At 71.0% G+C, this 56729-nt stretch carries 57 protein-coding genes and 1 pseudogene (1 of these 58 running past the window's edge); 28 read left to right on the forward strand and 30 right to left on the reverse strand.

The features are described from left to right. The coding region (locus VK923_07035) for a M14 family zinc carboxypeptidase (protein ID HSJ44417.1) at positions 1 to 2735 on the forward strand (2735 nt) is incomplete at its 5' end. A gap of 164 nt (positions 2736 to 2899) precedes the next feature. Here the strand turns inward: VK923_07035 and VK923_07040 are convergent. From VK923_07040 to VK923_07080, 9 genes are all read right to left on the reverse strand, one after another. Then, a complete protein-coding gene (locus tag VK923_07040) occupies positions 2900 to 4636 on the reverse strand; it encodes a helix-hairpin-helix domain-containing protein (GenBank protein ID HSJ44418.1) in 1737 nt (578 codons plus the stop codon). 76 nt (positions 4637 to 4712) lie between these two features. Next, on the reverse strand, positions 4713 to 6098 hold the full coding sequence (locus VK923_07045) for an ammonium transporter (GenBank protein ID HSJ44419.1): 1386 nt from the start codon (positions 6096 to 6098) through the stop codon (positions 4713 to 4715). A 14-nt stretch (positions 6099 to 6112) separates the two neighbouring features. Next, positions 6113 to 6625, reverse strand: a complete 513-nt coding sequence (locus VK923_07050; GenBank protein HSJ44420.1) for a hypothetical protein — start codon at positions 6623 to 6625, stop codon at positions 6113 to 6115. Positions 6626 to 6823: 198 nt separating this feature from the next. Further along, the gene (locus VK923_07055) at positions 6824 to 7144 is read right to left on the reverse strand and encodes a hypothetical protein (protein HSJ44421.1); all 321 of its coding nucleotides are present in this window, start codon (positions 7142 to 7144) and stop codon (positions 6824 to 6826) included. After that, entirely contained in the window at positions 7105 to 7860 is a 756-nt protein-coding gene (locus VK923_07060; protein ID HSJ44422.1) for a hypothetical protein, read from the reverse strand. The genes VK923_07055 and VK923_07060 overlap by 40 nt, the downstream gene beginning before the upstream one ends. Next, positions 7746 to 8657: a MoxR family ATPase gene (locus VK923_07065; GenBank protein HSJ44423.1), complete on the reverse strand. Its 912-nt coding sequence runs from the start codon at positions 8655 to 8657 to the stop codon at positions 7746 to 7748. The genes VK923_07060 and VK923_07065 overlap by 115 nt, the downstream gene beginning before the upstream one ends. 133 nt (positions 8658 to 8790) lie before the next feature. Further along, on the reverse strand, positions 8791 to 9624 hold the full coding sequence (locus tag VK923_07070) for a mycofactocin-coupled SDR family oxidoreductase (GenBank protein HSJ44424.1): 834 nt from the start codon (positions 9622 to 9624) through the stop codon (positions 8791 to 8793). A 22-nt stretch (positions 9625 to 9646) separates the two neighbouring features. Then, positions 9647 to 9787, reverse strand: a complete 141-nt coding sequence (locus VK923_07075) for an SDR family oxidoreductase (protein HSJ44425.1) — start codon at positions 9785 to 9787, stop codon at positions 9647 to 9649. Positions 9788 to 10589: 802 nt separating this feature from the next. Beyond that, positions 10590 to 11414 (reverse strand): SDR family oxidoreductase, encoded by an 825-nt coding sequence (locus tag VK923_07080; protein HSJ44426.1) that lies wholly within the window; start codon positions 11412 to 11414, stop codon positions 10590 to 10592. Positions 11415 to 11651: 237 nt separating this feature from the next. On the opposite strand from VK923_07080, the gene VK923_07085 reads away from it, so the two are divergent. Next, positions 11652 to 12335 carry a helix-turn-helix domain-containing protein gene (locus VK923_07085; protein HSJ44427.1) on the forward strand — a complete coding sequence of 228 codons (684 nt, stop codon included), beginning with the start codon at positions 11652 to 11654 and terminating at the stop codon, positions 12333 to 12335. Between the two features lie 23 nt (positions 12336 to 12358). Here VK923_07085 and mftD read toward each other — a convergent pair whose 3' ends face one another. After that, complete coding sequence (gene mftD / locus VK923_07090; GenBank protein HSJ44428.1) at positions 12359 to 13585, reverse strand: pre-mycofactocin synthase MftD; 1227 nt, start codon at positions 13583 to 13585, stop codon at positions 12359 to 12361. Positions 13586 to 14299: 714 nt separating this feature from the next. Between mftD and VK923_07095 the strand changes: the two genes are divergently transcribed. Continuing rightward, positions 14300 to 14746, forward strand: a complete 447-nt coding sequence (locus VK923_07095) for a YccF domain-containing protein (GenBank protein HSJ44429.1) — start codon at positions 14300 to 14302, stop codon at positions 14744 to 14746. A gap of 105 nt (positions 14747 to 14851) precedes the next feature. Next, complete coding sequence (locus tag VK923_07100; GenBank protein HSJ44430.1) at positions 14852 to 15265, forward strand: hypothetical protein; 414 nt, start codon at positions 14852 to 14854, stop codon at positions 15263 to 15265. A gap of 282 nt (positions 15266 to 15547) precedes the next feature. On the opposite strand, the gene VK923_07105 is transcribed toward VK923_07100, so the two are convergent. From VK923_07105 to VK923_07135, 7 genes and pseudogenes are all read right to left on the reverse strand, one after another. Beyond that, the gene (locus tag VK923_07105; GenBank protein HSJ44431.1) at positions 15548 to 15703 is read right to left on the reverse strand and encodes a hypothetical protein; all 156 of its coding nucleotides are present in this window, start codon (positions 15701 to 15703) and stop codon (positions 15548 to 15550) included. 9 nt (positions 15704 to 15712) lie between these two features. Further along, complete coding sequence (locus VK923_07110; protein ID HSJ44432.1) at positions 15713 to 17164, reverse strand: lipase maturation factor family protein; 1452 nt, start codon at positions 17162 to 17164, stop codon at positions 15713 to 15715. Positions 17165 to 17167: 3 nt separating this feature from the next. Next, a complete protein-coding gene (locus VK923_07115; GenBank protein HSJ44433.1) occupies positions 17168 to 17455 on the reverse strand; it encodes a hypothetical protein in 288 nt (95 codons plus the stop codon). Positions 17456 to 17606: 151 nt separating this feature from the next. Further along, positions 17607 to 18410: pseudogene (locus VK923_07120) on the reverse strand (TIGR01458 family HAD-type hydrolase). A gap of 82 nt (positions 18411 to 18492) precedes the next feature. Beyond that, complete coding sequence (locus VK923_07125; GenBank protein ID HSJ44434.1) at positions 18493 to 18828, reverse strand: hypothetical protein; 336 nt, start codon at positions 18826 to 18828, stop codon at positions 18493 to 18495. Positions 18829 to 19126: 298 nt separating this feature from the next. Continuing rightward, positions 19127 to 19534: an SAM-dependent methyltransferase gene (locus VK923_07130; GenBank protein ID HSJ44435.1), complete on the reverse strand. Its 408-nt coding sequence runs from the start codon at positions 19532 to 19534 to the stop codon at positions 19127 to 19129. Positions 19535 to 19634: 100 nt separating this feature from the next. After that, on the reverse strand, positions 19635 to 20621 hold the full coding sequence (locus VK923_07135) for a hypothetical protein (GenBank protein ID HSJ44436.1): 987 nt from the start codon (positions 20619 to 20621) through the stop codon (positions 19635 to 19637). Between the two features lie 91 nt (positions 20622 to 20712). On the opposite strand from VK923_07135, the gene VK923_07140 reads away from it, so the two are divergent. Beyond that, positions 20713 to 21270, forward strand: coding sequence for a TetR/AcrR family transcriptional regulator (locus VK923_07140; protein ID HSJ44437.1), 558 nt, complete (start codon positions 20713 to 20715; stop codon positions 21268 to 21270). 564 nt (positions 21271 to 21834) lie between these two features. On the opposite strand, the gene VK923_07145 is transcribed toward VK923_07140, so the two are convergent. Further along, on the reverse strand, positions 21835 to 22245 hold the full coding sequence (locus tag VK923_07145; protein HSJ44438.1) for an MmcQ/YjbR family DNA-binding protein: 411 nt from the start codon (positions 22243 to 22245) through the stop codon (positions 21835 to 21837). Between the two features lie 163 nt (positions 22246 to 22408). Between VK923_07145 and VK923_07150 the strand changes: the two genes are divergently transcribed. Beyond that, a complete protein-coding gene (locus tag VK923_07150; GenBank protein ID HSJ44439.1) occupies positions 22409 to 23104 on the forward strand; it encodes a hypothetical protein in 696 nt (231 codons plus the stop codon). Positions 23105 to 23197: 93 nt separating this feature from the next. Here the strand turns inward: VK923_07150 and VK923_07155 are convergent, their stop codons facing one another. Next, entirely contained in the window at positions 23198 to 25777 is a 2580-nt protein-coding gene (locus VK923_07155; protein HSJ44440.1) for an NB-ARC domain-containing protein, read from the reverse strand. A 178-nt stretch (positions 25778 to 25955) separates the two neighbouring features. Between VK923_07155 and VK923_07160 the strand changes: the two genes are divergently transcribed. The 3 genes from VK923_07160 (at position 25956) to VK923_07170 (ending at position 28240) form a co-directional block, all read left to right on the forward strand. After that, positions 25956 to 27479: a vanadium-dependent haloperoxidase gene (locus VK923_07160; GenBank protein ID HSJ44441.1), complete on the forward strand. Its 1524-nt coding sequence runs from the start codon at positions 25956 to 25958 to the stop codon at positions 27477 to 27479. A 109-nt stretch (positions 27480 to 27588) separates the two neighbouring features. Continuing rightward, on the forward strand, positions 27589 to 27855 hold the full coding sequence (locus VK923_07165; protein HSJ44442.1) for a hypothetical protein: 267 nt from the start codon (positions 27589 to 27591) through the stop codon (positions 27853 to 27855). Then, positions 27839 to 28240, forward strand: a complete 402-nt coding sequence (locus tag VK923_07170) for a dihydrofolate reductase family protein (GenBank protein HSJ44443.1) — start codon at positions 27839 to 27841, stop codon at positions 28238 to 28240. Before VK923_07165 ends, VK923_07170 begins: the two co-directional genes overlap by 17 nt. Here VK923_07170 and VK923_07175 read toward each other — a convergent pair whose 3' ends face one another. Continuing rightward, entirely contained in the window at positions 28241 to 30511 is a 2271-nt protein-coding gene (locus VK923_07175; GenBank protein HSJ44444.1) for a glycoside hydrolase family 3 C-terminal domain-containing protein, read from the reverse strand. 222 nt (positions 30512 to 30733) lie between these two features. Between VK923_07175 and VK923_07180 the strand changes: the two genes are divergently transcribed. The 3 genes from VK923_07180 to VK923_07190 all read left to right on the forward strand — a co-directional run bounded on the left by VK923_07180 (position 30734) and on the right by VK923_07190 (position 33286). Further along, a complete protein-coding gene (locus VK923_07180) occupies positions 30734 to 31696 on the forward strand; it encodes a VOC family protein (GenBank protein ID HSJ44445.1) in 963 nt (320 codons plus the stop codon). Positions 31697 to 31823: 127 nt separating this feature from the next. Continuing rightward, positions 31824 to 32681, forward strand: a complete 858-nt coding sequence (locus VK923_07185) for an alpha/beta hydrolase (GenBank protein ID HSJ44446.1) — start codon at positions 31824 to 31826, stop codon at positions 32679 to 32681. A gap of 230 nt (positions 32682 to 32911) precedes the next feature. Next, a complete protein-coding gene (locus tag VK923_07190) occupies positions 32912 to 33286 on the forward strand; it encodes a carboxymuconolactone decarboxylase family protein (GenBank protein ID HSJ44447.1) in 375 nt (124 codons plus the stop codon). A gap of 314 nt (positions 33287 to 33600) precedes the next feature. Here VK923_07190 and VK923_07195 read toward each other — a convergent pair whose 3' ends face one another. Beyond that, on the reverse strand, positions 33601 to 34935 hold the full coding sequence (locus VK923_07195; protein ID HSJ44448.1) for a DUF2254 domain-containing protein: 1335 nt from the start codon (positions 34933 to 34935) through the stop codon (positions 33601 to 33603). A 347-nt stretch (positions 34936 to 35282) separates the two neighbouring features. On the opposite strand from VK923_07195, the gene VK923_07200 reads away from it, so the two are divergent. The 3 genes from VK923_07200 (at position 35283) to VK923_07210 (ending at position 37070) form a co-directional block, all read left to right on the forward strand. Beyond that, complete coding sequence (locus tag VK923_07200) at positions 35283 to 36008, forward strand: polysaccharide deacetylase family protein (GenBank protein ID HSJ44449.1); 726 nt, start codon at positions 35283 to 35285, stop codon at positions 36006 to 36008. 190 nt (positions 36009 to 36198) lie between these two features. After that, positions 36199 to 36513 (forward strand): hypothetical protein, encoded by a 315-nt coding sequence (locus tag VK923_07205; protein ID HSJ44450.1) that lies wholly within the window; start codon positions 36199 to 36201, stop codon positions 36511 to 36513. Between the two features lie 92 nt (positions 36514 to 36605). After that, complete coding sequence (locus tag VK923_07210; GenBank protein ID HSJ44451.1) at positions 36606 to 37070, forward strand: RpiB/LacA/LacB family sugar-phosphate isomerase; 465 nt, start codon at positions 36606 to 36608, stop codon at positions 37068 to 37070. Here the strand turns inward: VK923_07210 and VK923_07215 are convergent, their stop codons facing one another. Next, complete coding sequence (locus VK923_07215) at positions 37071 to 37652, reverse strand: GNAT family N-acetyltransferase (protein ID HSJ44452.1); 582 nt, start codon at positions 37650 to 37652, stop codon at positions 37071 to 37073. It abuts the gene before it with no gap. 111 nt (positions 37653 to 37763) lie between these two features. Here VK923_07215 and VK923_07220 point away from each other — a divergent pair, with 111 nt between their 5' ends. After that, positions 37764 to 38141 (forward strand): hypothetical protein, encoded by a 378-nt coding sequence (locus tag VK923_07220; GenBank protein ID HSJ44453.1) that lies wholly within the window; start codon positions 37764 to 37766, stop codon positions 38139 to 38141. A 425-nt stretch (positions 38142 to 38566) separates the two neighbouring features. On the opposite strand, the gene VK923_07225 is transcribed toward VK923_07220, so the two are convergent. After that, complete coding sequence (locus tag VK923_07225; GenBank protein ID HSJ44454.1) at positions 38567 to 40183, reverse strand: adenylate/guanylate cyclase domain-containing protein; 1617 nt, start codon at positions 40181 to 40183, stop codon at positions 38567 to 38569. After that, positions 40180 to 40335: a hypothetical protein gene (locus tag VK923_07230; GenBank protein HSJ44455.1), complete on the reverse strand. Its 156-nt coding sequence runs from the start codon at positions 40333 to 40335 to the stop codon at positions 40180 to 40182. Before VK923_07230 ends, VK923_07225 begins: the two co-directional genes overlap by 4 nt. A gap of 195 nt (positions 40336 to 40530) precedes the next feature. Here VK923_07230 and VK923_07235 point away from each other — a divergent pair, with 195 nt between their 5' ends. Genes VK923_07235 through VK923_07245 form a run of 3 tightly spaced genes read left to right on the forward strand, consistent with a single transcriptional unit; the run spans position 40531 to position 42345 of the window. Continuing rightward, on the forward strand, positions 40531 to 40731 hold the full coding sequence (locus VK923_07235; protein ID HSJ44456.1) for a hypothetical protein: 201 nt from the start codon (positions 40531 to 40533) through the stop codon (positions 40729 to 40731). Positions 40732 to 40783: 52 nt separating this feature from the next. Further along, a complete protein-coding gene (locus tag VK923_07240; protein HSJ44457.1) occupies positions 40784 to 41434 on the forward strand; it encodes a TetR/AcrR family transcriptional regulator in 651 nt (216 codons plus the stop codon). Between the two features lie 44 nt (positions 41435 to 41478). After that, complete coding sequence (locus VK923_07245; protein ID HSJ44458.1) at positions 41479 to 42345, forward strand: alpha/beta fold hydrolase; 867 nt, start codon at positions 41479 to 41481, stop codon at positions 42343 to 42345. 197 nt (positions 42346 to 42542) lie between these two features. Here VK923_07245 and VK923_07250 read toward each other — a convergent pair whose 3' ends face one another. Beyond that, complete coding sequence (locus VK923_07250) at positions 42543 to 43538, reverse strand: AIR synthase related protein (protein HSJ44459.1); 996 nt, start codon at positions 43536 to 43538, stop codon at positions 42543 to 42545. Positions 43539 to 43587: 49 nt separating this feature from the next. Between VK923_07250 and VK923_07255 the strand changes: the two genes are divergently transcribed. Genes VK923_07255 through VK923_07275 form a run of 5 tightly spaced genes read left to right on the forward strand, consistent with a single transcriptional unit; the run spans position 43588 to position 49112 of the window. Further along, on the forward strand, positions 43588 to 44406 hold the full coding sequence (locus VK923_07255) for a phosphosulfolactate synthase (GenBank protein ID HSJ44460.1): 819 nt from the start codon (positions 43588 to 43590) through the stop codon (positions 44404 to 44406). After that, positions 44403 to 45257: a hypothetical protein gene (locus tag VK923_07260; protein HSJ44461.1), complete on the forward strand. Its 855-nt coding sequence runs from the start codon at positions 44403 to 44405 to the stop codon at positions 45255 to 45257. The genes VK923_07255 and VK923_07260 overlap by 4 nt, the downstream gene beginning before the upstream one ends. Then, the gene (locus tag VK923_07265; GenBank protein ID HSJ44462.1) at positions 45254 to 46633 is read left to right on the forward strand and encodes an adenylosuccinate lyase family protein; all 1380 of its coding nucleotides are present in this window, start codon (positions 45254 to 45256) and stop codon (positions 46631 to 46633) included. The genes VK923_07260 and VK923_07265 overlap by 4 nt, the downstream gene beginning before the upstream one ends. Further along, positions 46624 to 47637, forward strand: a complete 1014-nt coding sequence (locus VK923_07270; GenBank protein ID HSJ44463.1) for a pyridoxal-phosphate dependent enzyme — start codon at positions 46624 to 46626, stop codon at positions 47635 to 47637. The genes VK923_07265 and VK923_07270 overlap by 10 nt, the downstream gene beginning before the upstream one ends. Further along, on the forward strand, positions 47634 to 49112 hold the full coding sequence (locus VK923_07275; GenBank protein HSJ44464.1) for an argininosuccinate lyase: 1479 nt from the start codon (positions 47634 to 47636) through the stop codon (positions 49110 to 49112). The genes VK923_07270 and VK923_07275 overlap by 4 nt, the downstream gene beginning before the upstream one ends. 13 nt (positions 49113 to 49125) lie before the next feature. Here the strand turns inward: VK923_07275 and VK923_07280 are convergent, their stop codons facing one another. Beyond that, positions 49126 to 49521 (reverse strand): OsmC family protein, encoded by a 396-nt coding sequence (locus VK923_07280; protein ID HSJ44465.1) that lies wholly within the window; start codon positions 49519 to 49521, stop codon positions 49126 to 49128. On the opposite strand from VK923_07280, the gene VK923_07285 reads away from it, so the two are divergent. Beyond that, positions 49520 to 50962, forward strand: coding sequence for a DUF1116 domain-containing protein (locus VK923_07285; GenBank protein ID HSJ44466.1), 1443 nt, complete (start codon positions 49520 to 49522; stop codon positions 50960 to 50962). The genes VK923_07280 and VK923_07285 overlap by 2 nt on opposite strands. On the opposite strand, the gene VK923_07290 is transcribed toward VK923_07285, so the two are convergent. Genes VK923_07290 through VK923_07305 form a run of 4 tightly spaced genes read right to left on the reverse strand, consistent with a single transcriptional unit; the run spans position 50938 to position 54889 of the window. After that, entirely contained in the window at positions 50938 to 52215 is a 1278-nt protein-coding gene (locus VK923_07290) for an MSMEG_0565 family glycosyltransferase (GenBank protein HSJ44467.1), read from the reverse strand. The two genes, VK923_07285 and VK923_07290, sit on opposite strands and share 25 nt — an antisense overlap. Then, entirely contained in the window at positions 52212 to 53777 is a 1566-nt protein-coding gene (locus tag VK923_07295; GenBank protein ID HSJ44468.1) for a hypothetical protein, read from the reverse strand. Before VK923_07295 ends, VK923_07290 begins: the two co-directional genes overlap by 4 nt. Further along, positions 53774 to 54310, reverse strand: coding sequence for a hypothetical protein (locus VK923_07300; protein ID HSJ44469.1), 537 nt, complete (start codon positions 54308 to 54310; stop codon positions 53774 to 53776). The genes VK923_07295 and VK923_07300 overlap by 4 nt, the downstream gene beginning before the upstream one ends. A gap of 3 nt (positions 54311 to 54313) precedes the next feature. Next, complete coding sequence (locus VK923_07305) at positions 54314 to 54889, reverse strand: helix-turn-helix domain-containing protein (GenBank protein ID HSJ44470.1); 576 nt, start codon at positions 54887 to 54889, stop codon at positions 54314 to 54316. A gap of 113 nt (positions 54890 to 55002) precedes the next feature. Between VK923_07305 and VK923_07310 the strand changes: the two genes are divergently transcribed. From VK923_07310 to VK923_07320, 3 genes are all read left to right on the forward strand, one after another. Beyond that, positions 55003 to 56349, forward strand: coding sequence for an FAD-dependent oxidoreductase (locus VK923_07310; protein HSJ44471.1), 1347 nt, complete (start codon positions 55003 to 55005; stop codon positions 56347 to 56349). Further along, positions 56346 to 56591, forward strand: a complete 246-nt coding sequence (locus VK923_07315) for a hypothetical protein (protein ID HSJ44472.1) — start codon at positions 56346 to 56348, stop codon at positions 56589 to 56591. The genes VK923_07310 and VK923_07315 overlap by 4 nt, the downstream gene beginning before the upstream one ends. Positions 56592 to 56705: 114 nt before the next feature. Beyond that, positions 56706 to 56729, forward strand: the start of a protein-coding gene (locus VK923_07320; GenBank protein ID HSJ44473.1) for an MSMEG_0572/Sll0783 family nitrogen starvation response protein. 462 nt of this gene lie beyond the right edge of the window; the window shows 24 of its 486 coding nt (coding positions 1–24); its start codon is at positions 56706 to 56708; its stop codon lies beyond the right edge, outside the window.

A 56729-nucleotide genomic window follows, 5' to 3' on the forward strand; every position in this document is an offset into this window, starting at 1 on the left:
CCAAGCTCGTCACCATCGGGCAATCGACCAACGGAACGGACATCCAGGCGGTCCGGATCACGAAGAACGCGCGTGCCATCCACGACGGTCAGAAGCCGGCGACGGTCTATGTCGCAGCCCAGCACGCGCGGGAGTGGATCACCCCGGAGATGGTGCGGCGGCTGCTGCACCATGTCGTCGACAACTACGGCACCGATTCGCAGATCACCGAGCTGGTGGACACGACCGAGATGTGGTTCATCGTCGTGGCCAACCCCGACGGCTACGACTGGACGTTCGAGCCGGGCCAGCGGCTGTGGCGCAAGAACCTGCGCGACAACAACGGGGACGGGCAGATCACACCCGGTGACGGCGTCGACCCCAACCGGAACTTCCCGACACGGTGGGGCTATGACAACGAGGGCTCGTCGCCGCAGGCGGGCAGCGAGACCTACCGCGGACCATCGCCCGGCTCGGAGCCCGAGACACAGGCCCTCGACAGCTTCATGGGGCGGCTGCGACCCGAGTTCCTCGTCAATTACCACTCCGCCGCCGAGCTGCTGCTCTACGGCGTCGGATGGCAGGTCGCGACGCCGACGCCCGACGACGTGATCTACGAGACGCTCGCGGGTGACGACGAGACCCCGGCCGTCCCGGGCTACGACCCCGACATCTCCGCCGAGCTGTACACCACCAACGGCGAGACGACCGAGCACATGCAGGCCGCGTACGGCGTCCTTGGCTTCACCCCCGAGATGTCGACCTGCCAGACCGTGTCCGCCGCGGACCCGAACGATGAGTGGGAGCCGGCGGCCTGCGCGAGCGTGTTCAACTTCCCCGACGACGAGGAGCTCGTCCAGGATGAGTTCGAAAAGAACATCCCCTTCGCACTGGCCGTGGCGGAATCGGCCGAGGATCCCGCCGACCCGGTGTCGGTGGTCGGGCGGACCGCCGAGGACTTCCGTGTCGACCCCTTCGGCGTGTCCTACGGCGACCCGCAGACCGTGGCCGTCGTCGCCAGGCGCGACCTGGAGGACGTCCGGCTGCGCTACCGCATCAGCGGCGGTGCCGCGCGGTCGGTGCGGGTCGAGGAGTGGCAAGGGGGTGAGCGCTACGGCGACGCCAACGACCGCTACTACGCCGAGTTCCGAGCCGACGTCAGTGGCGCTGGTGCCGGGGACCAGGTCGAGGTGTGGTTCACCGGCGTCAAGCCGGGTGCCGGGCCGGTCGAGAGCGAGCGCTTCACCTACACGCTGGAGCAGAACACCGGCGCGGAGGTGTTGGTCGTCGCCAATGAGGACTACACCGGCGTGAACCCCGACTACCCGGACGGCGTGACTGAGCCGAAGTACGACGAGGCGCATGTCGCCGCCGTCGAGGCAGCGGGGTACGACGCCGACGTGTGGGACACCGACGCCCAGGGCGTCCCCCACGACCTCGGCGTGCTGTCCCACTACGATGCCGTGCTCTGGTACCAGGGCGACAACAGGGTCACGCAGGATCCTGAGGATCTCCTGACCAACACGCCGTTCGGGCAGCTGCCGGACCTGTCGGTGGCCGAGGAGCAGCAGTACCTGACGATGGCGGTCCGCGACTACCTCAACGCAGGCGGCAAGCTGGTCCAAGCGGCGGAGACGGCGCAGTACGAGGGGTTCGTGGGCATCAGCGACGTCGTCGGTGGGCTCTACTACGGCCTCGACGGGGCCCCGGAGGAGGAATGCGTCGTCGAGTCGGTCCCCGGCTTCTTTGAAGACTGCCTGATCCTTGCGGACGACTTCCGGCAGTACTGGCAGGGCGGCTACACCCGGACCAGCACCGGCGACGCGCAGGGATTCCAGGGGATCGCCGAGCCGATCGACGGGTCGTCCGGCACCTTCGGTGGTCCCGCGGTGGCGGACAACCCGATCGACGAGGCAGGGGTGTTCGTCCCGACCAGCGACGTGCTGCCGCCGTCGGAGTTCCCGCAGTTCGCCAGCCAGGGTGCGGCCGAGTACGTGTCGGCCACTGGTGCCAGCCCGTTCGGACCGGTGGAGGGCGAGAACTACGCTGGCGCGCTGCACCAGGACGCGTCCTACATGCGCCTGGCCAGGACGATCGACGTGCCGAGCGGGGCGTCAGCACAGCTGCAGTTCCAGCTGTCCTACAGCGTGGAAACCGCGTACGACCACGTGATCGTCGAAGCGCACACGGTCGGCCAGGACGACTGGACGACGCTGCCCGACCTGAACGCAGGCACGAGCACGGACCCGCCCGCCGAGTGCGTCGCAGGCGGGTTCCTACTGACCCTGCACCCGTTCCTCGGTAACTACCTCGGTGGCGCCGACTGCACGCAGCCCGGCCCGAACGGGGGGACCTGGAACTCCTTCACCGGTTCCAGCGGCGGCTGGCAGGAGGTCGCGGTCGACCTCTCGGCGTACGCCGGGAGTCAGGTCGAGGTGTCGATCTCGTACGTGACCGACCCTGCTGCCGCCGGGATCGGCGCGTTCGTCGACGACACCCAGGTGGTCGTGGATGGCCAGGTCGTGTCCGCGGACGGCTTCGAGGGCGCGACCAGCGAGTGGACCGTCGGCGGCCCGCCCGCCGGGAGCCCCGCGAACCAGGGCAACTGGCAGATCGGGCCACAGCTGCTGACCCTGTACGCCGGTACGTCCACGGAGGACACGCTGCTGCTCGGCTTCGGCCTCGAGCAGCTGTCGACCGACGCCGAACGCGCTGCGCTGGTGCAGTCCGCGCTCGACGGTCTGCTCACGCCGTGACCCGGAAGCCGGTGGACCGGGGCGGGAATGCGTCCGCCCGGTCCGCCGGCCGTGCGCCCGCTGTCCGGGCGGAGCAGGCGCGGTCGATGAGCGTGCGGTCCGGACGCTCGCCAAGTACCGACCCTCGGGGGTACGGGCACCGTCGCACGACGCTGACACCCCGATCAGGATGACCGCGTCCACTCCAGGAAGCGCTCGACGGGCCACGTGTTCGCGACCTGCTCGCGCGGCACCCGGCCACGGCGGGCCAAACGCACGCCCCAGCGGTGGTTGTCGAGGTCACCCAGCCGGTGGGCGTCGCTCGAGATCACGACCAGGACACCGCGGTCCGCGGCCTCGCGCAGGATGTCGGCGGGCGCGTCGAGGCGGTCGAGATGGCAGTTGACCTCGAGCGCAGTGCCGGTCTCGACGCAGGCGTCGAGCACTGCGTCGACGTCCAGCGTGATCCCCGGTCGCCGCCCGATGCGCCGCCCGGTCAGGTGCCCGATGGCGTGCACCGCCGGGTTGCGGATGGCCGCGACCACCCTGGCGGTCTGTGTGGGCACGTCGAGGTCGAAGTGGGAGTGGACGCTGGCGACCGTCCAGTCGTAGCGGGCCACGAACGCCGGGTCGTAGTCGACCGACCCGTCGGCGCCGATGTTCAGTTCGGCACCGTGCAGCACCGCCAGCCCGTCATAGGCGCCACGCAGCGATCGGATCTCGTCGCGCTGGCGTCGCACCGCGTCGCGGTCCAGGCCGTTGATGCGCAGGTCCTCGGCGTGGTCGGTCACCGCGACGTACTCCCAGCCCCGCGCGACCGCAGCGTCCAGCAGCTGGCGCAGCGTCATCCTGCCGTCGCCCGACCAGTCGGTGTGGTCGTGCAGGTCGCCACGCAGCTCACCGACCGCCGCGCACCGCGCCAGGCGGCCCTCGCGGGCGAGCGCGATCTCGTCGGTGCCGTCGCGCTGCTCGGGCGGCACGGGCTGGAGGGCGAGCGCCCGGTAGACCGCATCCGCGTCCGGGCTGTCGATCACCTCCCCGTCCGGCGCGATCAGGCTGTCGGGCGTCAGCCGCTGCGCTCGCGTGGCGGCACGGTCCGTGAGCTGGCGCCAGTGGTCAGCAGCGCAGGTCGCGTGGATCGACGCGGGTCCGAGCCGGCCGGGTGGCACGACGGTCAGCCGGACGCCCGGCCCCTCGAAGGTGCGCAGGGTGACCGCGGACCGCTCGTCGACCGCCGCGTCGCGCACCGCGGGCATGGCGGTGGCGGCCCGCAGCACCGTCGCGGGCAACGCAGCCGCAGCGACCAGGTCGATCGTGCCCACGGTGTCGGACAGTCGCCCCAGGTCGCCGGCCCACGATACCGACACCACGCCCTCCAGCCGGCGGACCATGCGGGTCAGACGCGCGGCATGCCCGACCGCGTCGACGATCGGCAACCTGTCCTCGACTGCGTCGAGGTCGAGGGCTAGGTCACGCAGTGCCTCCCGCAACCGCCGCTCGGTCGCCGGCCCGAGACCGCGGACCGTCCGCACGCGCTGCGCGTCGAGCGCAGCCCGCAGTCCGGCGACGTCGTGTACGTCCAACGCGTCGCGCAACCTGGCCACCGTGCGGGGACCGAGCCCGGGCACGCGCAGCAGCTCCTCCGCGCCGTACGGGTCCAGCGCCCGGAGCTCGTCGAGCCGCGCGATCGTGCCGGTGCGGCGGAGCTCGTCGATGCGAGCGGCCGTGCCCGCTCCGACGCCGGGCAACGCCGTCAGCTCCTCGACGGTCATCCCCAGCACGGCCTCGTCGGTGCTGGCGACCGTGTCGGCCGCGCGCCGGTAGGCGTTCGCCCGGAAGCGGCGCGAGCGGTCGTCGAGCCGCTCGCTCAGGGCGCCCAGCTCGTAGAGCAGCCGTGCCACCCGATGGTTGTCGGTCGCCATGCCGCCAGCATGCCAGCGGCCCACGACACGAACGCCACCGCGGACCCGGAGTCGCCGCCGGCCGGCGACGCTACGCCTAGCCTCGGTCGATTGGGGCCCGCACGTCGGTCACGGCGGGTGCCGCGACGCCGGTCGGCGTGGCGAGGTCACCGCCCGATGTCGTGCCCAGCAGCGCGTCGCCGGTCGTGTAGGCGGTCTCGCCGTGCTCGGCCAGGTCCAGGCCGGTGTCCTCGGTGTCGGAGGCCACACGGACGCCCAGCGTGACAGCGAGCACCTTCACGATCGCGAAGGTGACCACGAACGAGTAGACGATCGTGACCGCGTTGGCCAGCACCTGCTCCACCAGCAGGTCCACGCCGCCGCCGAGCAGCAGCCCGCGGCCGAACTCTCCGCCGAAGAACTCCGGGTCGGCGAAGAGCCCGATCAGCAATGAGCCGACGAGCCCGCCGACGAAGTGGACGCCGACGACATCGAGGCTGTCGTCGACCCCCGCCCTGAACTTGACGCCGACCGCGTAGCAGCAGGCGACACCGGCGATCAGGCCGATGACGATCGGTGACATGCCGGCCACGAAGCCGGCACCCGGGGTGATCGCGACAAGACCCGCGACGATGCCCGAGGCGGTGCCCAGGTTCGTGAAGTGCCCGTCACGGACGCGCTCGACGACCGCCCATGCGAGGCCGGCGGCCGCGGCGGCCAGGAAGGTGTTCACGAACGCCTGGATCGCCACACCGTTCCCCGCGAACGCCGAACCCGCGTTGAAGCCGAACCAGCCGAACCACAGGATGCCCGCGCCCAGCATCACCAGCGGCATGCTGTGGGGCGGGTGGCCCTCGCGCGGCCATCCCCTTCGCCGGCCGAGCACCAGTGCGGCCGCGAGCGCCGCGATGCCCGCGTTGACGTGGATCACCGTGCCTCCGGCGAAGTCCAGCGATCCCCGGACGCCGAGCCACCCGGTGAGCCCGTCCCCCCAGACGCCGCCGTAGACCCAGAACGACACCGGGCAGTAGACCAGCAGCAGCCATGCCGGAACGAACGTCGCCCACGCCGAGAACTTCATGCGGTCGGCGACCGCCCCCGAGATCAGGGCGGGTGTGATCACCGCGAACATGCCGAGGAACGCGACTGCCGCGAGGGTCGTGCCGCCGTCCTGACCCGAGATGCCCATCCCGCGCAGGAACGCCCAGTCGAGGTTACCGATGAACGCGCCACTGCCGCTGTAGGCCAGCGAGAAGCCCACGATCGCCCACACGAGTGGGACGATCAGCAGGCACCAGAAGTTCATCATCATCATGTTCAGGACGTTGCGGCTGCGGTCCATCCCGCCGTAGAAGAGCGCGAGCCCCGGCGTCATGAACAGGACCAGCGCTGACGAGGCCAGGACCCATGCGACGTCACCTGCAGCCATGACCACCCTCCGGTCGTAGGCACCGACGTTGGCGAACGCGTCGGCGGCGACCATAGGAGTCGGGTGTTTCAGCCATGTTTCGGGTCGATGGCGTTTCCGGTCGCCCACCTCGAGCGTCCCAACGTGATCGCGTCCCTCCCCGTGTGCGTGGCAGCCGACCCCGGCCACCCGGCAACACCTGCCACACCCACCCCGCGTGGCAGCTGACGCCGGCCACCCGGCACCACCTGCCACACCCAAGGGGACCGTCCGGCGCTGGCGGACGGCTCCACCCGCACAGGGCGCGTCAATGCGGCGTGACGGAGTCCGATGTGCTCGGCGAACTGTGCGCCGGCGTCCTCCTGCAGGTTGTGCCCGGCCCTCTCGATCGTCACGTACCCCTTGCCCGGAGCGCCGGGGATCCGTGACTGGAACACGGTCTCTGCGCCGGCGGTGATCGGGTCGGAGTCGGAGAAGGCTGTCAGGAACGGCTTCGTCCACGCCTCGAGCACGCGCCACGGGCGGCGCTGGTCCCCCGATGCCGGGTCGACGGGACGGATGGGCACCAGCGCCGGGTAGATGCGCGTCGTTGCGTCGAGCATGTGGTGGGAGGCTGCGCCGGGTCAGCACGTGCTGCTCCTCTCGACGATCCGCCAGCAGGTCCGGATCGACGGGTGCCGTCACCCTGGCGCGACGGCCGCGGTCGCGTCGCCTCCGGTCGGCGTCGACCGCACGCTCGTGCCGCGACCGGTCGGCGTGCCAGATTGCGACAGTGGACGGACCACCGGTCCGCCGTGGGTTCAGGCGCCGAGCAGGTGGTTGAGGGCGGCAGGCACCTGCGTGTAGTTCGCAATCGGCGCGACCTCCCCGTGGCCGCCCGGCGCGAGCTCGCGGGCAAGCTGCTCGTCGTGCTCGCCGTCTGTCTCGAGCAGCACGTGGAGGCGCTCGAATCCCGGCGCGACGTCCCGCGGGTCGGGGTCCCGCGTTGTGCACCGCGTCGGACAGCAGATGCCGATGCGTGTGCGGGCGCGGGCGCGGCGCAGCTCGCGCAGGCCGCTCTCAAGACCGAACGCGACGTTGGTCAGCCCACGGGCTGGGATGCGCAGCAGGTCGCGCAGCACGACCTCTCCACCGCGATGCGTGTCGATGGGCTTGACCAGGGCCGCGTCCTTCCAGAACGCGACCACCCCGAGCTCGTCGTCGATGAGGTCACGGCCAGCGCCCCGATGGCGGCGGCGGCGATGCGCGCCTTCTCCCCACGCATCGACCCGGACACGTCGCCGATCAGGGTGACTGCGCGCCGGGTCTGCATGCGCTCACGCACCAGGACGTCGGTGTCCTCGGGCACGGGACGCTCGGTCAGCACCTCCAGTGTGCGGTCCAGGTCGATGTCGTCGGAGCTGTACCGGTAAGGGGCCGTCATGATCCGGCCCTGCCCGGGTCTGGTGACGCGGTCGCGCGGCCGCCGGCGCACCGACAGGCGACCGGCGATCCGCTGGACCATCGCCGACACCACCGGGTCGATCGCGTGCCCTTCGATCAGGTCCTCGAGCTGCACCGTCTCACCGTGCTCGCCGGTCGGCGCGCCACGCGGGCTACCTACGGCGTCCGTCGGTCTCGCGGGCGTGGACGGACCGCGACCGTTGCCCATGAGCACCAGCCCGCCATCGGCTGTGGAGCGGTACAGGTCCGGCACCGCGTCGAGCTGCTTCGGCTTGCGCGTCAGGGGTCGGCGGGCCTGCCGTGTCGGGCGCTCGCCGGGCGGGAGCCGGTGTTGGATCGGGTTGTCGGCGTCGAGGGCGATGTGGCCGGGCGCGGCGCGCGCCGGGTGGAGCACGAAGTGGTCCTCCCAGATCTCGGTGATGATCTGTTCGGGTGTGGCCTCGGTGATCTCGTCGAGGTGACCCGACCCGACAACGCCAGCAGCGCCGCCTCCAGGATCAGATCAGCACGGACACGATCGTCCTCCGGTTCGCCACGCAACTCCAGCAACCGCTCCACCACGAGCACCAGATCGATCGCACCACGGACACTCGACCCCAACCGCACCGCCGGATGCGACCGCGTCGCACGCGCCAACGCGACCGCATCATCGATCAACCGCCGATCCCCCGACGACGTCCGCAACGCGACGATGTCAGCCTCCTCCCCCGCATCCTGGTAGCCGATCGCCAGACGACACAACCGGTCATAGATGCTCGCCGAGATCCGCGTCGTCCCCACGTTGTCGAACGGGTTCATCGACGCCACCAACCGGAAGCTGTCAGCCGCGGCGATCCGCCCCACCCGCGGCACCACCACCTCACGCTCGGCCATCGCCGTCAACAACGCGTCGAGCGTGTCCTCCGGCGCCCGGTTGAACTCCTCGATGTACAGGAACCCCCCATCACGCATCGCCGCGACCAACGGCCCCGCTACGAAGTTGTCCGCGCTGTAGTCCTCACGCAGCACACGCGCCGGGTTGTGATGACCGATCAGCTTCGCAGGCGTCAGATCGGCGTTGCCCTCCACCATCACGAACGGGATCCCCCACGACGCCGTGATCCCACGCAGGATCGTCGACTTCGACGTCCCCGGCGGCCCCTCCAGCAACAGATCACGACCCGCAGCCACCGCCGCCAGGATCAGATCCAACTCACCACCACGACCCACCAGACCGCGACCCGGCCGCGTCGGGACCGCAACGACCCGTTCTCGTCCATCCAGGCTCCGTTCGCAGGCGCCGTGCGGTGCGGCTGACGGTGGCCCGGCACCGCGTCGGCGACCCTCACCTCTGCGTGGACCCGGCGTCGACCGGCAGCGCGACGCCGGTCACGTACCGTGCCTCGTCGGATGCGAGCCACAGCACCGCGTTGGAGATGTCCCGCGCCTCCACCCAGGGAATCGGGAGCATGTTCAGCGTCATGAACGCGTCCTTCGCGTCATCGAGCGTCGGATGCTCCAGGTCCGGCCGGAACAGCCCGTAGGTTGCCTCGTTGTGGATCATGTCCGTCGCAACCGCGGTCGGGTGCACGCTGTTCACACGGATCATGTGCGGCGCGAGCTCGTTGGCCAACGTCCGCATGAGACCAACGACGCCGTGCTTTGCAGCCGTGTAGTGGGCCGTGTTGGCGAGACCCATCAGACCGGCCGTGGAGCTCGTGAGGATGATCGAGCCACCGTTGCCGGCCTCGATCATCGCCGGCATGACCGCCCGGCACGTCTTCCACACGCCGGTGATGTTGACGGCCAGCATCTCCTCCCACTGCTGTTCGGTGAGCTCGTGCGCCGGTCCGAACCCCGCGATCCCGGCGTTCGCGCTGACGATGTCCATGCGACCGAACTCGCTCACGCCCTCCTGAACAACCGACTCCAGGGCGGCGAGGTCCCGCACGTCGGCCTTGCGGGCCATGATGCGCCGGTCGAGATCCTCGACCAGCTTCGCCGTCTCCGCCAGATCGTCCTCGGACGCCAGTGGGATCACCGACGTCTCGATGTCCTCGCACACGTCGAGCGCGATGATGTCGGCGCCCTCCTCGGCCAGCCGGACCGCATGGGAGCGGCCCTGCCCCCGTGCGGCACCGGTGATCAGTGCGACCTTGCCTTCGACTCGTCCTGCCATTGCGCAGCCTCCTTCGCCGTGGTCATTTCTGGGTGAAGCCGGCATCGACGGGCAACGCGACACCCGTCACATAGCGGGTCTGGTCGGATGCCAGCCAGACGATCGTGTTCGAGATGTCGATGGCCTCGAGCATCTCGACCGGCAGCAGGTTCTCGATGTTCATCTCGGCGCCCTCGTGCTCCTCGAGCCACGCCTGCGTTGCCTCGTGACCACCATCGGCGTGTTCACCGCGGTCGGGTGCACCGTGTTCACGCGGATGTGGTACGGCGCGAGCTCATGGGCCAGCGTTCACGCCAGACCGACCTTCCCTTCCAACAGCCCTGCCATGGCTTCGCTCCTTCGTCCGTGCGCTCAGGCGGCGTTGGTTGCGTTCTGGCCCGCGGCCACGGCGATCGACTCGCCGGTGATGTACCGGGCGCCCTTCCAGCACAGGAAGACCATGGCCGCGGAGATGTCCTCCGGCTCGACCCACGGGATGGGGATCGCGTTGAGCGACTGGAAGATCGGCGCCGCGTCCTCCTCCGTGGGGTTCTCGAGGTCGGGCAGAGAAGAGCCGGTAGGCGGCGTCGTTCTTGATCATCGCGGTGTTGACACCCGTCGGGCAGACGGCGTTGACCGTGATGCCGGAGGCGGCGACCCCCTGCGCGGTCGACTTGACCAGTCCGATGACGCCCCACTTGGAGGCGACGTAGTGGCCGACGTTGGCGAAGCCCATCTTCACGGCCATCGACGACACCGCGTACGGCACTGACCCGAGCTGCGCGGCGACGTCACAGAACGCCACGTCGGCGCCCTCCCGCGCGAACGCGAGCGCATGCGATCGACCCTGACCCCTCGCACCCGCCGTGATGAAGACGGTCCTGCCGTCGAACTGTCCCATTGCTGCCTCCTGCTGGTGTTCGCTGTCCTTCGTGGGCGTCGGCTGTGGTCGGGGATCGGTCACCCTCCTCGGTCGTGGATGGTCATCAGTGGGCCAGCGACCCGCCGTCGACCGCCAGGCAGTGGCCCGTGACACCGCAGGCCGTATCGCCGAGCAGCCACAGCAGCGCGCCGGTCACCTCCGATGGCTGGATCACGGTCTCGAACAGCTGGTGGTGCAGGAACCGGCGATGGACGTCCGCGGCGGTCAGCCCGAGCTCGTCGGCGAGGCCGTCGAGCATCGGCGACTGGACCGTGCCGGGCAGCAGCGCGTTGACGGTGACGCCGTCGGGCGCCAGCTCGATCGCCATGGCCCGTGTCAGACCGATCACGCCGTGCTTGGCGGCGACGTAGTGCGCGAAGTCACCCACCGCCCGCTGGCCCGCGGTCGACGCGATGTTGACGATGCGCCCTCGATCGAACATCCGCACATGGGGTGCCGCGGCCTTCGCGACCCGCCAGACCCCGCCGAGATCGATGTCGATCACCGCCTGCCACTGCGCCTCCGTCAGCTCCCAGAACGGCGCGCTGGTGACGACGGCGGCATTGTTCACCACGATGTCGATGCGCCCGAGCGCGTCGACGGTGGCCGCGACGGCCGCGGCCACCTGGTCGGCGGCGCGGACGTCGGCCACCAGCGGGACGGCCCGCCGGTCCAGCTGCTCGACGCCGGCGACGGTCTCGTCGAGCTCTGCGCGGGTGCCCAGGTGGTAGCTCGGCACGTCCAGGTCAGCGCAGATGTCCAGCGCCGCCACGTCGGCTCCCGCCGCCGCCATCGCCAGGCAGTGCGAGCGGCCCTGCCCGCGTGCGGCGCCGGTCACCAGCGCGACCCGCCCCGTCCGGTCGGGTGCCACGCCGTCGGCTCCCGGCATCGTTCACCTCCCTCCCAACCGATCGAGTTCTGGGGTGGCAGAACCACCTGGAATCGATCAGCTCCTCAGGAGTATGGTGCATCGAATCCCACCAATTCCGTGGCCGCAACTCAGTTCAAGACGAATCCCGATGAAGTTCTCGTGTCACCAGACTGTCCGGTGAATCACGTGCACAGACACCGGGCCGAATCCGGCGACGGCGTCACGCAGCCGGCCGCCGGTCGCGCGTGACGCCGCATGTCCCGGAGAGACCACCTGCGCATCTCGGACGCGTGCCACGTTCTCGGCATCAGCCGGTCCACACTGCTGGCCGCGGAGGAGGCGGGCCTCATCACGGCCGGGCGAACCCCGGGCGGCCACCGCCGGTTCGCCCGTGAGGAGCTCGAGCGCTACCTCGCCACGCACGGCGGGTCGGCGTCGTCCGACGACCCCGTAGCGCACCGGCCCGGCGCCGGTCCCGGCCGCGAACGCGTGGCCACCGACCTGCGCATCGCACTGCGCGAGCTCGTCCAGCTGGTCGACGCCACCTGTGCCGGCGTGTACCTGCTGGACCACGACCGGCTCGCCTACTGCGCGGGCTTCGGCATCCCCCGCTGGCAGGCGGACAGGCTGCTGTCCACCGCACCCCCAGACGCGGTGGTCAGCGCACTGGGTACCAGCCGGCTGCGCATGGTCGACGCCACCGGCGTCGTTTCGCGACCCCGGGGCGGTCAGGCCGTCACCCTGCCGATGCTGTCGGACCGCACACCGCTCGGCGTGCTGTTCGTCGTGGGGCGCGCCGGCCACGAGCTGCTGCCGGGTGAGCTGCGGATCATCGCCGCGGCGCAGCGGATGCTCGCGCTGCTCGTCGACCGCCTGCAGCGACTCGCGGATCTGGAGCGACGGCTCAGCGGCGTGCGGGATCTGGCTGCGTCGTCGTGAGGACGAGCGTCAGCGCGCCGTGATCAGGTGGACCGTTCGTGCAACGCAGAGGTCCCCCGCAGGTGCCCACGTGGACCGCCGAGGCTGCGGACGAAGTCCGGCGGGATGACGAGGTCCTCCCTGGACAGCTCGTGGATCGACGACCGCCGCAGACCCATCAGGGCGGAATCGAGGCCGTTGCGCAGGATGTCCAGCACGTTCTCGACCCCGGCCTGGCCGTTGGCCGCAATGCCCCACAGGTACGCCCGGCCGATGAGCACCGCCTTCGCTCCCATCGCGAGGGCCTTCAGGACGTCGCTGCCTCGCCGGATGCCACCGTCCATGAGCACCTCCACGTCGTGGCCGACCGCGTCGACGATCGCGGGCAGGGCCCGCAGCGACGCGGGAGTGCCGTCGAGGTTGTTGCCACCGTGGTTGGAAACCGAGATGGCCGTCGCACCTGCGTCGACCGCGGCCTTGGCGTCGTCGAACCGCATGATGCCCTTGACCATGAACGGTCCGCCCCACTGCTCGCCGAGCCATCGGATGTCGTCCCACGTCGGCTGCGGCGTCTGCATCCACTCCCCGTACGCGCCGAAGAACGTCGGCTCGGGCTGACCAGGCACCTGCATGTTCGGCACGGTGAGCGCCGGCGGGTGCAGCGTCCTCGCGTAGTCCATCAGGTAGCGGAACTTACCGCCCAGGATCACCTCCGGCGCGTACCGCAGCATGGTCCGCACGTTCATCTCCGACGGGATGGCAGGACTGCCCCAGTCGCGGGCGTGCGAGAACGACCAGTCCAGGGTGACGATCAGGCCCACGGCGCCGGCCCGGCGCGCACGCTCGACCCGGTAGGCGATGTCGTCCCTCGATCCCGACCAGTAGGTCTGGAAGAAGGTCTGCGGATTGGCCTCGACGACCTCCTCGACCGGCCTGCTGCCGAAGGCGCCGAGTCCAATCGGGACGCCGCGGTTCGCGGCCGCGCGCGCGACGGCCACCTCGCCTTCGGGATGCACGGCCTGCACGCCTGTGGGCGAGATCATCACCGGCATCGACCACGGCTGCCCCATGACGGTGGTGGACTGATCGCGCGCCGCGGGCAGATCCACGATGTGGGGGGCGAGTTCGATCTCGCTGAACGCCCGCAGGTTGTCGCGTAACGTCGTGCCCTGCTCCGACCCCGCGACCAGAGCCATGTACACCGACCGCGGAAGCCTCCGCCTGGCTCGCCGTCGCGCCTCGAGCACGGTCTCGAACCAGTCGCTGGCCATCATCCCTCTCCTGTCAGGGTCGAGGCGTGGGGCGCTCGCGGAGTCGTCCTGGCGCGAATGTAACGGCACAAGGGCCGTCCGACAGGCCATCGACATCGCGGTACCCGGGGGCGGCTGGACGCTTCACCGAGCCCTGACAGGCGGAGGACAGCAGACGTCCTACGCGGTCCTTCTCGCCATCTGATATCGGTCCCAGCATTCGTCACAATAGAAGCTGGGGGTTGCGTTCTTGCACTTGGGGGTTATGCAACGACGTAATGAGATGATTACGTCCTGCTTCTTCGTTGCGCGCCGCCGGAAGCGTTTCATCTACTTACTCTCTCAAGCTGATGGCCCCTCATCGGTATGTACCTTCCCATGCTCCTTGATTACCGGATCAAGAGCAGTCGTCGAACGCCGCAACATGACGCCGATTTCGCGATCGGCCGCCGCTGCGACGTATCAACAGTGACACGTTCATAATTGATCAGTGTGACCATCGCGACACTTCTGCGCAAATCGCCGCTGATCCGACAGATGGACTTATCCACAATGCCGCTGACCTGCAGAATCCACAGCAAACGCCGGCTTGTGCACATGCCCGTCCACAGGTGCGCTCGCTGATTTCCACAGAAGCCGCCCGCAATCCACAGATTCTCTGAGCAATTCACAGGTGGATCGCCCTGCGCCGGTGACGATCCACGCCTGCTGGCGGCCGTGCCGGCCCGTGGATCCGTGCGTACCATCGTGGCGATGGCACTCCTGGGCAACCTCCTGTGGCTGGTGCTCGCCGGCTGGTGGGTGGCGCTGGCCTACGTCGTCGCGGGCATCGTGAACTTCGTGACGATCATCGGCATCCCGTTCGGCATCCAGGCGTTCAAGCTCGCCGGGTACGCGTTGTGGCCGTTCGGGCGCGTCGTCGTGACCACCGATACGGGCTACGGACCACTGGCCATCATCGGCAACGTGCTCTGGCTGATCCTGACCGGCTGGGAGCTGGCCCTGGCCCACGTCGTGGCGGGCCTGCTGCTGTGCCTGACGATCGTCGGGATCCCGCTCGCGATCGCGAGCTTCAAGATGGTCTGGCTCGCCCTCGTGCCGTTCGGCAAGGAGGTCGTCCCCGCGTCGGCCGTGCAGCCCGACGCGAGCGTGTTCCACGGCGGCGTGCAACCACGGACGTGACCCGCCGCGACCCGACGTCAGTCGCCAGCTCGGCGAACACGACGACGTTGTCCTCCCCCTGTTCATCGCCGTGCGTCGGGGCTACGCTGAGCGTGGGAGTGAAGCATGAAGGACTACCTCGTCGTCGCCAACCAGACGCTCGGAGGCACGAAGCTGCTGGAGGAGCTGCGGCGTCGCGTCGCACAGGGTCCCTGTCGCCTCCACCTGGTCGTACCGGCCAACGTGCGGGGCGAAGGGTGGACCCACACCGAGAGCGAGGCGTATGAGATCGCCAGGAAGCGACTCGACGAGGCCATCGAGCGCTTCCGTGAGCTCGGCGTCGAGGTCGAGGGCCAGGTGGGCGACGAACGTCCGCTCGACGCCATGCGAGATGCGATGCGCAGGGTCCCGTGCGACGAGATCATCCTGTCGACCCTGCCCAGAGGGGCGTCGCGGTGGCTGCGGATGGACCTGGTAGCCCGCACCGACCGCACCTTCCCTGTCCCGGTGACGCACGTCGAGGCCACCGAGGACGTGTGACCGCCTGCGTCGTCGGCTGACGACGTCCACATGTCGTTGCGATCAGCGCACACCACGACCACCCACCTGGGGGCCATACAGCCTGCGCTCGAGAAACCGCCCGAGGTAGCTGTGACGGTGCGAATCCGATGGGTGCACGACGAGCAGTGGCGTTGGGTTTCTGTCACGAGCCGCTGGACGAGGCCGGTGAACTCCACGTCCGGGTGCTGGCGCTGCTCGGTGGCGCCGACGACGACCATGTCGGCGGCGCCGGCCGCCTCGCGAAGTCGAACCGCCGGATCGTCAGCTCGTTCCACAACGCTCGCCCGCGGCCTCGGCGGCCAGACCCGGCAGCACGAAGATGCCGCTGCCGATCATCGCGCCGAGGCTGATCGTCACGGCCTCCGGGAACCCCAGGCCACGTTCGAGGGATGCGCCCTCCCCGGGGCCTCCAGCCATGGCCCGAGTCTACAGGTACGTACGTAGGAGCTGGCCGTCATCGCCCAACCGGATCGGCGGCACCGGCTCACCAACGCGACGGCGGACCCACCAGGCGCCGGTCTCCCGTCGCTGCGCCGGGGTCGTGAAGTGGTAGCGGTAGCGCAGGACGCGCACCGCTGCCGGCGGACGGTCGGGGAACGGGCTGCGGCGCAGCAGCCCCAGCACGTGCGGATCCGCCTCGAGCAGCCGAAGCAGCAGGGTGAACACCCAGTGGTGTGACACGACCGGCGACATCGCTGCGAACCACATCAGCCAGTCCAGGCGCAGGTGGTAGGGCGCGATCTGGGGCGGTCGGCGCTGGGGGTCGCCCGGCTTGGCGCGGAAGGCGTAGGGGCGCCACTCGCTGTCGGGTCCCGGCTCCTCGTCGATCGTGCCCTCCACGACGAGTTCGTAGCGCTGTCGCGTGATGCCGCCGAACGCGCCGTAGGTGCCGACGAGGTGCAGCGGGTTGTAGCGGGTGTTCATCACCTGGGACCGCGACAGCATGTTGCGCACCGGCCAGAAGCTCATGACGAGGGTGACGGCCGCGACGGCGATCACGAGGCCGGTGAACCACGACGAGGGCGGGTCCGCCACCACCGTCGGGTCGACAGGGAGCCACGCGAGCCAGCCGTCGGCCAACGTGACCGTCGCGAGCACCATCGTCAGGACGTTGAGCCACGCGAAGTTGCCTGTCAGCACGAGCCATCCCTGCGTGACGATCACCACGGCCGCCGCCACCGACGCCGTCGGCTGCGGCAGGAACAGCGCGAACGGCGCAAGCAGCTGCGCGACGTAGTTGCCGAGAGCCTCCACGCGGTGCCACCAGCGCGGCAGGTGGTGGGCGTGCCAGCTGAACGGCCCCGGCAGCGGCTGCGTCTCGTGGTGGTACTCCAGGCACGTGAGGTCGCGCCAGCACCGGTCACCGCGCAGCTTGATCAGCCCCGCACCGACCTCGACGCGGAACAGCAGCCACAACACCAGCACGATGCCCAGGCGCGGTGGAGCCACCCGGTCCGAGCCGAGGAACGCGGCGACGAAGCCCGCCTCGAGCAGGATGGACTCCCAGCCGAAGCCGTACCAGATCTGGCCGACGTTGACGAACGACAGGTACAGGGCCCACACCACCAGCCACCAGACCAGGTGCAGCCACACCGGACCGGCCTGGGGTAGCCCGACGGTCAACGCCGCCGACAACGCAACGCCGACCCAGGCGACCGCCAGCGCGAACCGGTCCGAGTGATGCATGTGGAACAGGCTCGGCTGCCGGCGGAACCCGACATGCTCGAGGTAGCGCGACACGGGCGTCAGTCCACGGGCGCCCAGCAACGGACGGAACTGCAGGACCACGTTGACGAACGCGATGGTGTGGATGGCTCCGAGAGACCGGGTGAACAGCCAGCGCGCCGGCCACAGGTCGGGCGCCGTGAGCCAGTCCATCGCCTACCCGAAGCGACGGTGGAACTCCATCTCGAACGCGGGGTACAGCTGGACGGCCTCCCGCACGTCGAAGCGGTCCATCAGGTCCCGCTGGGACACCCGGTCGAGGAGGATCTCGACACACCGCCGGGCGACTGCCGCCGCACTCACGCCCTCGGAGCCCCACCGCTCGTAGTCTGCCCGGCTCAAGCTCACGACGTGGGTCGACCGGCGTCCGGCCTCCTCGACGGTGACGTCGAAGTGGAAGCCGTCGTCGGTCTCCTGCTGGTTGCTGACGTTGACGTCAGCCATGGGCACTCCTTCCGGTCCGGCTCGCGGACAGCGCGCGGCCTCGTCGGCTGCCGACGCACCTCTCGCACATCGACCATTGCCTCCCGCGCGCAAGCGCATGCGTCAGCGGAACCTTGCATCCTGTCAGGCAGATGCCACCGTCGGGCGGACGTCAGGCGTCACGGATGCCGGCGAGCAGGTCGGGCACGTCGACGATCGATTCGACGACGTGGTCGGGATCACCGCCAGCGGCCGCGAGCAGCTCGGGACGGAACTTGCCTGTCCGCACGAGCACACCGGTCAGGCCGGCCGCCTGCGCGCCAAGGACGTCGCTGGTGACGTCGTCGCCCACCATCGCGGCGGCCTGCGGCGTACACCCGAGGTCGGCCAGCGCGTCGGTGAACATGACCGGGGCGGGCTTGCCGACCACGGTCGGCGCGATGCCGGTCGCTGCCTCGATCGCCGCGGCAAAGGCGCCCGTGTCCAGGCGCAGACCCTCGGAGGTCTGCCACACCGCGCTGCCGTGCATGGCCACGAACGGCACGCCCTCGGCGACCAGTGCAGCCAGCCTGCTGACAGCTTCCCAGGTGAAGAGCGGCCCTGCGCCACCGAGCACGACGACCTCGGGATCCCCGTCGACGTCGACCAGGTCGATGTCGCCCAGGTCGTCGGTCGGCCCGTCGTCGAGCAGCAGCACCCGTCGGCCGGGATGCCGGTGTCGTAGGTGTGCCGCGGTGGCGCTGGTCGCCGTGGCGATCTCGTGGTCGTCGACGTCGATCTCCGCGGCGCGCAGCGCACGTGCGATCGATCCACGCGTCCGGGAGGTCGTGTTGGTCAGGAACCGCACGCGGTACCCGGCACGCCGGAGCTCGGTGACCGCCTCGGCCGCACCGTCGATCGGCTCCCACGACAGGACCAGCACACCGTCGATGTCGAGGAGCACGGCGTCGATCGACTCGGCCATGCACGTCCTCCGCGGCGGTCGGCAACCAGTCCGGTCATCGTGCCCCGCGTCGCCGACCCTGTCGACCGCGTCCGTCGCGCAGACGCCTGCGTGATCACGAGGTCGCTGTGCAGGATCGCCGGCATCCGCGACAGCCGCAGGTCAGATCCTGTGCCGGCACCTCGTAGTCGATCGTTCCGGTCAGGAAGCGCACGGCGTGGCACATCAGGGCGATGGTCATCCACTCACCGGCGCAGCGGTGGTTGACGGGCAGAGCGTTGAGCAGCTCGACCGCCGCAGTCGAGCGATCAAGGACCGCACCGTCCGAGTCCCGGTCCGTCGCGACCCGCCACAGCGCGGTGTTGTCGTCGACCAGCAGCCGCCCGGCGCGCACATCGCGGACGGGGCCCCGCGCCCACCGGTTGCCGCGCTCCGCGGCCGATCCGACCACGGACGTAGCGGTAGCCGCGCTGCCCGCCGCAGTCGATCATCGCCGCGAGTCCGCGGTGCGCGTCGCCACATGTGGTTCCGGCAGCGGGACACCGGCCCAGGCGCACACATGCGGGTGCGGGTCTGGAAGACGTCACTGCGGAAGCGCTCACAGCGCTTGGTGATGAACTCATAGCCGTCGGTCAGCAGCGCGAGGGTGCTGCCGACGCCCGGGGTGGCCCGTGCTGGGCTCACGGATGCTCCTGACGTGTCGGAAGCGCTGATCCTGTCGAGCCGTCGACTGGCGGGGGGTGCGTCAGTCAGAGGGCTGGCTTGATGTCGATGATGGGCGTCTGGTCGAGGCAGTCGAGCCCGCGCACGACGATTGCGTCCGGCTCGACGCGGATCAGCTCCACGGTAGACACGCCGATCGGCGTCGGGCGGTGTGGACTGCGCAGCCCGAACACGCCCATCGGTCCCCACTCCGGGTGCGTGCGCGACGTCTGGACCAGCTCGTAGTCCCCCGCGCGGTCGAACCACATGAGCACATCGACGGCCTCGTGACGGCCGAGTCCGCGCAGACCGTCACGGAACTCCGGTTCTACGGATATGCGGACTTCTGGCCCGTCACGCTGGGGACCCGGTGGGCACTCCTGGAGCTCGTGGTACGGCGAGGAGGCCACACCGATGACCACCACCGACCGGGCCGCGCTGTCATCGATCGTCACGGTGTCCTCCTGCCAGGTGGCACCCACTCGCCGGGTCAGTGGGTCGACACGGTACTGGCCAGCTCGATCGCGACCTGTCCTCGGCACCGCGATGGCCGCGTCAGAACAGCCGGGCGTTCTCAGCGAGCACCGCCAGCCAGTGGTTGGTCCGCTCCGCGTTCGTGAGGTCGCTCCAGTGGGCGAACAGGTCCACGGCGTCGCCGAGTGGACGCCGGCCCTCGGCCTGGTGGATCTCCAGCATGAACGACGGCCGCCCGGACGGTGCTGCGGCGGCAACGGCCGTGTCCACGATGGCCCGCAGGCCGTCCGGCCCGTACATGGTGTCCAGTGCACGACGCCCCTGGTAGGCGAACGTCAGCGGCACCCGCGTGAGGAAGCTGATGTGGTCCGACACGCCGGCGACCAGCGGGTGGCCGTCGTGCACGTGGAAGTGCAGCGGCTTGCCGGCCCGTGACAGGGTCCGGGTCATCGTCAGGACGGTCGGCAACGCCGTTGCCACCGCCCGCTGCAGGTCATCGACGTGACGCACCAGCAGCTCGTCGTCGGTCTGCAGGCGCGCGATTTGAACGCCCGGGCACGATGCGGCGAACGCGCGGTGGGCCTGGTAGATGCCGACATGACCGACGTCGACGCACAGGCTGACGGACGTGATGTCGGCCAGCCTGGCCCCGAGATCGCCGAACCACGCCGGATCGTGGCCGGCCGCGTACTCGAGGAAGAGCATCGGCCGGCAACCCGCGACCTCGGCGTCGAACCGACGCAGGACCGCGACCAGCTCGTCGGTGCGCTCGGCCATGTGCTTCGTGTCGTGAACCACGAAGCCAGCCACCCGGCCGTCGAAGTTCTGCACGAACGCGGCGACCTTCGCCCGGTCCTCGCGTGACAGCAGGTCCAGCCCGCGGTCCAGGTGCACGGTCGGCGGCGCGATCCAATCCGGCGCGTACCTCAGCGCGTGCTCGAGCGAGTCGATGTCATCGGCGTGCAACTCCGCGCCGAGACCGGCCTGTTCGAACCGCAGCCGAGCGAGCCGCAGCAGCGCGTCGTCGCCGGCGACGCGCTGCTGGAACAACGCTCGAAGCTTCTGCACCCGCCCCTCCGTGTCGGAACGCCGATGATGCCCCGCGTCGGAGCGCTTCAACCTCTCCGCTCAAGCGGCCGGTAGAGGCTCGGGCAGGCCTGTGAACACGGCGCTGATCGACGCGGCGTGCGAGCTCATCCCCGAGGTGGGCTGGGGATCGGTCACCACCAGGGGCGTGGCGGCACGGGCCGGTGTCCGGCCCGGGCTGGTCCACTACCACTTCGACTCAGTCGAGGCGCTGCTCGTGGTCGCCGCGACGCGGGCCGCCGACGGTCTGGTCGACGAGGTCCGCGACGTGCTGGCCGACGCGCCAGACATCGCCTCCGGGATCGACGTGCTCGTCGCGACGACCGCCGCAGTCGGCGATCGGGGCCCGGCGAGGCTGCTGCTGACCGAGGCGTCCCTGGCCGCCGCGCGGATCCCGGACCTGCGGGTCGCCCTGACCGCGTCGCTGGCCGACCTGCGCACCGTGCTCGCGACGTGGCTGCGGCACCGCGGGCACGACGGCGACGCCGACGCGACAGCGGCGGTCATCACCGCCGCACTCGATGGCTGGGCCCTGCACCGCGCCGCCGACCGGTCCCTGGATGTCACGCCGTTCCGCAACGGCCTGCGGACGCTTGCCACCGTTGGACCCGAAGGGAGCGGACCGGAGTGAGAGCACTGATCTGCGGCACCGGGATCGCCGACTGGCGACGGCGTGGTGGCTCGACCGCACCGGCTGGGACGTCGTCGTCGAGCAGGCCGTGCGCCTGCGCGACGAGGGTACATGATCGACTTCTGGGACGCCGGCTACGACGTGGCCGAGCGGATGGGGCTGCTCCCCCGCCTGCGCGACGTCGCCTACCATGTCGACCGCGTCAGCTGCGTCGACGCGGCCGGGCGCGAGGTCAGCCACATCGACTACGACCTGTTCGCGCGAATGCAAGCCGGCCGGCTGCTCACCCTCATGCGCGGCGACCTCGAGCACGCGCTCTACGACGCGCTGGCCGACGGCGTCGACCTGCGGTGCGATCGCAGCATCGCGCGGATCGACGGCGACGGCGCCTACCCGTCCGGCGCAGGTCGCCGCATCAGGACATGGCGCACCACGACGGCCGTCACCTCCGCCTCTCGGAGGACCGTGTATCGCGACCCCGGCGACACACCGACCAACGACGACGGTCGCTTCGTTGGACGCCGCCGGGCGGCGCCGCGAGCCTCGCGGCTCTGCGGGGCTGGCTCAGCCGCTCGCGTCGAGCTCGCGGACGAGCGTCTTCGGCGCGACGCAGCGGTACGACGAGACCACGATCGCGGCGATCTCCTCCCAGTCGACGTCGACGTCGAGCCGCACGCCGATCCAGCCGCGGTGCCCGACGTAGGGCGGGCGGAAGAACCGCTCCGGCTCCTCGCGGATCAGGTCCTCCTGCGCGCCGTCCGGCGCAGCGCACACCAGCGCCAGCCGGCCGTCGCCGTGGTGGTCGTCGGTAAGGTAGCCCACGGTCCGCCTGCCCCGGACGAAGAAGGTGATGGCGCCGTGGCTGCGACGCTCGGTGACCTCCGGCAGGTCGGCGCAGATCCCGCGGAGCCGATCCGCGGCCACCGCGACGTCGTCGTCGGTGTAGGGCAGGTCCTCCCGCGGCGTCGACTCCATCACGGGCAGTGTCGCATGCCCGTGCACGACCGCGGAAGGGGTCGCGGACCGTCAGTGGCGCCGGAACGTCGATCATGACCTCAGATCCCGTCTGGGGCTGGCGACGACGTCGATTGCGGCGCACACTGGGACCACGTGTCACGCGACGAGCGTTGGAGCCACGATGTCGGTCGCCCACCCGTACCCACCCGAGCACGTCCCGGTCCTGTCACGCGGCAAGCACCGGAACGCACGCAAGGGCGCCTGCTTCATGGAGTTCGCGTCCTACCTCGCCGGCGAACGCTGGAGCGACCACCCGAGCTGCACCCACCCGTTGCTCGCAGCGCTCGCCCGCGGCGTCAACGATCACACGTCCGACGAGGGCCGCCAGCGCCTCGCTCCGCTGATCCCCTCGGTGATCGGCCTGACCGGCGACGATCTCCGGGTGGATGCTCGGATCGCGTTGCTGTGCGCGCGGACGGCGCTGCCGGTCGTGGCCGTCGAGCAGCAGCGCGTCATGGCCGTCGGCGTGCTGTCGTGCGAGCGCGTGCTGGAGCACCTCGGCGAGCCCCACACGTCGAGTCCCCACGAGGCCAGCCGCAGGGCGGTCGAGCAGGCGCCGCACGCCATGCAATGGGCCCGACGCTTCACCGATGAGCTCGCTCCGTCGGTCAAGCGCTTCCGTCGCGTCGCCGCGCCGAGCATCGTGGCGAACGCGGTGAAGGGGATCTCCGACGCGTGCGTGCCCGATGCTGACGAGCTGCTGCTACGGCTGCTGGTCGACGCGATCGGTGAGTGCCGCCTGGTGCTGTCACTGGACGCCGAGACGACCGGGCGTGTCGGCGCCGACCCGTCACTCGGCCGGGCCGCCTCCCGCTGACGGCACGCGCCCACGAGGCCCGCGGGCATCCAGTACCGCGGCGGCGTGGCACGGCTGCCGCGCGCGACCGACGCCCCTCCGAGAGCGGCAGGCTCATGTCGTGGGGGCCAGCCGGTCGCTGAGCGCGATGCGCAGGGCCTCGTCCAACGGCATGACGCGTCCGCGGGCCTGCCAGCGCTGCAGGTCGCCGCCCGCACGCTCGGCGATCAGCGCCCTGATCCGCTCGTTCTCCGGCACGTCGCCGGCGACCTCGCGCAGGTCGAGCCGTTGAGCGGTCGCTTCGGCGGACGCCACCAGCACCGCCGCATCCTCGACCCGCCCCTGCCGTACGAGCGCACCCGCCAGGGCGATGGCGACCCAGGGCAGCTGGCTGCGGTGTCCGTACCGCCGGTGGAGGTCGACCGCGTGACGTGCGAGCTCGACGGCCTCGTCCAACGCGCCGCGGTGCGTCGCGATGTACACCCGGTTGCCGTGGCACACCGCGTCGCGCTGGTGGTCTCCGGTCGCGCGTCCCAGCTCGATGCCTGCGCGGTACGCGGCGTCCGCGGTGTCGTCATCGCCATGGATGCGTGACAGCTCACCCTCGACGTTGCACCCGATCCCGACGAGCACCGGGGCGGCGGCGGCCCGAGCGAGGCCCGTGCCGTGGCGTACCAGCGCGAGCGCTCGCTCGTAGTCCTCGGCGGACCCGAGGTAGGTGTGGGCCACGTCGATCGTCGCGTACGCCTCGTACAGCTCGTCCCCGGTCGTCCGCGCCACGTCGAGCGCGTGCTGCACCTCCCGGCGTGCCTGGACCAGGTCGAGCTGGCCGAAGTGCACGAAGCCGCACGTGATCGCCCGCCTGATGTCCAGCGCGGGCGGCACGGCGACGTCACGCACGGCGAGCATCCAGCGACGTGCCAGGTGCACCATGCCGGTCCGGTGGAAGTACAGGCCGAGCGCACCGAACAGGCGGGCGGCGTCGACCGGCCGGTCGGCGACGTTCCACGCGAACGCCCGGGTCAGGTCGGGGAGCTCCGCGTCGATCCTCTGGACCCACAGGTCGGGCTGCGACCGCAGCATGCGCTCCGCCGCATCGTCGGCCCAGGCGGTGAAGTACGCGGCGTGACGCGCGCTCACAGCGTCACGGTCGTCGACGTCGGCCAGCAGCTCGGCGGCGAACTCCCTCACGAGCTCGAGCATGCGGACCCGCGTCTCACCGTCGACGCCGCGGCGGTGCTGGAGCAGGCTCTTGTCGACAAGCCCGCCGAGCGCGTCGTCGAGGCCGTCGCCGACCGCCTCGGCGAGGACGTCGGCGGCCCCGTCCGGACGGAACGGTGCCGAGAACACCGCCAGACGCACCAGGAGTGCCTGCTCGTCGGGTGTCAGCAGCTCGTAGCTCCATGCGATGGTGTTGCGGATGGTCTGCTGGCGCTCGTGGACGTCGCGCGACCCGCCGGACAGCTGGAGCGGCCGCCGGCGGAGGCGATGGAGGATCTCGGTCGGCTGCAGCAGGCGGCACTGCGCGGCCGCGAGCTCGATGGCCAGCGGGAGGCCGTCGAGGCGGGTGCAGATCTCCACGATGGCGTCACGCTGTGCTGGTCCGAGATCGACGTCGGACCGGACCGAACGCGCCCGGTCGACGAACAGCTCGACCGCCGGGCCGTCCGGCTCCAGGCCCAGTGGCTCCACGTCGTACACCTGCTCCCCGTTCAGGCGGAGGCGTTCGCGGCTGGTCGCCAGCACGCGTAAATGCGGGGTCTCGTCGATCAGGTCGGACACGACCGTCGCGCCGTCGATCACGTGCTCGACGTTGTCGAGGATGAGCAGCGCCCGCTTGTCGGCGACGGCCTCAGCGACCGCCGCCACAGCCCGTGTGTGACCTGTCACCGTCACGTCGACGGCGTCGGCCACGACGTCCGCGACCGCGCGGGGGTCGCTGATCCTGGTGAGGTCGGCGAACCACACCGCGTCCGGGCACGCCGCACCGCTGCGCCACCCGACGTTGATCGCCAGCCGCGTCTTGCCGATCCCGCCGGGACCGAGCAGCGTGACGATGCGGTTGTGCCACAGCAGGTCGAGCACGGCGTCGGTCTCGGCCTGCCGCCCGACCAGGGTGCTGGCGGGCAGCGGCAGTGCCGCGGCCCGCGTGAGCATCCGCAGCGGTGGGAACCTCGAGGCCAGTCCCCGGCCCTCGAGCTGATGCAGCCTGACGGGGTCGTCGATGCCGCGGAGCCGATACGAGCCGAGGTCCGTGCACGTCCAGCCGTCCGGCACGCCAGCGTTCCTCGTGGCGTCGGACAGCAGGATCTGACCGCCATGCGCCGCGTCCACCACACGCGCGACCAAGTGCACGGCAAGGCCGTAGTAGTCCTGGCTCTCCAGCTCGGCCGCACCGGTGTGCAGACCCATCCGGACGCGCACGGTCCTCCCGCCCGGCCAGGCGTGGCGAGCCAGCGACCGCTGGGCCGCTGCGGCGGCCCCGACCGCTGCGGCCGCGTCGGCGAAGACCACGAAGCACGCGTCACCCTCGTGGCCGAACACGACGCCGCCACGCTCGTGTGCTTCGGCCGCGATCACCGCACGCTGCGCGGCGATGACCGCAGGATAGGCGTCCGGGTCGCTGGTGACCAGCCGCGTGCTCGCCTCGATGTCCGTGAACAGAAACGTCACGGTGCCCGTGGGGAGTGTCATCTCCGCGATTGTCGCCGCGGGTGGGACCGTCAGCCAGGCCGCACCCATCGGATGGGCGTGATGCACCAGATGTACACCTTCGTTCACGTGTTCGTACAAGTGGAACTGGCTAACGTCCAGACCATGGGCGCGGGGCCGTGCGGGCGGCTCCCTCACAAGCGGAACGCGGGAGCGTGCGATGCGACACAGGTTCGTCATGGTCATGGTGCTCACGACAGCGCTGATCACGGGGAGCGTCACGACAGCGGGTGCACAGGTGGACGTCGAGGCTGACCTCGATGTCGTTGTTGGTGACCCCTTGCCGGCGCTGCCCATCGGCCCCGGACCGCTGTACCCACTCGACCGGTACGGCCCACGTGCCGACGACAACGTGGTGCTGCGCTGGGACGAGCAGACGCTTGCCGCCATCCGGGCGCTGCACACCGGGCCGACGATCAACGCCCGCGCGGTTGCGATCGTCCACACCGCCATGTACGACGCGTGGGCGGCGTACGACGAGACCGCCGTCGGAACACGGCTGGGCGATGACCTGCGCCGGCCGGCCTCCGAGCACACGACATCCCACAAGAGCATGGCGATGAGCTACGCCGCCTACCGTGCGCTGGTCGATCTCTTCCCGGCCAAGGCCGACGACTTCACGGCCTTCATGCGTGCTCTGGGCTACGACCCGAACAACCGCTCGAACAATCCCGCGACACCTGTCGGCGTCGGCAACCGTGCGACGAAGGCGGTGCTCGACTTTCGCGCCATGGACGGCTCGCACCAATCCGGCGGTTACGCCGACACCAGCGGATACGAACCGGTCAACACACCCGACACGGTCAACGACCCGTTCCGGTGGCAACCGCTGCGACACCCCGACGGCACCGGCGGAACCGTGGTCCAGAGGTTCCTGACACCGCACTGGGGGCAGGTCACGCCCTTCGCGTTGACCTCACCCGAGCAGTTCCTGCCCCCGGGCCCAACGATGCGGACCCTGTTGCAGCTCGACGAGGAGATCACCGACACCCTGCTGCACAGCGCGTCCCTCACCGACGTCCAGAAGGTGCGGGCCGAGTACTGGGCGGACGGTCCCGCCAGTGAGACGCCGCCGGGGCACTGGTGCCTCTTCGCGCAGGCGGTCTCCCGCGCGCGCGACCACAGCCTGGACCAGGATGCCAAGCTGTTCTTCGCGCTCGCCAACGCCGAGCTCGACGCCAGCATCGCCGCGTGGCACGCGAAGCGGAAGTGGGACTACGTCCGGCCGATCACGGCCGTCCGCACACGCATGGAGGGCAGGTGGGTGCTCGCATGGGCGGGTCCCTACAAGGGCACGCGCCTGATCAGGGGCGAGACGTGGCACCCGTACCAGGCGGCGACGAACCCGAGCCCGCCGTTCGCCGAGTACGTGTCGGGTCACTCCACGTTCAGCGCGGCGGGTGCGCAGGTCCTGCGGCGCTTCACCGGCAGTGACCTGTTCGGCGCCCGCACCAGCGTTGCACCGGGAGCGTCCTTCGTGGAGCCGGGGCTCGTGCCGCTGGTCCGGCAGGTGCTCATCTGGCCGACGTTCAGCGACGCGGTTGCCGAGGCCGGCATGTCCCGCCGGTACGGCGGCATCCACTTCCCGGACGCCGACCTGCACGGGCGGACGATGGGCGAATCGATCGGGCAGCAGGCGTGGTCGAAGGCCCGCACGTTCTTCGACGGGACCGCCGGCGGCTGACCCACGTCCCGTGCACCGCGATGAGTTCCTGGCCGCAGCGTCGTCTGTCAGGGGTGAGGGCGTCGACGCCGCCGCGTCGCGCCGCCCATCGACCCCAGTGGAGCAGGTCATGCCGAAGCTACGGGTGCACAACCTCTCGATCTCGCTCGATGGCTACGCCGCCGGACCGCACCAGTGCCGCGACCATCCCCTCGGCATCGGCGGCGAGCGCCTGCACGACTGGGCGTTCGCAACGCGCACGTTCCGGCGGATGCACGGCATGGAGGGCGGCGGGACCGGTCTCGACGACGACCTCGCCGCGCAGGGCAGCCAGGGCATCGGCGCCGGGATCATGGGGCGCAACATGTTCGGGCCGGTCCGTGGGCCGTTGGGGTGACGAGCAGTGGGACGGCTGGTGGGGCGACGACCCGCCCTTCCACCACCCGATCTTCGTGCTGACCCACCACCCGCGACCGGCGGTCGAGATGCAGGGCGGCACGACGTTCCACTTCGTCACCGACGGCATCGAGGCGGCATTGGAGCGCGCCTTCGCGGCTGCGGACGGCCTGGACGTCAGTGTCAACGGTGGCCCGGCGACGATCCGGCAGTACCTGCGGGCCGGGCTGATCGACGAGCTGCACGTCGCCATCGCGCCGCTGCTGCTGGGCGCCGGTGAGCACCTGTTCGGCGACCTGGGCGACGCCGTCGACGGCTACGAGTGCGTCGAGCTGACCAGCTCCCCGGCGGCGGCGCACATGCGCCTGGTGCGGACCACGCCGTGATCAGGCCGACTGCAAGCGGGCGAGCCACTCGTCGAGCATCTGCTTCGTGAACCCCGTGTCCGGGAAGACCGCGAGCGTCTCCATCGGCATCGCGCCGATCATCGCGAGCAGGTCGTCGTCGTGCAGCGGACTGTCGCCGTCGCCAACCGTCGCGAGCACCTCGCGTCCCTGCGGATCTGCCAGCCACTCGTGCAGCGTCGACCTCGGCGTCAGTGGACCGGCGATCGACGGCGCGTCGAGGGTGATCGTCTCGGCGGCCCCCAGGTCGCGTGACGACGAGCCGACCTCGATCACGAAGTCGCCGGCCTCGACCGCCCAGCGCCCGAGCTGGACCGACCAGAAGGCGAAGGCGCGCTGGTCGAGCGAGATCGTGACCCGGCGCCGCTCCCCCGGCTCGAGCCACACCTTGGCGGCGCCCTTCAGCTCGCGGACTGGGCGGGCGACCGACGCCTCGACGTCGCCGACGTAGACCTGCACGACCTCGCCGCCGGCGACCCCGCCCGTGTTGGTGACGGTGGCGCTGACCTCCACGTCGAGGTCGCCGTCGGCCACCGAGCCCGACACCGCCACGTCGATGTCGTCAATCTCGAACGTCGTGTAGGACAGCCCGAACCCGAACGGGTAGCTGACCCGCTGGTCCAGCGCGTCGTGCCCGCGGTAGCCGACGAACACGCCCTCGCCGTAGCGGACGACCCCCCGGTCACCGGGGAAGTTCAGGTACGCCGAGTTGTCCTCCAGCCGCAGCGGGATCGTCTCCGCCAGCTTGCCCGAAGGGTTCGCGAGGCCCAGCAGCAGGTCGGCAGCTGCGCCACCGGCGGCCTGCCCCGACAGCCAGCACTCCAGGATCGCCGCCACGTCGCCGTCCCAGTCCGACACCTTCACCGCGGACCCGTTGGCCAGCACGACGACCGCGCGATCGTGCACGGCCGCCACGGACCGCAGCAGGGCGACCTGGGTCGCCGGCAGGTCCATGTCGGACCGGTCGTAGCCCTCTGACTCGTCGACCGCCGGGAGCCCGAGGAACACCACGACGTGATCGGCGTCGCGGGCCAGTGCGACGGCCTCATCGCGCAGCGCGGCGTCATCGGTGTCGTCAACGCGGAACCCCGCGGCGAAGCGAACGTCGACGCCCGGGCCGACGCCGACGGTCAGCTCGTCGAGCGCGACGTCGATGCGCGTCGGGTTGACGTGCGAGCTGCCCGCCCCCTGGTAGCGGGGGGTGCGGGCGAACTCGCCGATGACCGCCAGCGTCTCGCCGGCGACTGGTCGCAGCGGCAGCACGCCACGGTCGTTGCGCAGCAGCACCGCGGACTCGTGGGCCGCCCGGCGCGCCAGGGCGTGGTGCGCGTCGACGTCGACCTCGACGTGCTCGCGCAGTGCTGACTGGGACCGGTAGACCAGGTCCAGCACCCTGCGCACAGACGCGTCGAGCACCGCCTCGTTCAGCGCCCCCGATCGTACGGCTTCGACGACCGCGGCGTCGCTGACGCCCAGGTGCGGGGGCATCTCCAGGTCGAGCCCGGCGCGCAGCGCCGCGACCCGATCGTGGACGGCGCCCCAGTCCGACACGACCAGCCCCTCGAACCCCCATTGCTCACGCAGGACCTCGGTCAGCAGCCAGCGGTGCTCCGATGCGTGGGTGCCGTTGATGCGGTTGTAGGAGCACATGACCGTCCACGGCCGCGCCCCGGTCACGACGCGCTCGAACGCCGGGAGGTAGACCTCTCGCAGGGTGCGCTCGTCGACCTCGGCGCTGACCCGCATGCGGTCGTGCTCCTGGTTGTTCGCCGCGAAGTGCTTCAGCGACGTGCCGACGCCCCCGCGCTGGACGCCCTGGACCATCGCGGTCGCCAGCTCACCGGCCAGCCACGGGTCCTCCGCCACGTACTCGAAGTTCCGCCCGCACAGCGGCGACCGCTTGATGTTGATCCCGGGCCCGAGCAGGACGGAGACGCCCACACCGCGGGCCTCAACGGCCAGCGCCGCGCCGACCTCGGCGAACAGCGCCGGGTTCCACGAGCTCGCCAGGCCCGCCGCCGTAGGAAAGCACGTCGCCGGCGCGCTCGCCGACAGGCTGATGTCGCCAGCGTCGTTGACCTGGGCGCGCAGCCCGTGCGGGCCGTCGGACACCATGATCCGCGGGACGCCAAGGCGCTCGACCGCGGCGGTGTGCCACATGTCCGAGCCACTGCACAGCAACGCCTTCTCATCCAGCGTCAGCTCGGCGACGAGCGCCTCGACGTCCCGCGCGGACGATGCCTGCTCGGTCATGCGGTGCTCCTTGGCTGGCGGCCGGGTCAGTGGGCGGATCGAGCTGACGGCGGATCCAGCTCGCACGTCTCGCGCCGTTGATGCCCCGTCGGCGGCCGGACGTATCGGACCCCGCGAGGACCGATGAGTCCATCCGACCTGAGCGTCGTGATCTCGACCGATGTGACACGGAAGGGCGATCGATGAAGACGGAGCTCGACGAACGGTACGGCGAGCCTGGCGCTGAGCCGACGCCGTGGGCGACGGCCGAGGACGAGATGGCCGCGGCGGACGTCTGGTGGGTCACGACCCTGCGCCCCCCAGGGCGGACCGCACGCCACGCCACTGCTCGCGGTGTGGGCCACCGGCGCGCTGCATGTCTGCACCGGCCGCGGCGAACAGAAGTGGCGGAACCGGGCGGGCAACCCGCGGTGCTCCGCCATCACGGGACACAGCGACAGGACGAGCGGCACCGACTACGTCGTCGAGGGCGTCGCCGAGCGCGTGGTGGACGACGGGCGGCTGCGGGAGCTGGCGGACGCGTGGGAGGCAAAGTACGGACCGGAGTGGCACTTCGACGTCGCCGACGGCGCGTTCGTCGCCGGCGGCCACGTCGCCGAGGTCTTCAGAGTGCGACCGACCGTCGCCTACGCCTTCGGCAAGGACCCCTACAGCCACACCCGCTACCGCTGGCCGGCGCGCACAGGCGCCGTTGCGGCGGCGTCGCTGCGGGACGCCACCGTGGCGGTCCGGCTCCCCGCCCAGGACCTGGACCGTGCCCGGCGCTTCTACGCCGACGCGCTCGGCCTCGAACCGAACGAGACCCGCGACGGCGGGCTGCGCTATCTGTGCGGCGACATCGAGTTCGTGGTGTTCAAGTCGTCGGGCCGTCGGTCCGGCGAGCACACGCAGGCGGGCTTCTACGTCGACGACATCGACGCGACCGTCGCCGAGCTGTCGGGCCGCGGCGTGGTGTTCGAGCAGGCGGCGATGGATGATCTGCCCGTGGACGGCGTCGTGGTCGACATCCCCCGGTACCTATCCATCCACCGGGGCGGTCGGCGAACGGGCGGCCTGGTTCCGCGACAGCGAAGGCAACCTGCTCGGCGTCAGCCAGCTCGTGATGCCCGGGTCGCCTGCTGCCGCACGCGACGTCTTCAGGCGGTGACCGTCGCGCGCAGCCGTCCTGCGGCTCACCTGGGGTAGCATGCGCCTTCGTGCGCAGACCAACGACCTCGGCCGACCTGGACGATCGTCCGCTGGGGCGGCGCGCCGGCTTCATCGCGGACGACCGCGGCTGGGCGGAGCCGATCGAACCGTGCCGCGGCGCCGCGTGACGGCGGCCACCGACGCGCGGATCTCCGTGCGGCAGGACCTGCAGCTGGCCGTGCGCCGCTGGGTGGGTGCCACGAGCCCATCGTTCGTGCTGGTCCACGGGCTGGCGTCGAACGCGCGCATGTGGGACGGGGTCGCTGCTCGGCTGTGCGACGCGGGTCACGCCGTCGTCGCTCTCGATCAGCGCGGCCACGGTCGCTCGTACGCGCCCAACGCCGGCTACGACTTCGCGACGGTCACCGACGATCTGCGCCTGCTGGTCGACGCGCTGGGCCTCGTGCGTCCCGTGCTGGTCGGCCAGTCGTGGGGTGGCAACGTGGTGTTGGAGGCCGCCGCGAGGTGGGGTGACTGGCTGGCGGGGATCGCGGCCGTCGACGGCGGGACGATCGATCTGCAGCAGCGCTTCCCGACGTGGGAGGCGTGCGCCGCGCAGCTCGCGCCACCCGTCTTCGACGGCATCACCCGCCCAGAGCTCGAGCGCCGCGTGCGTCGGATGCACCCTGACTGGCCCGACGACGGCATCGCCGGCATCCTCGCGAACCTCGCCGAACTGCCCGACGGATCGCTGCGACCGCACCTGCGCCGGGACCTGCACATGCAGATCCTCCGCGCGCTGTGGGAACACGAGCCGACAAAGCGCTACCGCGCGATCGACGCACCGGTGCTGCTGATCCCGGCCGACGCGGGAGACGCCGCCCGGACGTCGACCACCCGCCACGACGTCGGCGTCGCGGCCGATCTGCTCCCCCGTTCGCGGGTCCGCTGGCTCGTCGGCGACCACGACCTGCACGCTCAGCAGCCCGACGCGGTCGCACGGCTGCTGCTCGACGCCGTCGGCGACGGCTTCTTCCGTTGACGCGCACCACCGTGGCCGGTGGGGCACCAGCCGTCGTGCCATCCGGACCGACGCCCGCGCTGCGCGCGTCGGTCCGGATGGCACGACGGATCGCGGACGATGGTCCCTGACCGGCCGTCACACCCGGTCGAAGCTGGAGGGTCCGGCGGCGGCGCCTGCGACACGGCGGCACGCCGGGCCAGGCCCGCGACCCGGCTGGGCCCACGGTCGAGCGGCACGGGAGGCAGCCGATGACCACCACCACCGACCACCACGGCCACGGTCCCGCCGCTGCGCGCCTGCGGGAGCTGCGCGAACCGACCATCCGCCTGCGCCGACGCATCCCAGAGGCGTTCCAGGCCTTCCTCGACCTGTCGAACGCGGCCATGACCGACGGTGCGCTGTCGGCGAAGCACAAGGAGCTGATCGCACTGGCTCTCGCGGTCTCCCAGCACTGCGAGGGATGCATCGCCTACCACGCGCGCGGTGCGGCCCGACGCGGGGCGACCGAGCCGGAGGTGGCCGAGGCCCTCGCCGTCACGATCGTGCTCGGTGGCGGTCCGGCGGCCAGTGACTACGCGCCCCGCGCCCTGCAGGCGTTCCGCGAGTTCGCCGACGCGGACTGAGGCAGCGGGCCGGCGGCGCCGGCTCCTGCGTGACGACCCCGTGAGGTCGCTCCGCGGCCGCCGCACCTCAGCAGCCCAACTGGTCACCGCTTCCCGTCTTGGCCGGACCACTCCCGGAGGGGCGATCCGGCCCACGGGTCGTGTCGACACATGCCGATGACGGCAGCAGCACACCTCGCACATGGTTCCCTTGTGCGGACTCGGGCGTCGTCAGTGTCCGCCGAGGCGGGGATGGAATCAACGGGCGCGTCGGCGTGGTTCGGCGCCCGCGACCGCCGCGGACAGCAGTCGAGGGGTCGCCGTGCATGATCAGGTCACGACGACTCGGCGGGCCCGGGGCCGACCGCGTCGCGGACGGCCCGCTGGCGTGCACGTCCGGCCGCCTCGCGGACCGTGGCGAGCTCGGCGGGGAGCCAGCCGACACGTTCGGCCTCGTCGAGGATCAGGTCGATCTCGCGGTCGATGGCCGCACCCCGCACGGGGTCGTCGGTCTCGCCGTGCACGTTCTCGAGCATCAGCAGCAGCGCGAGTGCGACGTTGGGCCGATGCGCCATGGACCAGCGCACGTGCCCGCAGACGATCTGCAGATGGATCACGAGGTCGAGTCCGGTGGCGAACACCCGAAGGTCACCGGCGTCGTCGCAGATCCGCACCGGCGCGACGTGTCGACGGGCCATCTCTGTCAGCACGACCGTCGCGTGGTGGATCGCCTGCACAGCCGAGTACGGGTCGTTGAGCGACGGCGACAGAGCACGGCCGGCGATGTCGACCAGCTGGCGCAGGCCGAACCCGACGTCCTGCTCGATCTTGCGCTCCCGATGGATGATCAGGGTCCGGCCGACCACCCGTTGGTAGCGCTCGATGTCCGCTGCGCCGTCGATCCAGCCGATCGGCCGGCCCCGGACCACGTGGAAGCCGGTCATCGCCGTGATGACCACTGTCGCACCGTCGCCCAGGGCCAGCTCGGCGACCGGCCTGGGATCGATCGCCTGGACGTACCCGGACCGCGGCGCCACCAGCGCGGCCGCCGAGTGCGGTCGATCCGGAGGCGTCGCCGCGGCGTGGTCGGGCTGGCCGAGTGGCATCGTCTCGCGCACCAGGTGCAGCGTCATGGTCGCGACGTCGCTCATGATCGTGTCGATGCGGATGCTGTTGGTGATGTGCTGGATGTAGTAGACGAGCATCCCGACACTGATCAGCGCCAGTGCCAGGGCTCCCGAGACTGCGAGCCGGGGAACGAACGCGCTCCCGCCCGCATCGGGGCTGCCGACCGTGTGGAGGCCGGCGAGGCTGTAGGCGACGGTCCCGACGAACGTCGACAGGACGAGCTGGGTCCCACTGTCACGCAGGAACGAGCGCAGCAGGCGCGGCGAGAACTGCGTCGAGGCGATCTGCAGCGCCACGACGGTCAGCACGAAGACCAGGCTGGTCACCGTGATCATCGTGCTCGTCACGGTCGCCAGCAGCTGCCGGGCGTCGGTCGCGTCACCCTTGAACGCCACGCGCCCGAGCAGGCTGTCCGCGGCGACCTCGATCATCGACAAGACGAGGCCGAGCAGGAGCGCCGAGACGATCGCGAGCGTCGGCTTGGCCCACAGCGGCCAGCGCGTCATGCTGCGAAGCTCGGCGCGGCGTGCCGTCAGACGCACGATGCGCGCTCCTCCGTTGATGCCGACCCGGCCGGCCGTGCCGACCTGCGCCCCTTCCCGATTATTCGCCCTGACGCGACCCGGGACCAGAGCTCGTCCGGCGGGACCCACCGGGATGCGCGGTCCTTCGCGCGGGTGAGGCATGCGGCGACGGTCCCCGGACGGCCCGACGCATGCATCGCCAGCCGCCGGGCCCGCGCAGGTTCCCCGGGATTGCCGACGATCGTCGGTAGCCTCGTCGCGACTACGTACTCGTCATGCGTACGCAGTGGCGGCGCAGGCTCGGCGCACACGCCTGCAGCCCGTGCCGTGCCGTTGGAACAGCCGGCGCACACCGAGGAGCGCGCGTGCGGTCACGGCCCGACATCCGTCTCGCGGTCCACTGGGCTGCGACGGCGGCCGTCGCCGCGCTCGCGGTCGGCACCATCATGACCCGGGTGGAGGCCCCGGACGACCGGCCCGCTCCGGAGCCGGCGTGCTCCGGCCCACCCGTCGCGCTGACGTTCGACGACGGCCCGAGCCGTGACCACGCCGTGCGACTGGCCGACATCCTGGCGCGCAACGACGTGCGCGCGACGTTCTTCATGACGGGCCAGTCGGTGGCGGCACGGCCCGGCCGTGCCAGCCGCTTCGCACGGGACGGCCACCGGATCTACAACCACACGTACGACCACCTCGACCTGACCGCCGTCAGCGACGCCGAGATCCACCGTCAGGTCGCGATGACCCGACGGGCGCTGCGCGCGGCCGGCATCCGTGATGGCCGCGTCGTCCGGCCGCCGTACGGCAGGATCAACCGACGCGTGCGAGGGGTCCTGCGCGACATGGGCTACCGGTCGGCCCGTTGGACGGTCGACACCAACGACTGGGACCGGTCGCGCACGGCGGACGACATCCACCGCGCCGTCGTCGCCGGCCTCGAGCCCCGGGCGAACATCCTCCTGCACGACAAGGAGGACTCCGACGCGACCGTGGCCGCGGTCCCGCGGATCATCCGCACGGTCCGACGCCGCGGCTACTGCTTCGGCGTCGTCGACCGGCGTGGCCGCGTCGTGCGCGACCGCAGGAGCTGATCGCCGACACGGCGAGCGGCCACGGATGCCGCCGCCCGCCGCATCTCCGGCGCGACGAGGCCGTCACCTGTTTCGATGCCGAGGTGTCCGCAACGAGGTGGGGTCATGAAGATCATGCTGCTGTGCTCGGCCTTCAATGGCCTGAGTGAACGGGCGTGGATCGATCTGCGCGGCAGGCCATGAGGTCGTCGTGCGCGTCGTCGGCGACGCCGAGGCGCTCACCGCCGGCCGCCCGGCGTTCGAGGACGCCGTCGTGTCCTGTGCGCACCGGCTCGCGGCGAGCGACCGCTACGACGAGCTGCTGGTCGCCAAGCACACACCGCCCTCGAGGCGGACACGTGCGACCTGCGGCTCGACGCCTATCGCGTGCAGGAGCTGGCCGAGATGCGGGCGGACATCTTCGACGACCGGCTTCTCGTCCGCGCGTCTGGCGTTCGTGTCGAAGCAGCCACCCGGCGCCGGTCCGCGACCGACCGAGGCCGAGGCACGCCCCGCCGCGCACTGATCGGCAGACGGGCGGGCTGAGCAGGGCGCCGGCCGATCGTCCTCGGCTACGCTGCAGGTCCGCCCACACACGCTCGACCGCGGAGGATGGCGATGAGGATCGCGTTCGGTGCCGACGACACATCTGCGACGGTCGACGCGGTGCTCGACCACCTGCGCGACGCCGGTCACGACGTGACGGTCGTCGACGCGGGCACGCCGTGGCCGACCATCGCCCACCGGGTGGGCACGGCGGTCGTCGACGGCACGACGGACACGGGCATCGTCATGTGCTGGACGGGCACCGGCACGAGCATCGCGGCCAACAAGGTCCCCGGGGTGCGTGCCGCGCTGGCGTGGGAGCCGTGGATCGCGCGAAACGCGCGCCGATGGAACGACGCCAACGTCCTCGCGCTGAGCCTGAAGCGCACGGCGCCGGACGTCGCGGTCGAGATCGTCGACGCGTTCCTCGACGTCGAGACGCCCGACGCCGACGAGGTCGACAACATCGCAGCCATGGAGCGCTGGCAGGGGCCCACGGGCATCGACTCGACGAGTGGATTCAAGTCTAACGTTTAACTAGAACGTGAGAGTTCTGCGCTGCGCAAAGTCGGAATAGCCCTCGGTATCGCGATCACAGGGAGCTCCGCGCCCTGGCAGCACGCGGCGATACCTGACCTCGGGCGCCTCGATGCCCAGCACGGTCTGGCGACGCCGTGTGCCGTCGGCGGCCCAGCCCCGCGCCGTGTAGAAGACCCGCGCGCGTTCGTTGCCCTCGTGGACCCACAGCACGGCGTCGCCGAACCCCACCGCACGCAAGCGGTCACAGCCGGCGGCCAGCAGGGCGCTGCCGACGCCGCGACGCCAGTGGTCAGGGTCGACGTAGAGCGCATAGACCTCACCTCGCGCCGCATCTGCCTTGAGCTCCTCGCCGCCGACCAGGACGAACCCGACCGCGCGCCCGAGGTCCTCCAGCAGCAGCTGTGCGGACCGCCGGGGCGGATCGTCGAGCACCTCGTGCCACAGATCGATCCGGTCCGTCACCGACAGCCCGTCGAGGAACGCGGCGGGCATCAACCCCCGGTACGCGCGCTGCCAGGCCCGCACGTGCAAGTCGGCGAGCGCGTCCGCGTCGTGCGGGTGTGCCGTGCGCAAGTGCATCGGCGTCTCCGGTGTCGCGGCGTTCCTGCACCGACGCTAGCCGCTGGTGCCGGGTCCGTTCACCCAGCCCCGGCTGCTGGTGGTCCCTGAACGGTGCCGGAACGTGTGTTAGTGGACAACCGTCGGCACACCCGGACGAGCAACGTCCGCAACACCACGGTCCCGGCGCCGGAGCTGACGATCGAGGTGCCCGACGAGGGCAGCAAACTCCGCGGCACCGTCGAGGTGCGGGCGGTGGCCGACCCGGAGCGGGGCACGCACGAGGTCACGTTCGAGCGCCGCGTCGGTGACGGCGGGTGGACCGAGATCGGGACCGACGACTCGTCGCCCGCCTACTCGGTGTTCGACGACCTCTCGGCGCTGAGCCTGGCGGCGGGCACCGCGATCGCCTACCGAGCGACGCCGCACGACGGCGACACGACGGTGGTCAGCGACGTGCGGACGGTCCAGTTCGCCGGGCCACCGGCCGAGCAGGCGATCGTGCACTAACACCGGCCCGCGGGCGACTACGCCGACTGGGCGCTGCACCTCTTGGGCGACGCGGTCGCTCCCGACGTGCTGGCGAGAGGCGCGTCCGCCGGGCGGGGGGTGGGCCTGCGAGGCTGCCCGGTGGTCGAAGGTGGGCGATGCGAGTACAGCACCCGAGCGCAAAGGCGACCACCCACACGGCGAACGCGCGCACACGTGCGTCGGCGCCACCGATCGTGTCCGCGTCCGCCGGAACCGTGCTCACCGACGGTCCTCCGGCACCTCGGCCTCCCTGGTTCGACACGGCGTGCGTGGAACGGGCTTCGCTGCCGCACGGGCGATTCGGACCCGGACATGATGCACCGTCGTGGTAGCAGGACCGTCGCCTCGACAGCCGTGGACTTGTACCGCGAACGACTGTCCAACGACGAACGCGGCTGTGCGCGTCAGGCCAGACGCAGAACGCGGTACATGGGAACCGGCTGTTCGCGCCCCTTGACGGCGACCGGGCCGAGCGCTTCCGCGACCACCCGGTCCGCGACGCGGTCGTGGGTCGCGCCCGACAGCACCACTTCCCCGGGCGTGGCTGCGGCCTGGACCCGCGCCGCGACGTTGACCGCGTCTCCGATCACCGTGAACGAGTGCTGCCGGTCGGTGCCGACGTTGCCGATCACGGCGCGGCCGGTGTTGACGCCGATCCGGAAACGGGGCCATCCGGGGTGGGCGTCGGCGACGTCGCGCACCGCGTCGCGCATGCCGACCGCCGCCTGCACCGCGCGCAGGGCGTGGTCGGGCTGGTCACCCAGCGCATTGAAGACCACGAGCACGGCATCGCCCGCGAAGCGCTCGATCATGCCCTCCGGCGCACCCGTGACGGCGGGCACGGCGCGCTCCCAGTACCCGTTGAGCATCGTGACGACCTCGGCGGGGTCACGTGCCTCGGAGAACGCGGTGAAGCCGGCGAGGTCCGCGAACAGCACGGTGATCTCCGCCTCGTGCCCGCCGAGACCGGCACGGTCCGGGTCGTCGACCAGCCGCGACGCAAGTTGCGGTCCCACATAGTGTCGGAACAGCTCGTCGACGCGGACGAGCTCGCGTGCGGATCGCTCGAGCGCGCGGACCTCGTCGGCCCCCAGCCCGCCGTCCTTGAGGTCCTCGACGACCGTGGCGGTCGATCCACCCTCCTCCAACGTGCGCACGAACGCCGCCAGCCCGGACGAGGTGCGCTCGTCGAGGCGGTCGATGGTCCGGTCGAGATATAGCCCGCGCAGCGTCCCGGTCACCGACCGCTCCCGGCGGTAGGCGGAACGCGCGGCGAGGAACACCACGCCGAACGCCGCGGTGATCAGGACGTGCCACTCCCACCATGTCACATGCCAGGCGCGTCCGAACATGATCGCGATCATCGCCTCGGCCAGCAGCACGAAGGCCACCGCCACGGCCAGCGGCAGCTGGTCACCGCGTGTGCGGTGGAGCCCGAGGTAGCGCACGGCGGCCACCAGGTACAGCACGATCGCCAGCGGCGCCAGGAGCCGGATCACGGGCGGGGCGATCTCGGCGGGAGGTGCGTCGAGCCCCGACGTCCGTGTCAGCGAGGCGACGGCCCACGCGACGATCACGGCGCCGATGCCGGCGCGCAGTGCACGCAGCCGTCCACGGCTGCGTCCCCACCTGACGAGCTCGACCGTCGAGGCGACCGCCAGGACAGAGGCGAGCAGCAGCCCAACGGGCGTCGCGATCGTGAACCCCAGGTTCTGGTCGGCGAGCACGACGCCCGGCGTCGCCAACGCGTGCAGCCCGAGGAACCCGGCACACGTCAGCAGGACGAGCGACACCAGGAAGGTGCGGCTGTCGGCGTGCTGCTCGGCGGCACCGCCGATGACCAGCCCCAGCACCAGATCGACCACCGCGACCAGCAGCACGAGCCAGAAGTGGGCGGGATGATGCTGCCACTCGACGTCGAGCGGCGGCACCGCGAGCAGCACGACCAGCCCGACCATCGGGAGCGCCAGCACCGCGAGCACGGCCGGCAGCCGCGTCCACCGGGTGGCTGCGGCGCTCATGTGCGCCGCCCCGGCTCCGGTGACGCCTGCAGTGTCGCATCGAGGTGGCCGGCGTCGAGGTGGATGACCCGGATCCCGAGCAGCGTGCCGAGGCCGCGGCTGACATGGGTCCTGCCGCCGCCACAGTTGCCGATGACTGCCACACGCTGCACGCCTGCAGCGTAGCGACACCGACCCGCCGGGCACGTCCTAGAGTGCAGCTCCGAGCCGCCCCGACGCGAAGGGACGTGCGATGTTCGCCATGTTCGGCAAGCTGACGGCCACGTCAGGGCAGCGCGACGAGCGCTCGAGATCCTCCTCGAGGCCGCGGACGTCGTGGGCGACGTCGACGGTGCACGCTGTACCTCGTGAACATGGCCACCCACGATCCGGACGGCGTGTTCGTCTACGAGGTGTGGGACAGCGCGGACGCGCACCGGGCCTCGCTGGAGGTCGAGGCGGTGCGCAGCGCCATCTCGCGCGCAATGCCGCTGCTCGTGGGCCCGCCGATCGGCCAGTTGACGCTGACGCCCGTCGGCGGCCTGGGGATGCCAGAAGCCGGAGGTTGACGTAGGTTCAATCATCTGTTTGAATGGATCAAACAGATGATTGAACCTGCCGATGGCAACGACACAGACCACCAGCGCGATCCTCGACGCCGCCGAGCAGCTGTTCGCCCTGCACGGCGTCGATGCCACCTCCATCCGCGAGATCACACGCGTCGCGGACGTCAACGTCGCCGCCGTCCACTACCACTTCGGCACGAAGGAGGCGGTGCTGCGGGCCGTCACCGACCGGGTGGTCGGCCCCATGAACACACGCCGGTTCCGCCTGCTCGAGCGGGCGCAGGACGCCGCGGCGCCGCGACCTCCCGACATCGACGCGGTGATCGAGGCGTTCGTCAGACCCGACATCGAGACGCTCATGGACCTGCAGCGACGGGGTCCGACCGTGGCCCACTTCCTCGGCCGGGTGTACAGCGACCAGAAGCCGTGGATCCGACGGATGGCCGGCGAGCAGTTCGCCGAGGTCGGCGAGCGGTTCTTCCCCGCCATCGCGGTCGCGCTCCCCCACCTGCGACCCGACGAGATCGCCTGGAGGATGGCCCAGGTCACCGCGCTGGTCGTGCACACCTTCGCGACGTGGCCCGAGGCCGGAATGGACGCGGCCGGCGCCGAGCGCAGGATCGCCCGCCTGTGCGCATTCATCACGCCGGCCCTACGGGCACCGGCGGTCCCGGAGCGAACGGAGGTGACAACCGGCACACCGTGATCGCCCACCCGCGCCGGGTTGTGGAAGGCGCGACGGGGACGGGCGTGATCGCCAGACCCGACTGGCTGCCCCCCGAGCAGTACCCGTTCACCCTCAGACGCCGCGGTGCCGTTGCCTTTATCGACGAGGGTGCCGGTCCGACGCTGCTGTTCGTCCACGCCGGGATGTGGTCGTTCGTGTTCCGCGACGTCATCACCCGCCTGCGTACGGACTTCCGCTGCGTCGCCCTCGACTTCCCCGGCTTCGGGCTGGCCCCTCAGGCGGACGACGACGCGTCGATCGCCGACCTCGCCGGTGTGCTCACGACGTTCGTGACGGAGCTCGATCTGCGGGACGTGACCGTCGTCGCCAACGACCTCGGCGGCCCCGTCGCCCTGGCGACGGCTGCGGCGCTGCCCGAGCGGGTGCACGGCCTCGTGCTGGCGAACACCTTCGCCTGGACACCGGACCACCGCGCGCTGCGGGCGATGCTCCGCGTGATCGGCGGACGCCCGGCGGAGGCCGTCGGCGTGACGACGAACGTCGTCGCGCTCCTGACATCGACCCGGTTCGGGGTAGGCCGCCACCTCGACCGGGCCGGGCGTGTCGCCTTCCGCGGTCCCTCCCGGGAGCGTCACGTCCGGCGCAGGTTCCACCAGCTCATGGCCTCCACGCTGGACACTCCGGCGTTCACCGACGGCATCGACGACGCTGTGACCACCGTGCTCGCTGACACACCGGTCCTGACCATCTTCGGCGAGCGCAACGACCCGCTCGGCTTTCAAGCCCGCCTCGCCGAACGCTTCGCCGACCACGAGGGCGTGGTCGTGGCGGGTGGCAACCACTTCCCGATGACCGACGACCCGGACCTGTTCGCGGCGTCGGTGCGCGACTGGCACCGACGACGGGTCGCGTCACACGTGACCCGCTGACGCCGGGACCGCTCGCAGGCGGGTGCCGGCCACGTCGGCAGCCGGCCGGTCGCTGATCCGGGCGGGCCCGTCGACGCGGACGGCCGCGGCGATGACGTCGGCACCCGCGACTCGTCGCTGCCCCTACCCGCGCCAACTGTTCGTCGATGTCTCGAGATCTGACAGTCGTTCGTGACCGGCGTCGGGACCGTCCGGATCTAGCGTTGCGGCCGGCCTCGCTCGATGCTGTCGGCGCCGGCGAGCCCGGTCCCGTGCGCACTGACGTCGTCGAGCAGCGTCGCCCGCGCACCGTCCAGACGAACCACGAGCGCACCTGTGTCGTCGATCAGCCCGATCCGCGCACATGCCAGGTCGCGCGCTGCGAACGCGGCGATGATCTCGTCGACCCGATCGGCGGAGGCACACAGCAGGAACCCGTACGACGGGAACACGTCGAGCCATGTCGGGAGGGGCACGTCCTGTGGCCGCGGTATAGCGGCGAGGTCTACCAGGGCGCCGCAACCCGTTGGTTGCAGCAGCATCGCCAACGTGCCGAGCGTGCCCGCCATGCTGATGTCCTTCGCAGCGACGGCGGCGCCTGTGTCGGCCACGTGCCGGAGCACTCCGAGGTCGCCTCGGACGCGGGTGCCGCGCTGATCGTAGGACGGGTAGAAACCGAAGTCCGAGCGCAATCGACCGTCGAGGCAGGCAGCCATCAGCAACACCTGCCCGGCGCGCGCGTTGCGGGCCAGCAACGGCGCGCCGACGTCACCCACGACGAACGCGGACAGCGAGGGCGCGTCGGACGTGATGGTCAGATGCCCACCGACGATTGGCAGTCCATACAGATCGGCGGCGTGACGCAGACCGGCGAGGACCGCTCGCGCCACGTCGGCCGACGCGACGACGGTGTCGACGATCGCCAGCGGGCGACCACCCATGGCCGCGACATCGTTGACGTTCGCGACCACCGCACCGACACCGGCACCGAACGGATCCCTCGCGACGAACGGGGGGAAGATCGCCTCGCCTGCAGCCAGCACGTCACCGGCGCCGCTGTGGATCAGCGCGGTGTCGTCACCCGGGCCGGTAACCCAGTCGGTCGGGCCGAGCGCGTCGGCGACGTGGTGCAGAGCCTGCTTGGCGATCCGCCCTCGGTTGGCCATGAACCGCCCGGCGATGACGGCGATCGGAGCATCGGGACGCTGGTTCACGGGGCTTCCTCGTCGGGAGGGCTGCGATTATAGTGGAGAGCCATCCATCATGAGAGAGAACCGCAGGTTCGAGTCACGCCCCGGGAGTGCTCCATCAGCGTTCCTGGACCTGCCGCGGCGCTCGACGAAGCCACGCAGGACCGGGCGCACCCACGTGCTGGATGTGGGGCATCCGCTCTCGACCGTCGAGGCTGTCCTCGGGTCACGCGCCGACCTGATCGACCTGTGGAAGTTCGGATACGGTACCGCCTACATCGACGCCGAGGTCGCGGCGAAGGTGGCGCTGCTGCACAGACACGACGTCGCGCCATGCGTCGGCGGTACGTTCCTGGAGATCTCGTGGCTGCAGAACCGGACCCACGAGTGCCTCGCATGGGCCGCCGACGTCGGCTTCAGATGCGTCGAGGTCTCCAACGGAACGGTGCCGATGTCCAAGGACGACAAGCGCGGCCTCATCAAGCGCGCCGCCGAGGAGTTCGCCGTCGTATCCGAGGTGGGATCGAAGAACCCCGCCGACCCGGTCGAGCCGGCCACCTGGCGCGATGACATGCTCGGAGACCTTGAAGCCGGGGCGGTCCTGATGCTCGCGGAGGGACGTGCGAGCGGCACCGTCGGGCTGTACCGGAGCGATGGATCGGTACGGGAGGAGCTCGTCGAGGTCCTCCTCGCCGACGTCGGGGACCAGGTCGTGTTCGAGGCGCCCAGAACGGCGCAGCAGGCGTGGTTCGTGCGCCGGCTCGGTGCCGAGGTGAACCTCGCGAACATCGACGTCACGGCGGCATTGTCCGTCGAGGCGCTGCGTCTGGGACTCCGCGCGGACACGATGCGGATGGACGGCGGTGGCGGACGGGTCGAACCGTGGTCGTGAACCTGTCGCCCGATCGTGAGCGGGAGGTCTCGGTCCTCGATGTCGACGTGCCGCTGGAGCTCGAGGCGCTGCGCGACGTGCTGCATGGGCGCCAGGCGTACCGCCGCACGCGGTACATCGTCGCGCGCCGGGATGATGACGTCGCAGTGCTCGAGATTGAGAAGCGCCGCGAGGAGCCGCTGTTCTCCGAGATCACCGCGGTGCGGATGCTGGCGGGCCCTGACGACAGCGTGCTGGTGACCGATCCCACCGTCGACATCGCGGTGCCGTCGCAGCTCGCCGCACTCGCCGAGGCGTCGACGGCGCGGTGCGTAGTCGTCGAGGGCCGGTACTCCTACATTGGGTTCGTCATCGACGCGGCGCCGACCCGGATCCGGATCGTCGATGCCGTGCCGCCGGACCCGCCGAAGCTGGTCGATCAGGCGCGCAGGGTGCTGGCCACCGCCGATGACCTGCCGTCGATCGCTCTCGACGTCGAGCTGCTCGATCTACGGACCCTGGCCTCCGACGTGACCGCCTCGACCGTGCTCTTCCCGTGCCGCGCGTCGGGGCTCGTCGCAAGCAGGGACAGCGCCTACCTCGACCAGCGGCCGCAGCGCACCGACTGGGTGCTGGTCGGCTGTGCGAGGTCCCGTGAGATCCACCGTTGGTTCTACGGCGACGAGCCGCCGGTGATCGACAGTTGTCCACGCCACGTCGTCGACGGCGGCGTGCCCACGGTCGTCCGCTGCTGCCTGCTCGAGACCGGGATCGAACACGACGGACGGGTCGTGGTCGTGCCCTGGGGCGCGAGCCTGGCCGAGGTCCGCGCCGGACTGGCGGCCGCGGCAGGGCTGGCGGCGTCACCGTGACCGCACGGCTGACCGATTCGCGGCTCTACGGACACCTGTGGGCCACGTCGGAGGTGCGCGCGATCTTCGCCGAGGACGCGCGGCTGCAGTCCTGGCTCGACATCCTCGCCGCACTCGCTCAGGCACAGGCCGACCTGGGACTCGTCCCGCCCGAGGCCGCCGGCGCGATCGTTGCACACGCCGACGTCACCCTGCTCGACCTCGACCTGGTGGCACAGGAGACGCGACGGACGGGCCATTCGACGCTCGGACTCATCCGCGGGCTGCAGGCGGTGCTGCCGTCGGTCGCCCGCGAGCACGTCTACGTCGGTGCCACGGTCCAGGACATCACCGACACGTGGACGGCCCTCGTGATGCGCAGTGTCGGCGGCATCGTGTGGCGGGACCTGCGGTCGCTGGAGGACGAGCTGATCGCGCTGGCCGAGCGTCACCGCGACACCGCCATGGCGGGACGTACCCACGGACAGGCCGGCGCGGTGATCACGTTCGGATGGAAGGTGGCGACCTGGGCCGACGAGATCCGTCGCCATCTGGAGCGGCTGCGTTGTGGGGCGGACCGGTGGCTGGCCGGTCAGCTGGGTGGCGCCGTCGGCACCGCGGCGTTCTTCGGTCCGGACGCCGTCGAGCTCCGGGCGCGGTTCTGCGCACTGCTGGATCTGCCGGCACCACGCGTCTCGTGGCTGACGACACGCGACCGCGTCGCAGACTTCGGGCTGGCGCTCGCGCTGGTCACGCAGACGCTGGGTCGCATCGGCAACGAGATCTACGCACTGGCCCGCAGTGATGTCGGAGAGCTGCGCGAGCAGGTCACTGTCGGCAGCGTCAGCAGCATCACGATGCCCCACAAGCGCAACCCGGAGCGCAGCGAGCACCTGGTGACGCTCGCGCGTCTGGTGCTGCCGCAGGCGCACGTGCTGGTCGAGGGCATGATCGGCGAGCACGAGCGGGACGGCCGCTCCTGGAAGGCCGAGTGGGTGGCACTGCCCGAGATCTGTCTACTCACAGCCACCGCGCTTGCGATCGCCGGCGAGGTTCTGCGCGGCCTCGAGGTCGACGCCGACCGCATGGCCGCAACCGTCGAGGCGCACCGCGGCGATCTGGCCTCCGAGCGGCTGCTCGCGGCCCTGACGCCGAGCGTGGGCAAGCACGAGGCACAGGCATTGCTGCAGGACGTGCTCGCCGAGAGCCGCGACCACCGCGTACCGGTCGAGCGGGCGTTGGCGGCCGCGGTCGACGCGCGGTCCCACCTCGACGACACGGCATTGCGCGCCGCTCTCGACGCCGCGCCGGACACCGGCGCGGCGGGAGCGATGGTCGACGCCGTGGTGGCCCACGCCCGCGCTGCGCGCGCGAGGGAGTCCGAGCGATGGCCATGATCGGGCGCGAGCGCACCGCCGCCGTCGACGTCCTGACCACATCACCGCGTGTCAGCCTGGCGCATCTGCCGACGCCGCTGCACCGCGCGGCGGCGCTGGAGCGGGCGCTGGGCTGTCCGCCGCTGTACGTGAAGCGCGACGATCTCACTGGCTTTGCGTTCGGTGGCAACAAGGCGCGGACACTCGAGTACCTGATCGGCGCCGCGCGCGCCGAGGGGTGTGACGTGCTGATCACCGGCGGAGGACCGTCCTCGGCACACTGCATGACCGCCGCCATGGCAGCACGCGTCGTGGGCATGGCGTGCGTGCTCGTGTGCTTCGGCGAACCTCCGGCAAGCCGGCCTGCGGCGCTCGCGCTGGCGCTCGCCGCTGGCGCGCGGGTGCGGTTCACCGGCGACGACGATCGCGCGTCGATTGACCACCAGCTCGACGTGGTGGCGGCCGAGGAGCGCGCATCCGGTCGCCATCCCGCGGTCGTCCCACGTGGCGGCGCGACGGTTTCCGGCAGCCTGGCGTACGCAGCAGCGGTCCCCGAGGTCTCGACGCAGCTGTCCCGGCTCGGTGTGGAGCCGGATCTGCACCTGCTCGCCACCGGCTCGTGTGGGACGCAGGCGGGCCTCGTGGCCGGCACCATCGCCATGGGTGCGGGCTGGCGCGTGATCGGCGCGTCGGTCAGCCGTCCGGTCGACGAATGTGTCGAGCGCGTCACGGCGCTCGCCACCGCATGCACGCAGCGCCTGGGTGTGCGCCCGCCGATGGTGCACGAGGTGATCGTGGTCGATGCCCGCGGCCCCGGCTTTGGTCGGACCTCTGCGGCCGGTCGGCGGTGCGCGCGGCTTGCCGCAGCGACCGAGGGACTGGTGCTCGACGACGTCTACACCGCCAAGGCGCTCGCTCAGCTGCCGACCGTCGCGCGGTCGGACGCGGCCGTGTTCTGGCACACCGGTGGCACCGTGGCGGCCGTGGCCAACGCGCTCAGTGCCGGAGAGGAGCAGGAACCGTGACCACGCCCACCACGGGACCGGCCGAGGAGCTGGTCGCGGCCGGGTTCGCCTATGAGGTCGGCGATGCGCCGGAGCTGCACCACGGCCTGAACCTGGCCGACATCGCACACGTGCTCGTGCTACGGGAACGGGGACTGCTGCCCGACGCCACGATGGTGCCGCTGCTGCGGCTGCTGCTCGAGACGCATCGACGCCCCGTCGACGACTTCCCGTACGACCCGGCGTACGGCGAGGTCTACAACTGTCGGGAACGCCACTTCGTGGCGCGGCTCGGCGACGACGCCGGTTGGCTGCACGCCGGACGTCCACGGCGCGAGGCCGTGCGTGTAGCACTGCGACTGCGGCTACGCGAGATCACGGCCGACCTGGTGTGCGCCACGGCCGGCCTTGTGATCGCACTCGCCGATCGGGCCGCCGAGCATGCCGAGACCTGCATGGCTGACCAGACCTATCTCCAACAGGCCCAGCCCTCGACGTTGGGTCACTACCTGCTCTCGTTCGCGTACCCGACGCTGCGCGACGGGCGGCGTGCGCTGGCGGCACTCGACGACATCAACCGCAGTCCCGGTGGGGCCGGGTGCGCGAACGGCAGCGGACTGCAGCTCGACCGCGGCCGCGTGGCGGACCTGCTCGGCTTCGACGGCATCATCGAGCACACGCGCGACGCCATGTGGCAGACCGACGGCCTGATCGATGTCACGGCGACCGCAGCAAGCCTGGTCGCCGGCGCCGACAAGTTGGCGGAGGATCTGGAGATCTGGTCGAGCCAGGAGTTCGACTACGTGTCCCTGGCGGCGCCCTACACGCGGGCCAGCGTGCTGATGCCCCAGAAGCGCAACCCGTACGCGCTGAGCGTGGTGCGTGGCAGCACGGGCCTCCTCATCGGCCGGCTCACGGGCCTGCTCGCGGTGACCAAGAGCCCGTCGGCGCGCAGCGACAACCTCATCTTCTCGTACGGCGACATCCCCCGGGCACTGACACAGGCGCGGCGGGTGGTCGAGCTGATGCGCGGGGTCGTGGCGACCCTGGAGGTGCACGCTGACCGTATGTGGTCGGCGCTGATCTCCGGGTTCACCCAGGCCACCGACCTCGCGGAGTTCGTCATGCAGCGCTGCGAGGTGGACTACCGCACGGCCTACCTCATCGTCGGACGCGCCGTCCAGACCGCGGCGGTCACAGGTCTGCGTGGCGTCGATCTCACGGGTGAGATGCTCGATGCCGCCTCCGTCGAACACCATGGCGACGCGCTTGGGCTGGCCGGCAGCGACCTGAGTGCCGTCCTGGACCCGCGTCGACTCGTGGCTGACCGCCTGGTCCCGGGCGGCGCCGCCCCTCGGCTGGTGCGCCAGATGGCCGACACGGTCCGCTCGCAGGCCAAGCAACTGGATCGGGGGGTGTCGGAGCGCCGTGCACGTATGCAGGCCGCCGAGCAGGCGCTTCTGCGCCGTGCCGAGCTGGTGATCGCCGATGGGTAGATCGCGCCGCGGCTCACGCGCCGCCTACGGCGTACTCGATCCGGGGGGGTTCGATCAGCGTGTTCGAGACGAAGCAGTAGGCCTTCGCGCGCTCGATCAACTGCTCGGCGTCCGCGTCGGCGAGATCGGTCGTGACCTGCACGCGGATCCATGCGAAGCGGTTGCCCTCGTAGTCGGCCTCGACGCGGACCGCCAGCTGCTCGAGCGTGATGTCGCACTTGCGCGACGCGTGCGCCACCGCCATGGTGAAGCACGTGGCCAGCGAGGCGAGGAACAGCTCGGTCGGAGTGGGACCATCATCCGTGCCACCGACCGACTCGGGCTCATCGGCCAGGATATCGAAGTCACGCACCGTGACCTGCGACCGGTACCCGCCCGACCACACGGCCAGGAGCGTCTTGTCAGCCATGAGCAGCGATCGTAACAGTGGGGCCATGACCGCCGATCTGCCGGACGAGCTGCAGGTCGTCAACATCGGGCTGCCGGTCTTTGGCGAGGCGGTCGAACGCCAGGGTGCGCGCGCCATCCAGGTGGACTGGCGCATCCCGGCGGGTGGCGATCGCGAGCAGATCGCGGCGTTGACGCGGCTGCACGGGCGGCACGCCGCGCGCGTCGACGAGGCCAACGCGACGGTCTTCGACCGCCTCGACCAGATCGCGCCACGGATCACCGGCATCCGGCCGGTTGCCGAGGTCGCGGTCGACCTGCCCGAGCGCACGGTGTTGCACTCCGGCCCGCCGCTGCCGTGGTCCCAGCTGTGCGATCCGCTCCGGCGGTCGGTGCGCGCGGCCGTGGTCGCCGAGGGCTGGGCACCGACACCCGCTGACGCCGACACGCTGCTGGACGGCGGCGACGTCGGGCTCACCCCCGCGAACCACCACGGAGGCGCCGTGCCGATGGCCAGCGCCATCGGGCCGTCGACGCCTGCGCTCATGGCCGAGGACCCCAAGGGTGGCACCCGTGCCTTCTCCGCCGTCAACCAGGGCCCCGGTCGCAGGGCCTGGATGGGCACCGACGCGCCCGAGGCCGTGGAACAGCTGATCTGGCTGCGCGAGGTCGGCGGTCCTGTGCTGGCCGCCGCGCTCGACGCGCATGGTCCGGTGAACGTGTTCGCCCTGGCAGCGCAGGGCCTGCAGATGGGCGACGACCTGCACATGCGCACGCAGGCCGCAACCAACCTGCTGGTACGTGACCTGCTGCCGTCACTGGTCGCCCTCGACGACCCGCGCACGGCCGAGGTCGCACGGTTCCTGTCCTCGAACCACCTGTTCTTCCTCAACCTCGCGATGGCAGGGGCCAAGGTCGTCGCGGACGCAGCCAGCGGGGTGCACGGATCCAGCGTCGTCGTGTCGATGGCGCGCAACGGCACCACCTTCGGCATCCGGCTGTCGGGCACCGGAGACCGCTGGTTCATCGCCGACGCGCCGCCGGTCGGCGACGCGCTGTACCACGAGCAGTACGGCGACGACGACGCGGCACCCGATATCGGCGACAGTGCGGTCCTCGAGCTGGTGGGACTCGGGGGGGCCGCCGCGGCGGCGTCACCCGCCGTCGCCGGCTTCCTCGGCGGGACACTCGCCCAGGCCGTGGAGACCAGCGAGACCTTCGAGCAGCTGTGCATCGGGCGCAGCCGGCGGTTCAAGCTGCCGTACCTGGACTTCCGGGGATCGCCCGTCGGCGTCGATGCCCGCCGGGTGGTCGAGCTCGAGCGGACGCCGGCCATCAACACCGGGATCCTCGACGCCGAGCAGGGGCGCGGGCAGATCGGCGCCGGTGTCGCGCGCGCGCCGTTGGCGTGCTTCCGCGATGCCGTCCTTGCGCTTGATCAGGCGCTGTCGAATCCCGACTGACGCCGGAGCGCGCCGGCGGCAGCGGCGTCATGGACCTCGGCGTGCTGCCGCGCGCACGCGGCCCACGTGAACATGGACGCAACACCGGGGCCCGTGGCGCCCAGCGACGACCGCAGTGCGGGATCGGTGATCACCCGCCGGATCCCGCCGGCGAGGCCGGCGGCGTCGCCGACAGGGGTCAGCACGGCTCCGACGCCATCGTCGAGGAACTCGCGGAAGACGGGGATGTCGCTCGCGATCACCGGCAGTCCCGCCGCCATCGCCTCGAGCACGACCAGCCCGAAGCCCTCCTTGACCGACGGGAACACCAACACATCGGCCGCGTGGTACCACGACGTAAGCTCGGCATCCGACACCGTCCCCACCATCCGGATGTGCTCGGTCAATGCAAGCTGCTCGGCACGGTCGAGGACCTGCTTCCGGTACCGGCGGTGATCCTGGAAGGAATGGCCGCCGACGACGACGAGCAGGGGCGGCGGATCCAGTTCGTCCCGGATCATCGCCAGCGCCTCGATCAGCTCCATGCTGCCCTTGCGAGGCTCGATGCCCCCGACGGTCAGCAGGAGGGAACGGCCAGCGGCGCCGATACGCGCTCGCAGGGTCGACACCGGGATGGCCGGATCGACTGCGAACCGACGTGTGTCGACACCGTTGGTCACGACGGTCGCCGCGACGCCGAACTCGGTGGACAGGCCGTCGCGCCAGTGGCGGCTGACAACGAGCACGTGGTCGGGATCGAGGATCGAGCGCCGCTGGCACTCGATCAGTGCCTCTGTGGTGAAGTCGTCGACGTGGTGCACGGTGCGGATCACACGGATGGGCAGGCCGTCGTCACGGAGGTGCACCGCGGCCCGCGCGGCGATGCAGTCCTGGGTGTGCACGACCGGGTAACCGTCGAGGCCCGCGGCCAACCCGCTGGTGAGCGCCTCGATCGACGCGAACACCCGCTTCTCGAGCGTCGGCAGGTGGGGCGGCGCCGGGATGATCGTCACCGGAGCATCCACCGGCCGGAAGAACCCCACATCCGGGTCGCCGAGCCCGAAGATCCGGACGGGCCGCCCGATCGCGGTCAGCGCCTCGGCCAGGTGGAGCGTGTGCACCACGCCGCCGCGCGGACGTGTCGAGTAGGTGACCAGCGCGACAGGCGCGGGGTTCATGTGGTGTGTGATCTCCAGGCCAACGGACGGGCCCGAGTGGTGCGGCGTCCGAGCGGCGCGCAGGCGGCCGTGCGACAAGGGCGCCGGGCGGTTCACGCCACGTCCTCGGCGATCGTCGGATCACGTGCGGCAATCGCCGCGGCCAGCAGGGCGGCACGGGCGTTGGTGGGCGCGAGCAGGCAACCGGCGTCGGTCAGCTGCGCTCGCTGGCCCGCGAGGTCCTGGGGGTCGTCGTCGGTACCGAGCACGTACGCGACGACAGCCGGTGCGTCGGCTGCGGAGGTGATCTCCTCGCAGACGGGTGCGAGCACGCCCGCGGGGTCGTCGTGGGCACCGTGGCCCAGCACCACGTCGAGCAGCACCACGGCGGTCGCGGGATCCGCGCCGTGTGTGCGCAGCTGCTCGGCTCGCGGCTCCGGATCGATCATCGGGTGCGGACGACCCCTGGTGTACTCCTCGGCCCCGAGGTCCAGGCACTGGTGCGCGTCGTCGTCCGCAGGCAGCCCCCAGCCGTCCCGCAGCGGCGTGTTGGAGTGCACGGCCCCGAGGTGACGGGACGCCAGGACCATCGCCTCGTAGCACAACGTCCCGCCGGAGAACAGCCCGCGCAGCGACCGACGGCCGCCGCCCAGACCTCCGACGGCGTCCCGGGCACAGCGTGCCATGCCGCGGGCGGGATCGGGCCGCGCACGACCCAGCGCGTCCAGCACCGACAGCGCCGCTTGTTCCAGCGACCCTGCCAGCGCCACGTCATGGGGCGCGGTGACCGCGCTGTGGTCGAGGCCGATGAACGCAGCGACGCTCGGCACGCCGTCCAGCTCCTCCAGCAGTGCGTACGCGACCTGCGGCGCCGGTGGCTTGGAGACCACCAGCAGGACCGATGTCGCAGGATCCGCGCACAGCGCCGCCAAGCCCATGCGCAACGCGACGCCGCCGACGTCCGCCGAGGTGTCGCGACCGCCGACGCCGATGACGTGGGAGGGACCCGCGCCCCAGCGGTGCAGCAGGGTCATGACCTCCTGTGCTCCCGTTCCGGCGGCCGCCACCACACCGACGGGACCTGGCTCGACGACGTTGGCGAACCCAAGGCCGACGCCTCCGAGCATCGCCGTGCCGGCGTCCGGGCCCATCACGAGCAGGCCGACGTCGCGGGCGCGGCGCTTCAGCTCGATCTCATCAGCGACGGCGATCCCGCTGCTGAACAGCAGCACGTGCAGTCCGGCCGACAGTGCCTTGTGCGCCTCGAGCACCGCGTACTCGGCGGCGACGGAGATCAGTGCGACGTTGGCGTCGGACAGTTCCTGGACCGCCTGCTCCAGGGTCTGCGGCCCGGGTCGGCCGCCGCCGGACGGGTCGGGTCGGTCGGATCCGTCGTCGCCCTCCAGCGCGGCCTCGCCCGCGGCCAGCGCGGCCCGGGCGGTGTCGTCGTCAGTGGCGGCGACCGCCAGCACCACATCGTTGGCCCCGACACCGTCGAGGTCGCCTGCGGCGAAGCCGGTCTCGATCAGATCGTCCCGGTTGGCCGGGGTGCCCATCAGCGCGGCGACGGTGCCGGTGCCCCCGACGTCGCCCATCGCGCGCCGCGCGGCCATCAGGCGTACCGAGTCCGCGTACTGCTCGGTCTGCACGCGAACGCGGTGCACCGTGTCGGTCGTCATGCGGCGATCTCGTCCTGGCCACGCTCGACGTCGTCGACGACTCGCGTGCCATGGCGTCCGTCGAGCGCGTCGCCGACGTGGGGGTCCGACGTGATCAGGGCGAGGCGCGCTCCGCGGCCGACGAACTCGGTCGTCGACTCGACCTTCGGCCCCATCGAGCCCACGGGGAACTGGCCGTCAGCGAGGTGCGCCCGTGCCTGCGCGACGGTCATCTCGTCGATGGAACGCTGCGCGGGTGTGTCGTAGTCGATCGCGACGGCCGGCACACCGGTCACCAGCACCAGCAGCTCGGCGCCGAGACCGGTCGCCAGGTGCGCGGCCACGCGGTCCTTGTCGATGACGGCGTCGACGCCGTGCAGACCGTCGTCGCTGCGCAGCAGGGTGACGCCGCCGCCGCCGGCGATCACGACCACCGCGTCGACCAGTGCGCGCACGCTGTCCATCTCGAGCACCTCGACCGGCACGTCGTAGGCGCCCGAGGCACCCTCCGGGACGAACGCGTTGCCGCCGAACGCGATCACCGCCGTCGGCATCGATCACCTCGTCCTGAAGGCCATCCACATCGCCCTGGTCACGCCGGAGGAGATGTTCCGCCATTGGTGCGGCCGGTCGGTCCGGAAGTGCAGGGAGTCGCCGGCCGTCAGCGTGTAGCACTCCTCGTCGACCCGGATCTCCATGCCGCCGTCGAGGACGTGGACCAGTTCCTCGCCGGGGTGCTCCATCGGCTGCGCCCCGCTGTCGGCTCCGGCATCGAGCACCGCGACCGCGCCGGCCAGCAGGAACTGACCGTAGGGTCCGCTGATCCCTTGCAGCTCGAGTCCCTGTTTGGAGGTGAGCACCGGACGGCGGTCCGCGGCGGGCGTGAACACGGCGGGACGGCCCAGGTCCTCCTCGTCGACGAAGAAGGCGACCGACCGGTTGAGCGCGGCCGCCAGCTTCATCAACGTCGTGATCGTCGGGGTCATGTGCGAGTGCTCGATCTTGTGGATCGCGGCTGTCGACACCCCGGAGCGGTCGGCGAGCTGCTGCATCGACAGCCCCTTCTGCTGGCGGACCTGGCGGAGCTTGCCGCCGATCGCTCCGACGACAGCATCAAGGGCAGCTTGCGGCACGTGGCACCCACTTGGCAACGTACGGTTCGTTCCGTAGGATCATATCCGATAGGAAAGAAGTTCTGCCACTATCCGATATGGTCGCGCGTGCTGGCACGGCGTGACAGGAGGCAATGGTGCGGATCCTCGTGGTCGGCGGGGGCGCCTCGGGTATGGGCGCGGTCGGTGCAGCGGAGACCGTGAACTCCGACGCGGACGTCGGGATGTTCACGGCATACGAGGACATCGCCTACAGCCCGTGCGGGATCCCCTACGTGCACGGCGGCGAGATCGACGACTTCGACGCGTTGTTCCTGCAGGGCAAGGAGTTCTACGCCGATCGCGGCATCGACGTGCACTACGAGACGGTCGTCACCGACATCGACCTGGACCGCCAGCAGTTGACCGTGCACGACGGATCCACCCACGGATTCGACCGCCTGGTCCTGTGCACAGGCTTCGAGTGGGTGCGGCCGGACCAGCCGGGCAACCAGCTGTCCGGTCTGCACTCGCCCAAGAACATCCGTGAGTCGATGGCGTTCGACAAGGTCCTCGACGACGCCCGGCGCGCGGTCGTCATCGGTGGCACGCCGCTGGGTGTCGAGATGGCAGGCGGCCTGGCCAAGCGTGGTCTGGACACCCACCTCGTCGACACCCATTCCTGGGTGCTGTCGGGCATCGCCGACCCCGACATGGTCGAGCCCGTCGAGGAGTCCCTCGTCGAGCTCGGCGTCACCCTTCACCCGACCACCGAGGTCTCGGCGTTCGTCGGCGTCAACAAGGTCAAGGCGGTCGCCACATCCGCGGGCGACCTCGAGGCAGACGTCGTGGTCATCTGCGACAAGCGCCGGCCCAAGACGGAGCTGGCCGAGGCAGCAGGGCTCGACATCGGCTCGACCGGCGGGTTGATCGTCGATGACCACCTGCGCACGTCGTCCCCGATCGTCTACGCCGCCGGCGACATCATCGAGATCCCCCATGAGCTGCACGGCATCCCGACGCGTGGGTTGACCGGCAGCCACTCGTACGCTGAGGGCAAGGTCGCCGGCACCAACGCCGCGGGCGGAGACCGCAGATACCGACCGGTCGCCGTCCCCTGGGGACTGGTCGCGGGTAAGTGGGCGATCGGCGGCGCGGGCTTCGGCGAGAACCTTGCGGACGCCCTGGGCATGCCGTACGTGGTGGGCAAGGGCCAGGGCATCTCGCGCGCTCGGTACTACCCAGGGTTCAAGCCCGTCTGGGTCAAGCTGCTCGCCGATCCCGAGACGCACGCGCTGGTCGGCGCCCAGATGACCGGCGGCGAGGGCATCAAGGAGCGAGCCGACTTCCTGGCGATGGCCATCCGCAAGCGGATCACGATCGAGGACCTCGCCTCGATGGAGAACGTCTACGCACCTCCGATCGGCGCGGTCATGGAGCCGATCGCGATCTGCGCGCAGGGCCTGCAGGCCGACCTCGAGTCGGGTGCCCGCGACCGATGAGTTGGATCCGACGGCTGTCGCAGTGGCTGCGCTCGAACTCCGAGCGCTACCTGCAGGAGGCCGCCGAACGCGACACGGCGGCACGCTACGGGCGTCCGCCGCCCCTCGTCGGCAGCGGACCTGTCGACCTGTTCTGGCGCTACGTGTTCGTCCCGATCTACCGGGCCCTGCCCTGGCGGATGCGGCTGACCGTGATGCGCGCGATGCCAGGCAGCCACCGCAAGCAGTGGAGAGGAGGCTGACACCCCTGGGTTCGACGTGGGTGGCCACACCACCGGTGCGGTGGCCGCCGACGCCATCGCGGCGACACCGACCGCGAGCACCGGCACACGCAGCAACACGTCAAGGAGGCAGTGATGGCGGACATCGTTGGCGAGCGA

The organism is Euzebyales bacterium, from assembly GCA_035461305.1.
Lineage (GTDB): Bacteria > Actinomycetota > Nitriliruptoria > Euzebyales > JAHELV01 > JAHELV01.

Bases quoted from the DNA above. Each gene is read 5' to 3' on its own strand.
- VK923_07040 (HSJ44418.1), bottom strand. From the start codon at position 4,636: ATGGCGACCGACAACCATCGGGTGGCACGGCTGCTCTACGAGCTGGGC.
- VK923_07045 (HSJ44419.1), bottom strand. From the start codon at position 6,098: ATGGTCGCCGCCGACGCGTTCGCCAACGTCGGTGCCTACGACCGGAGG.
- VK923_07050 (HSJ44420.1), bottom strand. From the start codon at position 6,625: ATGCTCGACGCAACGACGCGCATCTACCCGGCGCTGGTGCCCATCCGT.
- VK923_07070 (HSJ44424.1), bottom strand. From the start codon at position 9,624: ATGGCAGGACGAGTCGAAGGCAAGGTCGCACTGATCACCGGTGCCGCA.
- VK923_07075 (HSJ44425.1), bottom strand. From the start codon at position 9,787: ATGAACATCGAGAACCTGCTGCCGGTCGAGATGCTCGAGGCCATCGAC.
- VK923_07080 (HSJ44426.1), bottom strand. From the start codon at position 11,414: ATGCCGGGAGCCGACGGCGTGGCACCCGACCGGACGGGGCGGGTCGCG.
- VK923_07085 (HSJ44427.1), top strand. From the start codon at position 11,652: ATGTCCCGGAGAGACCACCTGCGCATCTCGGACGCGTGCCACGTTCTC.
- mftD (HSJ44428.1), bottom strand. From the start codon at position 13,585: ATGGCCAGCGACTGGTTCGAGACCGTGCTCGAGGCGCGACGGCGAGCC.
- VK923_07100 (HSJ44430.1), top strand. From the start codon at position 14,852: ATGAAGGACTACCTCGTCGTCGCCAACCAGACGCTCGGAGGCACGAAG.
- VK923_07105 (HSJ44431.1), bottom strand. From the start codon at position 15,703: ATGGCTGGAGGCCCCGGGGAGGGCGCATCCCTCGAACGTGGCCTGGGG.
- VK923_07110 (HSJ44432.1), bottom strand. From the start codon at position 17,164: ATGGACTGGCTCACGGCGCCCGACCTGTGGCCGGCGCGCTGGCTGTTC.
- VK923_07115 (HSJ44433.1), bottom strand. From the start codon at position 17,455: ATGGCTGACGTCAACGTCAGCAACCAGCAGGAGACCGACGACGGCTTC.
- VK923_07145 (HSJ44438.1), bottom strand. From the start codon at position 22,245: ATGGAGTCGACGCCGCGGGAGGACCTGCCCTACACCGACGACGACGTC.
- VK923_07150 (HSJ44439.1), top strand. From the start codon at position 22,409: ATGTCGGTCGCCCACCCGTACCCACCCGAGCACGTCCCGGTCCTGTCA.
- VK923_07155 (HSJ44440.1), bottom strand. From the start codon at position 25,777: ATGACACTCCCCACGGGCACCGTGACGTTTCTGTTCACGGACATCGAG.
- VK923_07160 (HSJ44441.1), top strand. From the start codon at position 25,956: ATGCGACACAGGTTCGTCATGGTCATGGTGCTCACGACAGCGCTGATC.
- VK923_07165 (HSJ44442.1), top strand. From the start codon at position 27,589: ATGCCGAAGCTACGGGTGCACAACCTCTCGATCTCGCTCGATGGCTAC.
- VK923_07175 (HSJ44444.1), bottom strand. From the start codon at position 30,511: ATGACCGAGCAGGCATCGTCCGCGCGGGACGTCGAGGCGCTCGTCGCC.
- VK923_07190 (HSJ44447.1), top strand. From the start codon at position 32,912: ATGACCACCACCACCGACCACCACGGCCACGGTCCCGCCGCTGCGCGC.
- VK923_07210 (HSJ44451.1), top strand. From the start codon at position 36,606: ATGAGGATCGCGTTCGGTGCCGACGACACATCTGCGACGGTCGACGCG.
- VK923_07215 (HSJ44452.1), bottom strand. From the start codon at position 37,652: ATGCACTTGCGCACGGCACACCCGCACGACGCGGACGCGCTCGCCGAC.
- VK923_07225 (HSJ44454.1), bottom strand. From the start codon at position 40,183: ATGAGCGCCGCAGCCACCCGGTGGACGCGGCTGCCGGCCGTGCTCGCG.
- VK923_07240 (HSJ44457.1), top strand. From the start codon at position 40,784: ATGGCAACGACACAGACCACCAGCGCGATCCTCGACGCCGCCGAGCAG.
- VK923_07255 (HSJ44460.1), top strand. From the start codon at position 43,588: ATGAGAGAGAACCGCAGGTTCGAGTCACGCCCCGGGAGTGCTCCATCA.
- VK923_07270 (HSJ44463.1), top strand. From the start codon at position 46,624: ATGGCCATGATCGGGCGCGAGCGCACCGCCGCCGTCGACGTCCTGACC.
- VK923_07285 (HSJ44466.1), top strand. From the start codon at position 49,520: ATGAGCAGCGATCGTAACAGTGGGGCCATGACCGCCGATCTGCCGGAC.
- VK923_07280 (HSJ44465.1), bottom strand. From the start codon at position 49,521: ATGGCTGACAAGACGCTCCTGGCCGTGTGGTCGGGCGGGTACCGGTCG.
- VK923_07295 (HSJ44468.1), bottom strand. From the start codon at position 53,777: ATGACGACCGACACGGTGCACCGCGTTCGCGTGCAGACCGAGCAGTAC.
- VK923_07300 (HSJ44469.1), bottom strand. From the start codon at position 54,310: ATGCCGACGGCGGTGATCGCGTTCGGCGGCAACGCGTTCGTCCCGGAG.
- VK923_07310 (HSJ44471.1), top strand. From the start codon at position 55,003: ATGGTGCGGATCCTCGTGGTCGGCGGGGGCGCCTCGGGTATGGGCGCG.
- VK923_07315 (HSJ44472.1), top strand. From the start codon at position 56,346: ATGAGTTGGATCCGACGGCTGTCGCAGTGGCTGCGCTCGAACTCCGAG.